We start from the raw sequence: 55,107 nt of genomic DNA on the forward strand, positions 1-55,107 counted from the left end.
AACTGCTTTACAGGAAAAACTGTTCCTGACAAAAGAGACGATTAATGAATTTTTGGACTACTTTGTCTCGACTTTGCCTGATTATATCAAGCTAAAGCTATCAGTTGCTTCCTGCGAAAGTTGATTTTTAAGCTTATGAACCATTTTCCTACAATGTCCTAGAGACTGAAGGAATTTGTATAAGTAAAAATTCCTTCAGTCTCGTGAAATGGGAATTTAAATTTTAGGCAGAATAATTATTATTCTAATAAAGATTAGGAGGTATAACTATGAGTAAAAAGAAACTTCTTTTTATTCGTGGAGGCATCCACAAAGAATTTGCTTACAAAACTTTTTTTAAAAAAAACTGTGAAATGATTATGATGGATAATCCCTCAAATGAGCAACTTGCATTTGCAGATTATCCATATTGTATTAGTGATGTTAGGGATACTGAAGAGATGTTCAATTTATCTTTGGATATATATAAGAATAAAGGCTTTGACGGAATTTGTACGTTTATGAACAGTCCAATAATAGCAATTGGTATGTTAAGCGATTACTTGGGTTTTGACTACCTAAGTGAAGAAACTGCTCGAATACTTAATAATAAATACGAAGTAAGAAGATTTTTAAATGTACATGGTGTTGAACAGTTACAATTTTTTAAGATATTAAGTTATGAAGATTTGAAGAGATGTGCGGATGTTCTAAAATATCCTTTTATATTAAAGCCAACTGATAATGCATCTAGCAAAGGCGTAATTATAATTAACAATTCTGATGAGTTGGAATCGAGCTATAAATTTTCTTTAAGTGCATCTTTTAATAAGGAATTAATCGCTGAAGAATTTATCGACGGAGATGAGTATTGTGTTGAAGTACTTATTTATAATTACCAGCCTTACATAATTTCTATTTCGAAAAAATATGTTACTAAAGAAAAGTATTGCATTGAACTTATGGATATTACTCCTGCTCCAATAACAGAAGAGTTAAGAAAAATAATATCAGACTACATAACTGATACAGTAAGAACTCTTAATATAGGCAATTGGCTTTTACATATTGAATTCAAGGTTGATGAGAGTCTTCAACCAAATATAATAGAAATAAATCCAAGAGCTGCTGGAGGTAATCTTATAGAGTCAATATATCATCTAAAGGGATTAAATCTGTTTGATTATTTTTTTGATATTATGCTAAAAAATGAGATCAATCAAGAAAAACTTGTAGAAGAGATTCGTAAGCCATATAATGGATATTCTCTTTTTTATTCTTTTATTAATCCAACAACTTCAGGTATTATCAAGAAGATTAGAGGTATAGAAGATGTTAGGAAATCCTTTAAGAATGATTCAGAGAGACTAATTTTATTCTATAACGAAGGAGCATTCTTGCCAGAACCTAGTTCAAATTCTGAATTTAGAGGTAGTTTATATCTTTTTGACAATGATATTGATTTGCTAGTTAGTCGCACCAGAGAAATAGAAAAGTTAATTCATTATGAATTTGAAGGGGAGTGATTATTTTGAGCCTCAGATTACTTAAAGTATGTGATATAAGCGATATTATTCACTTTTTTACAAATGAGTTAAATAGTGTGAGCAACTTGATTATTCCTATATATGAAGAAGTTATCCCAAGATTTACAAAAAAATACCCGCTAGGTCAATACACATACCATTTTGAAGATACTTGTACTGCTAATAAAAATGATAATGAAATTAGCATGATGTATTTAGAAGAAATTATTAATAGCCATAATTGTTTATGCGATAATAATGATTATATTTGTTTTTATAGTAATAAAATTAGCGAGTGCACAGATGAGTTATTCCTAAGTCTACTTTATGCTAAATATTCGAATCGAAAATTATTGTATACCTCTATAAAAAATGAAATACACGATCTAATATTAAATAATATCATCAGTAGTGTTTTTGTTATTCTTCCATTTCATGAATTTAGCAGTATGGAACGATTTTTACTGAGAGAGAAGAACCCACATGTTAATATTGGATATTTGCCTTATTATAATAAATTTACAATTAATTTCTATATTCTAAAATATATTATGTTTAATAAAGCCAGTTACAATGGGGCATCTATAATATTTAATAGAGTGGATCAAGATGCTGACAATATTATTTCAATTGCAGATAGTAATTATTATTTGCCAAGAAAGTTCTGTACTAAAGACTCTATTTTTCAAATATTAAATAGCTATAATGAATTTTTAGAGTTCAATTATATGTCACATTGTAGAGAATGTGTTCTTCGATTTAATGATTTCATTTATTGTGGCATGAATAACATAATTGATGAGTGTAAGGTAGATGATAAACATTTGCCGTGCTGTTATTATGATAAGTGTGATTGTTATATTGAAAATATTGAAAAACATAATGTTTCTGAGATTAATGCAAGTTTCTACTTTTTAAATGGTTGCAATATAGGTGATTTAAACAATAGTATTATTCCATATAACTATACAGTAGTATCAAATTTAATTGAAAATAATTCAATCTCTATTATCACGAGTGCAGGTATTAAAACTGGAAATATTGCTGAGAACATTTTGGCACATAATTTGTTATACAATGGATATTCAGTTGGTGAAATTGAAAATGAAATAAATAAATTCCTAGAATATAGCAAGATAGAAACAAATAATTATTTCTTATTAGGGGATCCTTTATTCAGAGTTTCAGGTAAATCTATAATATCTGCTAAATATAAAAAGAGCTTGTTGGATGATGGTACACTTGATGTTCAAATTAGTGAGATTCAAAACGAAACATACATTGAGATTCCAATAGATGAATTAACTGGATGTATATTTATAAATGACATACTATTTGATAAGCAATTGTATGACAAAAAGAATGATATCTACTTTTATATCACAAAATGCAAGGATGCTGACCGACAGAAATTAATAATTTTCTCACGCGCCAAATTTTCTGTCAACACGATTCAAGTAAAAATTTCTAACAATGATAATTTTGAACAGCAAATAAATGAACTAAAAGAATACTTGGATAGAATTAATTTCTTGAAAGAGCAATTTCCTCTCGAAAATATATATAAAGGGAAAATTATTGATATTGAAAACAATCTTAAAAAAGTACTGATGAAGTGTAAGACTTATAAATTTTCAATAAACGGATTTTTAAATTTGAAGAATTCAATATTAAATATGAAAAAAAAATTTGAACATATTTTTGAAAGCATTTTTAATGATGTAACTTTATATACAAACAAACAGCAAAATAATTTTTATGAAGATGTTACTGAAAGAAGAAGTACAATAGAGAAAGTTAGTTATGATAATATTTGTACGAGTTGTCAGGATGTAACACTAATGAATCAATATAAAATTTGCTCGATTGGAAGAACATATTATAGAACTAGTATCAAGTGTTATAAATGTGGTCTTATTCAAGATGTACCTGATTTTAATTTAGGTATAAGCTCATATTTAGATTTAAAGTTTGATATAAAAGGAAATGATATCAACATCATGGAACTTACTAACAATAGTAATAAAAAGATAAAGTTAATGATTTCTGCAGTATGCATTGACTCTAAAGATATAATAGTGCAGATGAAGGATAGTATAATTGAACTTAAGCCTAATAAAAGTCATGTTGTAAGCATATTTGTAAAACCAAAAGCGAATCTTAAAAAACATTATTACTTATTCTCTTTTTACATTATGGCTGAAGGAAATTTCTATTATATTTCAAAAACACTTAGTTATCAATAAGTTTCAATGATGGGAAAGGAGATATTAAATGAAAAGATTAGGAAGTTTTCTTAGTACTTTTTTAAATAAAAACTATGATAAGAATCTATTGGCAACTTTAATATCAAGAGTCTTAGCAGCTTTAGGCTATACTATGATCATGCCCTTTTTAGCAGTTATGCTTGCAAAGTACCATGATTTAAGTACTACTCAAGTGGCCTTAATAGTAGGCACTTACGCGTTTTCACAGACTGGACTAATGATACCCGCAGCTTTTATAGTAAATAAGATAGGCTATAAGCTAAGTATGATAATAGGAAGAATATTAGGCGGAGTATTATACGTGCTATTTTTATATATTTCAAATGTTAACTTGCTTATATTGATAAGCATAGCAGTAGGACTTGGATCTTCAATGTTCAATTTAGCTTGTAAAGGCTTTATTTCTCTTGAAACTGCATCTGATGAACAAAAAAAGCTACATGCATTTGCTTTGTATAATATGTCCCTGAATCTAGGGGGTGCTCTAGGCCCACTAATAGGTGCTTTATTTATGGATAAAGATTATCTAGCATTTCTATTATATATAGTAGCAGCATTAAATATTTTATCTGCTATTATTATAGATAGGATGGTTGTTTTTAAGTTGAATAGAAATCCTGAAAACACCATTAAAAGTAGCCTAAAGGGGTTTGTGGCAGTTCTCAAGAATAAGAAATTTTTATTTTATTTTATTTTAACAGTGATGATTCATCTATCATTTAGCCAGTTTTTTTCAGTTCTGCCACTTTATTTTTCTAAAAACAATGTATCCATGTCAGTGTATTCAATCATGCTTACTATCAATACAATTATGGCAGTATTTCTTCAAGTTCCATTAATGTATATAGTCAATAAAAAGCTTAAACACAATAGTATGCTTGGGTTAGGCTTAGGATCTTTATTAATAGGATTTAGTATATTTATGGTTTTTATCAATACAAATTTAGTTATATTACTTATTATAGCAATTGTATTTACAATAGGAGAATTAGTATTTACGCCATTTGAAGATAAAGCCATCTCAGATGTAATAGATAACAGTGAATATACAGCAGCATACTTTGGTTTTGCTAGCTTTGGATGGTCCCTATCCAAGGGATTAGGAAATTATATTGGGATAAAAATGCTTTCTGTTTTTAATAAATATTCATTTAGCATGTTTGTTTCAAGTTTTTCATTTATTGTATTTATGGTAGTATTATTAATATGGCTAATTAAACCCAATAAAATAACATTACTTTCAGAAAAAAATAACATAGTCGAAGAGCATTCATAGTAGGTCATAATTATTGCTAAACTTTATATTGATGTTATTGTGATAATTCCATTATATTTGAATCCGCAAATAAAGATAAGTACTTTTAATTCCCTACAAAAACATAATTTGTAATCAAAAGTATGAATCTTGGATTATTGTAGAAGGAAAACATGAGATGTTAATTCAAAAAGACGGCATTTATGCCAGATTGTATAGGGCACAATTTGACGGGTTTATCTCGGATGGGGATTAATAGCTTTTTCAGGAGATGGGAAAGACGGAGAAAGGCAAAAGGAGGGTGCATATGAGACATTACGGATTATATATCAATGGTGAATGGTTGGCGTTGGAAAACTTGGATAAGATCGAAGTCATCAATCCTGCTACGGGAGAAATTCTAGGTACAGTGCCGAAGGCAGGGGAGCAGGAAACCAAAATGGCCATTGAGGCTGCCTATGAAGCTTTTGGGGTATGGTCTTCTTTGCCTGCCAATGAGCGGGCCGATTCTTTGAAACGATTGCACCAGTTGATTTTAGAGGAAAGGGAAGAACTTGCAAGGATTATGACTTTAGAGCAAGGAAAACCTCTCCAAGAAGCTATGGGGGAAGTCATGTATGCTGCTAGTTTTGTAGAATGGTATGCAGAGGAGGCAAAGAGAATTTACGGAGAGACGATTCCTGCATGGAAGGAAAATAAAAGGATCATGGTGCTCCGCCAGCCCGTGGGTGTAGTAGCCGCCATTACTCCATGGAATTTCCCGGCCGCCATGGTGACAAGGAAACTGGCTCCGGCGCTGGCGGCGGGTTGTACGGTAATCCTCAAACCGGCTACCCAGACACCTTTGACAGCTATGAAGCTCTTTGCATTGTTTGAAAAGGCAGGTTTTCCCAAGGGGACGGTAAATATTATCACGGGATATGCAGGAGAAATCGGAAAAGCCTTTATGGAGGATTTAAGGGTAAGAAAAATAACCTTCACCGGATCTACGGAGGTTGGAAAGATTCTAATGAAGCAATCGGCCGATACAGTCAAAAGAATATCCTTGGAATTGGGAGGGCATGCGCCTTTTATTGTATTTGATGATGCAGACCTGGACAAGGCCGTGGAGGGGGCAGCAGCATCCAAATTCCGCAACTGTGGGCAGGTGTGCGTAGCTTCCAACCGGTTTTATGTACAGGAAAATGTAGTAGAGATGTTTATAGAGAAGCTAAAGAATAAATTGAAACACTACAAGGTAGGCTATGGCTGGGAAGAAGGTGTTCATATCGGACCCCTGATTGATAAAAAAGGGTACCAGAAGGTGGAACAGCATATTCAGGATGCCGTAGCAAAGGGCGCAAAAATTGAAGTGGGCGGAAAGGGATATCATCGAGGTGAGGCCGAGGATGCAGGCTATTTCTTTGAACCTACCGTATTGTCGGGGGTTACAGAGGATATGCTGGTGATGCAGGAGGAGACCTTTGGCCCTGTCATGCCTATCATCGCCTTTAGGACGGAAGAAGAGGCGATCCGGGCAGCAAACAATACCCGCTACGGTTTGGCGGCATACCTGTTCACCGAATCCCTATCCCGGGGCATAAGAATTTCGGAAAAGCTGGAATATGGTATTGTAGGGTTGAATGACGGCATGCCTTCTACGGCCCAGGCACCCTTTGGGGGATTTAAGGAAAGCGGATTGGGCCGGGAAGGTGGCCATCACGGCTTGGAAGCTTTTTTGGAGACAAAATATATATCCATTGGCCTGTAATGAGGGATTGGTCTTTTCAAAATATAAAACGGGTGACTATTCTGAAGCATCGATTGGTTTAGCGTATTTAAATTTTACCTGGTCATTATAGGCTGGGATTTCTATCTTATCTTTTTTTTCGATTTTTAAATCAAACCTGTTTTCTTTGGCAATATTCCATGCCAGCCCATATTTTAGATTTAAAATAGATACTAATTTGTCCGGATTTCCTATGCATTGAATTTCGAAAGGAGGAAACACACTTCGATTATTTATCGTCAGCTTGTTATCAGTTTTTATGTATGCGATTTCTGTCAGTGAAACAATGCGTTCATTATTAATGCTGATAGCTTCTGCTCCATGGGCATTTAAAGTATTTATTATTAATAATAAGTGATCTGTGTAATCGCTTAATTGATTATAGTTTGCATATAATTCAGAATTATTCAGTGTTATGGAGATCCCTGGCCCTGTAACCTTTGTTCTTCCATTTAATATTTTATATTTATGAATATCTTGTTGTATTTTTTTTATAGAAACATCTTTATCAGCTTCTATATTTTTATATTCTTCTATGATGCTATCCAAACGTTCCATTTCCTTTAAAATATTTTGTCTCTGGTTTCTTATGCTATTAAGCTCTGACTCCAGTTGTTTTGCTATGACAGAAGGAACTTGCCCTTCTGTCATTTTTTCTACCGATCTAAACTGAACTGCAAAAATTATTCCTAAACAAATAGCACAAATGAATAATGCAAAACTGCTTTTTTTCAAAACAAATCACCATCCTTGTATCTTAATGTATTTATTAGATGCTTACATTAGAAAATTTATCCTATCAATACAATTATAGCCTATATTTTACTGAATACATCATAAATTTTTCATTGTGTTAATGTCAATAAAAATTTAGGCCAGTTACTGGAGTAAAATTAGGCCACCAATTCATAAAAAATTAGTCTACATTTGTCTGTTTTGAAAGAGCCTGCTTAAACCTGTAGCTTTCCCCATCAATGTTCAGTATGTGTGCATTATGGGTCAGGCGGTCAAGCGAGGCGGCTGTCATTTGTTCATCACCTAACACCTCCGTCCATTTTGGAAATTCTAAGTTTGTAGTTATTATAAGGCTGCCTCTCTCATATCGGGAGGAACAAAACTGGAAGAGCAATTCAGCCCCGATTTTGCTGAAAGGCACATAGCCTAATTCATCAAGAATTACTAAATGCGGAGCCAGCCATTGTTTTTCTAGTCTATTTAACCGATATTCCTGCTGTGCTGCAAGCAATTCGTTAATCAAACCGGCTGCCGTGTAGAATTTAACTCTCATGCCCTGCCGACAGGCCTCATAACCGAGAGCAATCGCAATATGGGTTTTGCCTACTCCGGAGTTACCTATCAACAGAATATTTTCTCTTTTTCGGATATATTCTCCCTGCATAAGTTTCAGTACCCGCGGCTTGTTTAGGGAGGGTATAGCAAGAAAGTCAAAGCTTTCAATCGTTTTAATTACTGGAAAGCCAGCTTGTCGGATTCCTCTCTGGATCCGATTGTTTTCCCGCTGGTGTACTTCCTGCTCCAGTACGCACAGTAGGTATTCTTCATAATCCAGATTGTTGTCTGCGGCTTCTCTTGCCAGGGATTCATAGGTTTTTGCAGCCTGAGGCATTTTCAGCTTTTTCAAGTAAGCTTCCATCAGCATTTTATTGAGCGACATTATTGTCCACCTCCTCAGATATAAAATACAGCTATGTGACTGGTGAAGACAAATTCTTCTACATTCTAAGCATCATCGATGTGGCAGACGCTCTATTGTTGCTTTTCATATGGGTCTTAGGTGCACCGCTGAGGATGCGGTGACTACGTTAAAAACAGCCCTTTGAAAGCGGCAGGTTTATGATGCAGAACATATGTCTATCCTCCGTTTAGATAATGGTCCTCAATATATTCGTCATACCTTTGCTGATGCTTGCAAAGACCTAGGGGTAGAGCATGAACGAATTCCCTATAAGACACCCAATATGAATGCATATATTGAGTCCTATCACAGCATTTTGGAGGATGAATGTCTTGGAATTACTGAATTTGAAAGCTATGCTTCAGCATATAATGAAGTTCATGACTTTGTAAGGAGATATAATACAAGACGCATCCATTCTGGTGCAAAGTTTATGCCTCCCAATGAATATTTTTGGTATCTACAGGAATCAGATAAAGAACTAAGAATTTTTCTGTAACAAAGGTCTGACAAAGCGAACTCTTGATATTGAGGGCATCCATGATAGCCTAGTGGTGGCAATGCTCTATGATTTTTGGCTTGCCCCAGAGCTAGGAAATCATGGATGCGGAGGCTCAATGTCAAGAGCAGACCGTAGGTAAAAGATATACCCTGATAAAAAAGTAAAATACTATGTATTCATAAGAAAACTTAAGCTTGTGTCCAATAATAGGGGGTCAGCCCGCCACCACGTTTTCAATGTGAAAACTGTGGTGGCATAATGGAACCTATTAAATATACAACTAAAGACGGCATCTCATATACTTTTAAAGCGCAAATTTAGTCAAGTGTAGAGATTGCGCGATAGCGCTTTTTTATTTTTATCCAATTAATTGATGATTTCTTGTAAAATTTTTCAGGAAAATTAAACAACTTCATAATTCCTTCACAATTCCTTTCTATAATAAAACCATACAATAAAAGAAAGGATGAGGAAAATGAAAAAAATCATTATTTTATCCATTGTAGCGGTGATGATATTGTCCCTAGGACTGGTGGCCTTTGCTGAAACCCAAGACACCAAAGAAATACCGGTATGGTTTACAGAAATGATCAAGTGGAAAAAAGAGCAAATACAGAAAGCACTGGATGCAAAACAAATCACAGAAGAACAGGCAAAATTTTTCAATGAAAGATTAGATGCCATGGAAAAATATCATAAAGAAAATGGATTTAACTTCCCTGCAGGCTGTGGCATGGGCGGCGGTTTTGGCAAAGGGGGAAGGGGTTTTGGCGGCGGCATGATGAGAGGCTTTTTCGGACCAGCGCCCCAAACCAATAGTTTCTAAATCATAGGCTCCTTTTATAGGAGCTTATTTTTTTCAGGCAAAATCTATGTTTAAAGGAAAGGATATGATATATAATATTAAATAGACAAAGAGGAAAGGAAGAATCGGGCAAATGGAGAATGTACGGGAGTTAATGGAACAAATTATAGATGCCGGAACCTTGATAGATTTGGTATTAAGCTATGTTCGAAAAAAAGATCCCGAGGGATTTCAAAAGGTAGACGTTCGTCCCGTCATGTTGAAAGATGGTCTTTATTATCAATTTACTTATCATTATAAGAACAAGGCAACCCATGAAAATATGGCGCCAAAGGATGCCGTGGATAAGATTCAGGATTTGCTTGGGAACTATTTTAGACAGGGCCAGTGTTTTACAAGGGAAGGAGATTATCAGATACTCATCAGTAAAAAGTTTAAAGTAAACATCTTGAAAAAGAGTCCAACAAAAACAATGAAAGACCTTTCCCATAACCGCAGGAAGAAATATATTATTCCTGAAAATATACCCAATCCCTTCCTTATACGATTGGGTGTCATGAATGAAAAAGGAAAAGTACTGGCAAACAAATACGATAAGTTTAGGCAGATCAACCGATTTTTGGAGATGGTTGCCGATGTCATCCCTGCCCTAGAAGATAAAGGGGAAGGTCTTCAGATTGTAGATTTCGGCTGTGGGAAGTCCTATCTTACCTTTGCTTTGTATCATTACCTGACAGAAATTTTAAAGCTTCGGGCAAATATCACCGGCTTGGATCTGAAAAAAGATGTGGTTGACCATTGCAATGAAATTGCCAGGGAACTAGGATACGGAAATTTGGAATTTTTTGTAGGGGATATCGGACAATTCCAAGGCAAAGAGAGGGTACATATGGTTGTAAGCCTTCATGCTTGCGATACAGCCACCGATGCCGCTTTGGTAAAGGCTGTGGAATGGGGAGCCGACGTTATTTTTTCTGTTCCCTGCTGTCAGCATGAACTGTTGCCTCAGATTCATAATGAAGTGATGGGCCCTATGGAAAAACACGGAATCATTAAGGAAAGATTGTCCAGCTTGATTACGGACAGCATCCGGGCCAATCTATTGGAAATCATGGGATATGCAACCCAGTTGCTGGAGTTTATTGATATGGAGCATACACCGAAGAATATATTGATCCGGGCAGTAAAATCTGACAGGATTCCTAAAAGTGCTGTGGAAGAATATAAAAGGTTCAAGGCATTTTGGCAGATTAACCCCTATATGGAAAGAGCCTTGGGGGAGAAGCTGCAAAAAAGACTTCAAGGATAAAAAGAGAGGGAGAGAAAATGAACGAAATTAAAAAGATTGTAACGGAGGATAAAGAAAAATTCTATAACTATATGAATATAAAATTGACAGGATTGATTTGCGAAGAGTCTGATTGGCTGGCCAACCTGTCTAATGCTTCAGCCTTGTTGTACCTTTTGCTGGACCATATCAATTGGGCAGGATTTTATCTTTACAAGAATGGTGAATTGGTCTTAGGGCCATTCCAGGGAAAACCTGCATGTACCCATATTGCCATCGGCAAAGGCGTATGCGGTACGGCAGCCAAAGATTTAAAAATTCAGGTAGTAAAGGATGTTCATCAGTTTCCGGGACATATCGCCTGTGATCCTGCCTCCCAATCAGAAATTGTGGTGCCCATTGTCCATGAGGGAAAATTGATGGGGGTGCTGGATATCGATAGCCCTGTCAAGGCAAGATTTGACGAGGAGGATGCCAAAGGTCTTCAGAAGTTTGTGGATACCCTGAATCAATACATGGATTGGTCAAAAATTGTATAAACCGCTGCCTTTGGCAGGCAGCGGTTTTTTTAGACCAATCGAATCTGATGATATACTTTTTTGCCCTTTCGGATCATCAAAGTACCGTCTTTAAAATCTTCTTCCTTCACCATAAGCTGTATGTCTTCTACTTTTACGTCGTCAATGGCAATACCGCCCTGTTGGACCAGGCGTCTGCCCTCACTCCGGGATGGAACCAGGTTGGCCCTTGTCAGCAGTGTTAGAATATCCATGCCTTCCGAAAGTTCAATGCGGGGGATTTCTGTAAAGGGTACATTTTCTGTGGAGGTGCCTTTGCCAAACAAAGCCTTGGCTGCTCCATCAGCCTTTCTTGCTTCTTCTTCCCCATGAACCAGCTTTGTTACTTCGAAGGCTAGGATTTCTTTTGCTTTATTGATTTCCGCTCCCTGTAATGCGCCCAGGCGCCGTACTTCATCCATAGGGAGGAAGGTTAAGAGGGCCAGGCATTTTTCCACATCCTGATCGTCCACATTTCTCCAATATTGGTAGAAATCATAGGGAGATGTTTTTTCAGGATCCAGCCAGATGGCACCGGATTCTGTTTTTCCCATCTTTTTGCCTTCACTGGTTGTCAGCAGGGTGAAAGTCATGCCATAAGCCATGCCCCCTTCTGCTCTCCGGATCAGGTCAGCGCCGGCGATGATGTTGGACCATTGATCGTCCCCACCCAACTGCAGCTTACAGCCGTATCTTCTGTATAACTCCAGGAAGTCATAGGACTGCATCAACATGTAATTAAACTCAAGAAAGGATAATCCTTTCTCCATGCGGGATTTAAAGCATTCTGCCGTCAACATTCGATTGACAGAAAAATGCCTGCCGATTTCCCGCAGGAAAGGAATATACTTTAGATCCATCAGCCAGTCGGCATTGTTGACCATGAGGGCTTTTCCCTCAGAAAAGTCCAAGAATTTGGAAAGTTGCACCTTGAAACGTTCAGCATTTTGCTCGATTTCTTCAAAGGACAGCATCTTTCGCATATCGGTTTTACCGGAAGGATCGCCCACCATCGTGGTGCCGCCGCCAATCAATACAATGGGTCTGTGACCAGCCTGCTGCATATGGGCCATGGCCATGACTTGCAGGAAGTGCCCTACGTGCAGGCTGTCGGCAGTAGGATCGTAGCCTGTATAAAAAGTCACAGACTCCTTCCCGAGCAGTTCCCGGATCTCTTCTTCATGGGTAGTCTGTTTGATAAAGCCCCGCTCTTTTAAGGTATCAAATACATTTGCCATGCCAAAACCTCCTATCCTCAAGATTGATAAAATAGAAAAGGGGCTTCTCACTCCATAAGGACGAGAAACCCCGTGGTACCACCTTAATTCACATGATAAACATGCCTTTGGCCACGATAACGGGTGGGGACCGTCGAAGCTTTTTATACTTCGAAGCTCCAGAGCGTATTTCGTCTTGCCATGTGCTGCAGATCTTTCACCGGCCGATCTGCTCTCTGAAATTGTAACCATGGAGACTACTGAACTCTTTCACAGCTTTTTCTATGACTATATTTTATCCTATATTATCATATGTATGAGTTCTATGGCAAGACAGAGGAAAAAAATTTTTATTCCTTTTGTCAGGCAATTGGCCATGGAATAAGAATCAGGAAGCTCAAATTTATTTTAACCTTTCTTTTTTATATTGCTATTTAAACCGTATATCACGGCAAAGCTAAACACAACAGCAATGAGCATCAATAGATTGGCTGTTTCCTTGTCTCCGCTCTCAGCAGCAAAATAGATGGCAAGGGGGATAGTTTGGGTTTTTCCCGGAATATTTCCGGCGACCATAAGGGTAGCTCCAAATTCCCCCAAGGCCCTGGCGAAGGATAGGATGATGCCGCTGAAGATACCGGACCGGGCCAGGGGCAAGGTAATCCTCCAGAATACCTTTTTTTCATCGGCTCCCAGGTCCATGGCTGCTTCTTCATAATCCTGTCCCACATTTAAGAAAGCAGCTTTGCAGCTCTGATACATTAGAGGGAGAGAGACGATGAGGGCAGCTATGCAGGCGGCAGTCCAATGGAAAACAAGGGTGATGCCGAAGGTATGGTAAAGAATCTTACCGATAAGGCCCCTTTTGCCGATGAGGATGAGGAGACCGTAGCCCACCACCGAGGGTGGAAGAACCATGGGCAAAAGGATAAAAGTTTCCAGCAGATCTTTCCCTTTGAATTGATATTTTGTAAATAGTCTGGCCAGCAAAACGCCTATCCCAAGGGTCAGGAGAGTAGATAGAAAGGATATCTTTAAAGATAAAATAATCGGTTCCCAGATCACTTGACAGACCTACTTCCCTAAAAATTCAAAGCCGTGGGCTTTAAATATTTTTATAGATTGACTGTTGTTCAAATAGTTGAGAAATTGCCTGGCAGCATCCTTATTCCTACTGGAGGAAAGGATTGCTGCGGGATATACTATGGGCTGGTGAGTTTCTTCAGGAAAGACCTCCTTGACTATGCCAGTGGTCAGCCGAGCAGCATCGGAGCTGTAAACAATTCCTGCAGCTAGTTCTCCCCTTTCCACATAGGTGACGATTTGACTTACATCCTTTGTGTATACAATCTTGCCCTTCAATTGATCCCAAAGATTTAAATATATAAGGGATTCCTTGGCATATTGCCCTGCAGGGACAGATGCCGGGGTGCCGATGGCCATTTTGATGTCCTGGCCAAGCAAGTCTGAAACAGCAGATATCTTATCTCCATATTCCTTTGCCACAATCAAGGTCAGTTTGTTTTTCAACAGATAAGTCCGGCTATCCCGGTCAATAAGGCCATGGTCCTCCAAAACCTTCATTTGCTGTGGAGCAGCAGATATAAAGACATCACAGGAGAGGCCCGCCTCTATTTGTTTTTGCAATACGCCGGATGCGGCAAAATTAAAAGTAATAGGGATTCTTGTTTCCCGTTGGAAATTTTGCCCGATTTCCTTCAGTGCCGCCTCCAAGCTGGCGGCAGCTGATATGGTAATACTTTTTTCTTTGAGAACAGAAGGGGTTTGCGGTTTGTGAGAACAGCCCTCAAAAATGAATGAAATCGCTAAAATGAGGAAAGTTAAAAATATTTTCTTCATGGTAAATTCCTCCATGGAATTTCTAAATTGCTTTTATCGTTATATTTTCAACCGTATAACGGTCTTAAAAAATAAACAAAATCTTTGCCAAAGCTTTGCAAGAAAGATTTTGCTGGCACTGTATAAGGAAAGCAAAAGACTCATAGGTTATCGAAGATCTTTTGATAAAGGTTTAAGATGACCTTCTCTGCTTCCGTTTCTAATTGCTCGTACTTGGCAATAAGCTGCTTTCCTTCAGGAGTCAATAGGGAACTTCCCCCTTCGGCTCCACCTATTTTTTTGTCAAGAATTTTTATACCCAAAGCCTTTTCCAGGTTGTCAATCAAATGCCATGCCTTGCTATAGGACATATCCATGGCAAGGGCAGCCTGCCTTAGAGATCCCAATTTTTCCACTTTTAAAAGCAATTCCTTAGGACCTCTTCCAAATATTTTTTGCTGATCTTTTTCAATCCATATTTTCCACTTTATCTCCATATAATCACCTATGGAGAATTATAGCATAGAGAAAAATTTACGGAAAGGGGAATATTCATGGAATTATCTTAAAATTTTTAAAAGTATTTGTGTATGACATAAATCATTTTATAGTATTCGATTATGTCTGAATTCAGTATACGGCTGACAGAGATTACATTGGCATCCTGTAGGTTCCCTTGTGCTTCGTCGATCAGTCGATGCAAAATGGTTTGTAATTTATGAATATGTTCAAGTATTTCCTGGATTTGGGACATTTTCAACACCTCCAAACAATACAGGTTATGCGAATTTAGCAAAAATTATACTCTATACCTTGTAGAGATTGAAATGGACAAAATTTATACAAGGGTGAATCTTTTGCAAACATAAAATTGACAAGGTATTATAAAACGTGATAATATTGAGCATGTGTTTTATGTGTTTCCATTTTCTGAGTTAACATGAAAGCACAAAGTCAGTTCGAAACCAGATTGACTAGAAATAAAATTACCCCTCTAATTTCAACGGCTAGAGGGGTTTAATATTTGCATTGCTAATCCATTGCTAATCCGACTATAAAAACATCGTTTTTTCCAACAGATTAGTAGCTTCTTTTTGCATATTAGGTAGTACATGGGAATATAGATCGAGTGTCATTTGAATTTTTGAATGTCCTAAAATCTCACTTACTATTTTGACATGTATGCCAGTTTTGAGAGCGATGGTAGCAAAGGTATGGCGGAGGTCATGAAAGCGTATCTGAGGCAATCCTGAATGTTCTACGATACGTTTAAAAGTGGATAGTAAAGTTTTGGGGTTATATGGTTGCCCAGATGGATTTGTGCAAATATAACCGCTTTCTTCATACTCATCTTGCAACATCAACTTAAGTTCTTTTTGTCGGATTCTTTGTTTTTTAAGTGCCCTTTTCGTTTCCTCCATTAGGGCAATCTTTCTAGTCTTACCTGTCTTTGGCTCTTTCAACTCCATATTCCTTTGCATAGAATGCCTTATCGTCAATGTTCCTTGAGCTTCATCATAATCTTCCCAGCGCAATGCACAAATCTCTCCCTGCCGCATACCTGTGGTAAGCGCTATAAGATATGCGATATAATATGGTTTGTCCTCAATTATAGATAAGAATTTTTTAACGATATCAATATCCCAAACCTTAAATGATCTGTAATTTTTTTTAGGTTTTACTATGCCTAGTATGGGATTTTGCGGTATTAATTGCCATCTTACTGCCTGCTCAAGTATTGATTTTAGGCAAAAATAATGATTGTTAATGGTGCCATAAGATTTGCCATCCATTTCAAGATCGTTGATGTATTTTTGCAGATGCAAGGTTTTGATTTTTGATATCTTCATGTTGCCCAACTTTGGTATTATAGACAATCTGATTATGTCATCATATCTTGCATATGTCTGGGCGGCAAGATTCTTCTTGGCATATCTTTTCCATTCTTCTGCGACATCTTTTAAAAACATCTCTCCAGTGCCGAAATAATACCCTTGCTCTACTTCTAAAAGTTTTCTTGGAAGATCCTTTTCGGCCTCTTTTTTGCTATTGTATCCTGAAAACCATTTTTGACGTTTCTTACCATGCTCGTCAACGCCTAAATATACAACAATTGCATATTTATTCCCCCTCTTGACTATGCTCCCTCTCACTTTAACCTCTCCTTTAATCGAATATATGTTCTGAAAAACGAGTAAAAAAATATATCTATGTACTATTCAAAACTTTTATAAATCCATAATGGATCGAAATATACTATGCAACTTTTGGTCTTGTAGCAAATACCGTATTTTTCTTTATAATATTTTAAGGTGCTTTCTAAAAATTCTTCGGTGACGCCTAGGTATTCAGCTAATTCGTACTTGTTTCTGATGCCTTCATCCGAAGCTTGTACCAATTTTTCAATGCTTACAAGCTGTTCATATCCCCAAGCCCTAGCTCTTCTTTCCTGTTTTCTATTTCCGATCTTAGTTTGGTCCACAATATCGCTAAAACTTGTGTAGTAGTGGCCCAATTCTTCTGCAAGAATGCAAGTTTTTTCGATTGTGGTATCTATATTTGAGCCGATGGCGATTATATTATCTGCGTACAGCCCCTTGTTTCTGCCAGTTAAATTCATCTCTATGATTTCAATATTTTCATCTTCTGCTATTTGTAGAAGTTCCAAATATCCCATTCAAACACCCCTTAGCTGATGATTTACTTAATAGACTTGAGATAAGCAATATCAGATTGTCCATGTTTTAGATCTTTGATATCTGTTTTCATAGAAGAAATATCTACTTCCATAGAATTCACCTTTGATTCCATGGAGGATATTTTTTCTAATAATAATTCTAATAATTCTCTATCTGTCATATCAATCATCCTTTCTTTTGTTCTCTTCTCATCCTTACAAATTCTTTAAATTTCTCTATATCAGCTAATTCTTCTTCTGTCCAATCTTCGCCGTCATGATGTGCAGCAATGGTTTTTATTTCGTATGGGTTTCTTATGTCGGTTTTTCCAAGGAGGTAGTCGGTCGAAACGTTGAAGTAATCTGATAATTTAATTATTATATCATGTGGCGGAAATCTTTCTCCATTCTCGTAGAAAGATATCATTTTAGGTGTTAGGCCAAGATATTCAGCTAATTCACGTTGAGTAATTTCTTTCTCATTTCTCAAAAGTCTAATTCTTTCTCCAATCATAATTATCACCTACTCCTCTTGATTGAACAATGTGTTCATAACTTATTATATAACAAAAAATTTGAAAAAGCTATTGACATTGTACCAAAAGTACTGTACTATTAGTACATGAGGATTAACAATATATATTTTAGAGGGAGGTGGTGCAATGAGCAAATTAAAGTACTACAGGGAAAAAGCTGGGATGTCTCAAAGTGAGTTGGCATCTATCCTAGATGTTTCTCAAAGATATATAGCATTTTTGGAAACAGGAGAAAGAACCCCCTCGCTATATCTAGCCCAAAAAATAGCCAATTACTTTAAAGTGTCAATAGAGGATATTTTTTTACCTACTAAACGTACTAAAAGTACACAAAATATAAATAACTAAATTTTAAAAAAAAGGGGGGAGGCAAAATTGAAGCTTGCCTATAAGCTGAAAGAAGCAGCTGAAATGCTAAGCATAAGTTACTCGACGATTTACCGCATGGTTGAAAGAGGAGAGATTGCTACCGTAAAAATAAGCAATGTCAGAAGAATTCCTTTGCATGAAATTGAGAGATTAGCTGGAATCGACAAAGGGGGGAACAAATGATGAATGAATTGACAGTTATCAATCAAAACGGGAGGCTTTTAGTAGACAGCAGAGATGTAGCAGAAATGATAGGGAAGGAACATCGTCATCTACTGAGAGATATAAGAAATTACATTGAAGTTTTAGCTGAGTCCAAAATTGGGCTGAGTGATTTCTTCATAGAAAATACTTATCAAGATAGCACAGGCAGAACCTTGCCTTGTTACTTACTCACCAAACAAGGTTGTGAAATGGTAGCCAATAAAATGACAGGTGAGAAAGGAATTCTTTTTACCGCAAAATATGTACAAGCCTTCAATAGAATGGAGCAGGCACTAAAACCTCAATGTATAGAGGACTTAATCATTATGCAAGCCCAATCTCTAAAAGATATGAGATTGCAGTTAGAACAAGTGACTACTAAGGCAATTGAAGCAGAGAACAAAGCTATTGAAGCTAAACAAGAAGTGCAGGCTATGCGTAATATTGTAGCTTTAAGTCCGACACAATGGAGAAAAGATGTAACTACCTTGATAAATAAAATAGCTTTAGCTCTTGGCGGCTACGATCACATAAAAATTTTGAGAGAAGAAAGCTATAAATTACTGGATGAACGACTTGGAGTGGATGTCCACACTAGGTTAACTAATAAACGCAGAAGGATGGCAGAAGAAGGAGTTTGCAAATCTAAAAGGGACAAGCTTAATCCTTTGGATGTAATAGCGGATGATAAAAAACTTATAGAGGGTTATGTGGCCATAGTAAAAGAAATGGCTATCAAATACGGGATTTAAGGAGGAACAGAACATGTTTATTAACACAGGAAAGTATTTTTATAGGTCCATTAATGAAGCTAGAGAAGATTTAATAGGCACCCAAGTTGTGGATATAGAGAACAATGGTAGTGCAATTCATTTACAGGATTCAAATGGCAGGGAATATACCATTGATACAACAGGAGAAATACCAGTAGTCCATGCATTTTCGACAGAAAAAGAACGATTGGAATTTTTAGAAGATGCAATACAAGTACTGATTGAAAAGCTGAATATCAGTGAAGACGAACTTATAGAAGCCATGTATAACAATGATTAGAGGGAGGTGGGAGAGAATGGAATTTAAAATAAAAATAAAAACTGAGGATCTAAAACAGATAAAAGAAGTGATTAAACTGATAAATGAAATTAAAAAAGAGCACAGCTGCAACTGCACTCTTTTAGAAATTGAAGTAGGAAATTAGTCTTGGAAAAACTTAACATACTCTATTTCGTTTGAAATTAAAGTAACAGATTCTTTTTCTCCTACAAATGTTAGCAATTGGGCAGGAGATAAGTGGAAAGTCTTAAAGTCTTCTATTTTAGCAATGGAAGAATCCGTTTGACTTTTTTTATTGACAGATAACAAATTGCTAATGCTTACAATATTACCAGATTTTAAACGTATCTCAGCATACCAAATCATAAGATCACCTCCCTTCTTTTTCCATAATTCAACAAGAAGGGGGAGAATCCTTCAAATAAAAATCGACAAAAGAAAGGAGGACAGCAAATGCCCCGCAAGAAGAAAAATGCCCGTACAATGCCTAAACCTAAGAAGATACGAGAAAGACCAAGGCCCGTAGTCCTCCCGGTACGGATGTGGCAGGATGATGGAATTAGTCCGGGGGCACTTAGGGCTGTGGCAGAGTGGAGGTGGGAATATGACTACAAATGAAAGATTGGAAGTGTGGAGAAGAGTGATCAATCTCTCTGATGCCCAACGGGATAGACTTGAGGAAATTGTACTGGAGCATACAAGGCTAGTGAAGGAACACGTACAACCAAGTACAACTCAAGAAAGGAAAAAGGAAATACGTCAGAAGATTTTGCAGCTTGAGTTTGAAAGAAAAATGCTGATCGGGAGGTGAGAGAAATGTTGACAATTCAGTTGGCGGACAATCTGTATCGGGAACATGGATTGATTTCTATCATTCATGATGGAAAGTTTGTAGAGTTTGAAAATTACATAGAGAAGGAGGAAGTGCAAAAAGAAAACGGCCAAAAGGTAGCTGCGACTACCGAATAGGCCAAAAGAATACGAGCTACCTGTATTATATCAAATTTTTTAGATTTAATACAGGTGTAAAAGGGGGAGGATGTATGCCATGATTGAAAAAATTTACGGAAAAAGGTACTTATTAATTTGCGACAATTGCGGCGAAGGAGCAGAAAAAGCTAATTGGCAAGAAGTCTTAGAATTTCTAAGAGAAGAGGAATGGCAAAAGATACGTGTAGATCAAGAATGGCATCACTACTGCAAAGATTGCAAATGTGCTTATTAGGGGGGATTTTCTTGGATGAATTTTTAGAAGTTATGGATCAGTTGAAGCAGGCCCAACAGAATTTCAATTATGCAGATCTGGAGCATATTGATATTGCTATATATCAGCTAAAAGCTGCAGAAGAATTGTTAGCTGCCACCATCAAGGAACTAAAGGAAAAGAGGGAAATTATATGAGAGGAAATTTACTAGAAGAACTAATAACATGGCAACAGCAAGGTCGTAGAAGTGTTGAGATCAGAATTGAAAATTCAGGAGAAATGAAAATATGGGTTTATGATTATGATTTATTGGTCGGGCAATTTATTACGAGTACGGACGAAATTAACCTAGAAGGAAAAAAGATAGAAAACGAAAAAGCAGAGTATGAAAGGTTGAAAAAGAAGTTTGGTGAAGCCATGTGATGAACAATGTTCAATTTATTGAGGTTTATGATCCAAAACATGGGGCACATGTATATGCCCTAGGGGATGAGATATTTGGTAGTAGCATAGGTAAATTTAAAAACATTACAATCCCATGTGAACGTCATACATGGCAGATCCTAGATGAAAAAGGGGACAAGATCCTAACGGTATGTGGCAGTGAGATCATCCCCTTTTATGACACGAAATATTTAGCACTAAAAAGAAAGGTGGTAAAAAGGTGAATAGATCAGATTCTATTAAAAACCTTGCGGCAGCTCTTGTTAAATTCAATGGAGAGGTTAGCAAGATTGAAAAAGATTCGACGAATCCTCATTTTAAGAACAAGTATGCAAGCCTAGATACCATTATAGATGAGATCAGACCTTTGCTTCAAAAAAACGGATTATCTATCATTCAAATGCCTGGAGGAGATGGAGACAAGTTTACCATGACGACCATGTTACTCCACGAATCTGGTGAATGGATCGAGTCAGATCCAATTACTATGAGGCCAGTGAAGAATGATCCACAAGGAATTGGAAGTTGTACTACATATGCACGGAGATATAGTCTAGCGGCTTTTCTCTCTCTAAATACCGGAGAAGATGATGACGGTAATCAAGCTACTGGGAACGATGACAAGGAGCCTGACCCAGCTAAGAAACTAAGCGAAGCACAGGTAAGAAGGCTATACGCATTAGGAATCGCAAACGGATATGATCCTGAATCTATCAAGAGAATTTTGATTAAGAAGTATCAAAGGACCAATGCAGAAGATCTAACGAAGACAGAATATGATCAGCTAATCGCTAACATAGAGGCAAATCCAAAAAAGTGGGATAAAGCCTAATGTATATAAATCCAATTCAGCGGGGACACGTTCCCCGCAAGCTAAAAAACAACGTCAACAGTTTTGGGTCGTACTCCTCCTAGTATTAATATTGACAAGCATCTTAATTATTATGCATGTAACCCACTAATGGAGCCGGAGCATAAGCTCCTCTCCGTTTCTTTTAAAAGGCAGGTGAAAAAAATGGCAAGGCCGCAAAAAGAAGGAATGGATTATTTCCCGCATGATACGGATGCAGTAAATGATGAAAAAATCGAAGCACTAAGAGCTTTATATGGGAATGACGGATATGCTTTCTACTTTATTTTGCTAGAAAGGATATATAGAACGCCTAACTTCGAGATTGATATTTCTGACGCAGAAACCAGGGAAGAAACTTTCAAGATACTTGCTAAAAAAGCACTAGTAACTGTAGAAAGATTTGAACAGATATTTCAAACAGCATTAAAGTGGAATTGTTTTGATAAAGATGCTTATGAAGAAAGGGGTGTTATCACAAGTAAGGGCATTAAAAAACGAGCTGGTGTAGTTGTTGAGAAGCGCGAAAAAATGCGGCTTAGATATCAGGAAAAGCAGGAAAAGTATGAAAATAAACAAGAAATTTCTGACGCAGAAACCGTAGAAGAAAACAAGAGAGAAACCCCACAAAGTAAAGAAAAGAAAAGTAAAGAAAAGAAAAGTATTATTATTATGTCGCCGGAGCAAGAAAAGTTTGTTAATGTCTTAAAAAAAATCAATCATTACCCTCTGGATTTAGAAAAAGATATTGAAATGTTTGAGCGTCTGGTTGAACGATATCCGATGGTTGATCCTATAGCGGCGATAGAAGACTATGCATTATACAAGCTGGATCATCCACTAGATAAAAAGTCTAATCCGCGAAGCCAAATCAATACGGCTTTTCAAAAATGTGTGGAATGGAGGAAATGCCTAAAAAAGAATAATTGTGATCTGCCCGATGTAGAAGACGAACCTAAAGTGAAGGTGAGACGATGAATCCATTTCAGTTTGCTGATAAACATTTATATCCATACAAGATAAGTGGAAATGAAATTCAACCGGTTAAGTGTCCTTACTGTGGTGGAGGACGGCATAACGATAAATATACTTTTGCGCTGAACACAGAGAAATTGATTTTTAATTGCCTTCGTGGTAGCTGCGGCAAAACAGGAACCTTCTATCAGTTATGCAAGGATTTCGGAGAAGAAGCAGATTCTGGAGAGGATTATGAAAGAAGACTTCCGCCAAAGAAAGCATATAAAAAACCCCAGACGGAATTAAAACCGATTGGGAATAGAGTAGCTGAATACTTGAAACTTCGCGGTATCAGTAGAGAAACATGGGAGCGGAGAAAAGTATCTGAGGAAAAAGGGAATATTGTCTTTCCATACTACGAGAATGGTGAATTGGTACTTGTTAAATATAAACTTCCTAGAAAGCCTAATCCAGGAGAAAATAAGAGTTGGAGAGAGGCCGGAGGTAAATCGGTATTCTGGGGAATGGATGACTGTAATCCAAGCAAGCCATTGGTAATTTGCGAAGGTGAAATGGATGCCCTAGCATTGGATGAAGCCGGAGTAGAAAATGTGGTATCAGTACCCAGCGGAACGCAAGACCTCACCTGTGTTGAAAATAATTGGGATTGGCTGCAACAATTCAACAAAATCATCATATGGGCGGACAACGACGAAGCAGGCCAAGAGATGGAGAAGAAACTGATTGGCAAGTTGGGAGAATGGCGCTGTTATACAGTGCGTAGCAAATACAAAGATGCCAATGTCCATCTCTACAAGGAAGGCAAGGAGAGCGTCAAGAAGGCTGTGGAAAATGCAAAAGAGGTACCAGTTGCCGGTATAATTCGATTGGCTAATGTTAGACAGCTGGATTACTCAAAAATTGAAAAGGTAAAATCCAGTATTGAAGGTGTCAATGAGGTTTTGGGCGGCTATATGATGGGGCAAGTCAGCATATGGACAGGGATAAATTCCAGTGGTAAATCAACTTTTTTAGGCCAGGAATTACTGGCGGCTATCGATCAAGGATATAAAGTTTGCGCCTATTCTGGAGAACTGCCAGCATCATTTTTCAAATACTGGATAGATTTGCAGGCTTCTGGACCCAAGAATCTGGATAGAGTATTTGATACTATTAAAAATGAATATGTACCGAAACTAAATAAGGAGGTTGTAAAGAAGATCAGCCAATGGTACGAAGATAAATTTTTTCTATATGATTCTACAAATGGCATAGCTACAGAAAAAGACCTCTTCAAGATATTCGAATATGCAGCCAGGAGATATAATTGCAAAGTGTTTCTTGTGGATAACCTGATGACAACAGAATTCGAAAGAGTGGACAATGATTTTTACAGGGGCCAGTCAGCTTTCGTAGGAAATGTAATCTCCTTTGCAAAACGATTTGATGCCCATGTGCATCTTGTAGCACATCCGAGAAAGGCTTTTGGAAAGCTGACTAAGATGGATGTGAGTGGTAGCGGAGATATAACCAATAGAGCTGACAATGTACTTGCGGTCCATAGACTTTCTCAAAAGGAAAAAGAAAAAGAGGAATACCATGGGCTAGACAACTTGGTACAAATCTTCAAAAATCGGATCAATGGGACCCAGGATGAAGAAGTAGGGTTGAAATTTGACGCCTTTTCAAAACGATTCTATCAAGAAAGAGATATAGAAGGACCTAATAAAAAATATGGTTGGGAATATGGGAAAAGTGAAATTGAAGGTTTCTATGAGGTAGAACAGACTGAACTGCCATGGGATGAAATAGAGGGTGATATCAAATGGGCGACTTAAAACAAAAATATAATGCGCTGTTAAAGCGATATAGAAATGCTGAAAAGTGGATCGATGATCCGGCAAGAACTAGGGAGGAAATCGAGAAATACTATGGACATTATTTGCAAATTATTAACGGTTTAAATCATTATCTTGCCCAACTAAAGCGAATGGGAGTATTTCCAACCACAAAAGAAATATTAGAAGGATTCATATTAGAGCGACCGTAGGTGGCGCAAAATGAGGATTATGTGCCACAAGGGGGTGATGGAATGAAGGTAGGTTTAATTGATGTTGATGGGCATAACTTTCCCAATCTTGCATTAATGAAGTTATCAGCCTTGCATAAGTCAAAGGGAGATCAGGTTGAGATGTTCTTTCCAATGAGTAGTTATGACAGAGTATATATGAGCAAAGTGTTTACCTTTACACCTGATTTTGAAACTGTAATAAATGCTGATGAAATAATCAGAGGTGGCACAGGCTACGATTTAAAAAATAAACTACCTGATGAAGCAGAAAATATTTACCCTGATTATAGCTTGTATAACATCAAAGATACAGCATACGGATATTTGACTAGAGGTTGCCCAAGAGGTTGTAATTTCTGCATTGTAGGAGAAAAGGAAGGACTTAAAAGCTATCAGGTGGCAGACCTTAAAGACTTTTGGAACGGACAAAAGGAAATAAAGTTATTAGACCCTAATTTATTAGCCTGTAATGACAGTATAAGCCTATTACAGCAGCTTGTAGATAGTAAAGCATGGATTGACTTCACACAAGGGTTAGATATAAGGCTAATGACAGATGAAAAGGTTAATATGATAAATAAACTTAAAATCAAGATGATACATTTTGCTTGGGATAATTACGAATTTAAAACCTATGAGAAATTAAAAGAGTTTAGAGCAAAATTAAACTTCAATAATAGAAGATTAAGAGTTTATGTATTAACCAATTTCAACACTCAAATAGAACAGGATTTAGAACGAATTTACAAGCTTAGAGAATTAGATTATGACCCTTACGTTATGATCTATGACAAGCAAAAGGCACCAAAGCTTATTAAAAAAATGCAACGTTGGGTTAATAATAAATTTATTTGGCATAGCGGAACAGCTAACACTTTTGAAGAGTATCTGAAAATCGGTTAATGAACATTACAAGGATAATACGCTTTATGAGGAAAATACGAAATAAGAGTTAGGAGGGGATAGAGATGATCAGACTAACAATTCCTGGGGAACCAGTGGCAAAGGGTAGGCCTCGTGTTCTGAAAACCGGGACCACATATACGCCAAAGAAAACTAAAAACTATGAGACATTGGTCAAGGAGATCTATGTCCTGCAGCATAATGAACCACCCATGGAAGGAGAACTATTCCTTGAGCTGAAAGCATATTTCTCTATACCAAAATCAGCTCCCAAAAAGAAGCAGGCTGCCATGATTCGTGAAGAGATCCGACCAACAAAAAAGCCAGATATTGATAATTTGGTTAAAACCGTGACCGATGCCTTGAATACATTGGCATACAGGGATGATAGTCAAATTGTAGAGGCTAGAGTTGGAAAATACTACTCAGAGCAGCCGAGAGTAGAAATCATTATCCAATCAATAGAGAAGGGGGAAGCAATATGAAGCGGATTCAAATTGTTGATACAGAAACTGGGAACGTAGAAGTCAGTGAAAATGCGAATGGATATCATCTTGTATTTCCAAAGAGAGCAGACACCACAATGAAAATTGTGAAGCATCTTGATATGGGAATGCTTACCAGCAGCAAGGTTATTAAAACACATTATTACGCTCCGATTGTTGAGAAAATCATTAAAAAATTTGAGCCAACATTGGGGCATCTTGAAGAAATGCAGCGGCTAATCATATATATCCAAGACGCAGCTAGCAAAGGGAATAAGAAACAACCGACTCCTGTCGAGATTAAAAAGATAAATGCTTTCGCCAGTGATTTTCTAGGATATAGTTATTTAATGGAATTTAAGGCTTGCTACATAGATCAAATGAGCCATAATCAACTGATAGTGCATATATACAGAGAGCTTTTGAGGATCCATCCTGATGGCAGCATACTAAAGCCTACAGAGAAGCTCACAGGGCATATTCCTCATACGTTGGGAAGGGATTGGGATACAACAAAGGCTGATATTCCGAATATCCTAGAGCAAGATTTTCAATGGAGATTTCCGCCCAAGCTTGTGGAGCAGCTGAGTATTTATGACATCGAAAGGGAAGATGATGAATTAGAAGACAATGACGAATAGGAGTGAGTCCCTGAGGGGGGGATTATATGCAAGATTTAGTGAAAGAACTAGATGAGCAGAGAAAGACTCTGACGAAAGCCATAGGCATATTGAAGAAAAGAGGAATTGAAAAAGCAGAAACAGAGAAAAATTATCGAATAGCGGTGGCTAAAGAAATATTAAAACTCAGAGATGAAGGTATCCCAGTGACCATTATTTCTGACCTGGTTAGGGGCAAAGAAGAAATTGCAGACCTCAAAATGAAGAGAGATATAGCTGAAACGATGTATGAGAGCTGCCTTCAAAAGATATATCAAACCAAACTGGAGCTAGGCATCATTGAGAGGCAAATCGAAGCAGAAAGAAAAGGTGAGTAGGTATGAATCAAGTAATCCTTATCGGGAGGTTAACAAGGGACCCAGAGCTTCGCTTTAACAGAGAAATTTAAAGATAATAGAGGAGGTGTACGTTATGATGATACATGTGGGCTATGGGAATTATGTTGAGGCCAGCAAAATACTTGCCATTACGGGGATAGAATCAGCACCGCTAAGGCGCCAGAGACAACATGCGGCGGATAGGAACAAATTGATCGATTGTACCATGGGGAGGGCTGCCAACTCACTAGTACATCTGGTTGATGGATATATAGTGGCCAGTGCATCGAAACCAGATACACTGCTAGAGAGAACAATGAAATCTGAATAGACAGGTGGGGATATTGGGCATGAACATCTTTACAAACTATAGGGATTTGAAAGTTGAAATAGAGTGTTATAAGTTAAGACTGGATGACCTTAAAAGAGAATTATATGCTTTGGAAAGGATGAAATTTAGTTACTCCCCTGAAGTGTATTTGGAAAAGAATCATTCGTTGTGTAATAGAATTGCAATTATAACAGCAATAATCCAGGACAAAAAACGAACACTGCGGGAGTGGAATAAAAAGTTAAAATCAATGAGCAGCTTAGAATCCCAGATAGCGTATAAGCGTATATGTGAAGGAAAACCCTTAAAGGCTATAGCTGAAGAATTACATATTAGCGAGAGTTGGGCAAAGAAAAAATCTGCGGATATTAGAAAGACATTATAAGAGTGAACTTTTTGTGAACCCGCATTTTGAAAATGTATGATATTATGATAATATGAAAAGATTATATCAAAGCAGTCGGGATCACGAGATCATCCTCCTTTCCCGGCTGCTTTTGTTATGGGGGGATTACTAGCACAACGGATTAATTTATGATTTTATACACTTTATAAATGTCATTATATGTCAAAATAACTCATGATTTGACGAACAAAATATGAAGGATTATTTCCTTTCTTGACGAAATTTGAAGCAAGGAGGGGGATTGTATGAAAACTATGAAAGATTTAGTTGTAGCAAATTTCAATTGTACTTTTGGTAAAGATGATAGACCAATGCTTGACTACTTTGATAAAATTATTTACCCTGCACTTAACGGAGATATTAAAAGAAAGCCTTCGGAAAATGATTATTACTTTTTTGATGAGGTCAAGGTAATTGAATATCAAAAAGACGAATTTGTTTTGGTAGGATTATTGATTAAGAGTACAAAGTTAGAAGTAAAATCAATTTATAAGGAAGGGAAAGGTTTAATACGAATTAATGAAAAATATAATTCCGATCCATATTCTATATTTTTGATTTTTCTAAAAAATCATAGAATGGTTCTTGTGCGAAATCAAAAAGGTAGTCCTGATATCCGTAGTTTTGGCGCTACCATAAATTATGTGATAAATGAATATATTAAAGAAATAAATAGAAACAGACAAAAAGAAAATAAATTGCCTTATGCAAATGTTCATGTGGTTAGCATTCCTTCTCAGCAAACAATCATTGAACAACTCCAAGAGGTGAAACAAATAAATACCTTGATAATGAAATTTTATCCTTTAAATGGTGATATGCCCGTAGGTAGATTATTTAATTCTTTGCGGGATCAAATTGATTTTATGGGTAGCAAAACAGGAAATTTTGTTGCTAACACGCCGAAAAATCGCAGCTATGTTGCTCAACTAATTAGTGAAACAGGGGGAACAGTTGAGCCAACTGTAAAAGTAACATTGCCGAATGGAGATAAAAAAGTATTAAAAAGTGATTCTTTTACAGAAAAAATAGATGTGGAGATAAGCGAAGATGAAGATTTTGAATATAATATCTATGAAATATTAACTAGGATTAAGGAAAGGAAAGAAATAAAAGAAAGCAGCGAAAATCACAAGGTAATATATTTGGAAAATTTAAACAAAATCAAAAAAGTTAGAGATGATTTTAAATAATAAAGGATGATTGGTATGAATCAATCCCAAAAGCACCAACTTAAAGAAAACCTAAAAGATTTACTAGCGGAAGAAACATTTAATGCTGTGCTTAAAAGATCTATTGGGGAGATAAAATTTTCGAAAAGACGAGTTTTTCTGTTATTGATTTTATTGCTTATTTGTTCAATACCTGCAATAAATATTGGTTTTTCTGATAACACTATAGAGAGAATTATTAGAATAATTGACAGAGCTAATGCTTTGATAGTAGCTTTATTAGCGATATTATTTACAGGATATGCATTATTCCAAGCATTAGTTAGCGGAAACACATTAAAACAATTGCTACTACATGAAGAAGGTAAAGCAAGTATGTTTAAAAAATATAATTTGTTTTTCTTTATATTAGCAATAACGTATTTATCAATTATTATTATAAACTTTATATTAATTCTTATATTTGATAATATACCAAGCGATTGGCAACTGCCTTATTTTGATACTCAGACTAATAGCATTATTGCGAGCATTTTAGTTAGCATATATTTTTTAATAATTATAAATTCTATGATTGAGATGAAATGTTTTTTGTATAACTTATATCAATGCTTTTCTGTCAATGCGGTTGCTAGTACGTTGAATATAATAGGAAAAGAAGAACAATATATAGAAGAGTAAAAACTAGTTCAGAGAGCCAAACGGCTCTTTTTTCATTCCCAAAACAAACTCAAAAGCATATGGCGTCGAGGTGGTGAGAGTGGCAGATATAAGAGCCCCGGATACAAAAGAACTGGCCAAAGCCGATTATCTAAAAGGCATGAAATATAAAGACTTAGCAGAAAAGTATGGCGTGACACTCAACACGATAAAATCGTGGAAACAAAGATATAATTGGGACAGAAAAAGTGTGCACACAAAAGAAGAGAAAAATAAAAAGTGTGCGCACAAAAAAAGAGGAGCTCCAAAAGGTAACAAAAATGCAGTTGGCAATTCAGGAGGAGCCGCACCAGCAGGAAATTTAAATGCTTTAAAACATGGGGCATATCAGAGCATATATGCAGGATTTTTATCTGATGAGGAAAAGGCGATATATGAACAAATGACTGCATCGGCAAATATAGACGAGGAAATAAGACTTTTGAGGTTGAAGATTGCCAGGCTGCTCAATAGGGACAGATTAATTGTATACAATGTCTTTGGTACAAGAATAGAAAGAGAGATAACAGAGCAGGAAAGAGAAGCAGGGATATTAGCCTGTATGGATCAATTAAGGCGACTGATAGAAACAAAAGCTTCTATCGCAACAGAAACAGAAAAGATACAGATTGAAAAGGAAAAATTAGAGTTTTACAAATATAAAACAGACATCGAATTACAATTGAAGAGAGAAAGGCTTGAACTTGAAAAACTTAAAGTCCATGGGGAAGATGGCTATAGTGAAGACGATGGTTTCATGGATGCATTAAAGGGAGAAATAGGAGAGGTGTGGGACGATGAAGCAGAATAAAGCACCTTTCAAATTTAAGCCTTTTTCAAAAAAACAAAAGAAAATTCTTACATGGTGGCTTCCTAACTCTCCTGTAAAAGATAAAAATGGCATTATAGCAGATGGAGCTATAAGATCAGGAAAGACTCTTTCAATGTCATTATCTTTTGTACTGTGGGCCATGGAAATCTTTGATCAAAAAAATTTTGGAATGTGCGGTAAAACTATAGGATCCTTTAGGCGAAATGTTCTGTTTTGGTTGAAACTCATGCTGAAAGCTAGAGGCTATAAAGTTGAAGACAAACGAAGTGATAACCTTGTCATTGTTAAAAGAAATGGTAAGGTTAATTATTTTTATATTTTCGGCGGGAAAGATGAAAGATCCCAGGATCTTATCCAAGGAATTACCCTTGCGGGAGTATTCTTCGATGAAGTAGCTTTAATGCCGGAATCATTTGTGAATCAAGCGACAGGTCGCTGTTCGGTTGAAGGCTCAAAGTATTGGTTCAACTGCAATCCGGCAGGACCTTATCATTGGTTCAAATTAAACTGGATTGACAAAAGAAAAGAAAAGGACATTATATACCTTCATTTTACCATGGATGACAATTTAAGTTTATCTGAGGCGGTAAAAGAAAGGTATAGAAAAATGTTCTCTGGTGTGTTTTTTAAACGCTATATCCTTGGCCTTTGGGTAATGGCCGAAGGACTTATTTATGATATGTTCAATGAGGATATCCATAAGGTGCCAACTATTGAACGATCATATACCGAGTATTATGTGTCAGTTGATTACGGCACCCAAAACCCAACCACATTTGGCTTATGGGGAAAATATCAAGGCAAATGGTACAAGATTAAGGAGTATTATTATTCTGGCCGAGAGCAGTCAAGGCAGAAGACGGATGAAGAATTTTATGCTGAGCTTAAAAAATTCATAGGAGATATAAAAGTTAAAGCTGTAATCGTGGATCCGAGCGCGGCTTCTTTTATTGCGTGTATTAAGAAACATGGTAAGTTTAAGGTAAAACAAGCTAAAAATGATGTAATAGATGGAATAAGGAATGTTGCTACGGCACTAAGTAACGGATTAATATTTTTCAACGACTGTTGCGTTAATACGTTTCGCGAATTTTTTTCATATATTTGGGATTCTAAGGCTGCGGAGCGCGGAGAGGACAAACCGGTCAAACAGAATGACCACTGCATGGACAGTGATCGCTATTTTGTAAATACCATAGTCTTTGGCAAGGAATCGATAGAATTTTTGAAGTAAAGGCAGGTGAATACATTTGATAACATGGGCAGAACTCATTAACCAAAAACTCATAAACGAATCTAACATAAATGATTCAAACATTATAAGAGATTTGATCAATAACCATGATACGAAAGAAATGATAGAGGGCCACCGATATTATCATAATGGAAATGATATACGAAACAGAAAACAGTATTACTATAAAGATGGCTATAAACTAGAGGATTATACAAAACCAAATTACAAGATACCTCATAACTGGCATAAAATGCTGGTTGACCAGAAGGTATCTTATTTAGTTGGAAAACCTGTTGTTTTTCAGGCTGAAGACAAATTGTACGAGAAAAAAATTAATTTGCTGTTAGGGGAGGAATGGGACGATAGCCTTGCTGAGCTAGCCAAGAATAGTTCCAATAAAGGTACAGAATGGCTTCATGTGTATATCAATCCAGAAGGTAAGTTTAAATTTATTATCATCCCAGCCGAGGAAATTATACCAATCTATGATACCAGCCTTCAAGAGAATCTCGAGGCCATACTTAGATACTATCCGGTAGAGGTCAATGGGAAAAATAGAATTAGAGTAGAATGGTGGACTAGGGAAAATGTAACTTTCTATATTGAGGATGAGAATGGTGTATTTGTTCTGGATGACACAGAAAGTAATAATCCAGATAGCCATTTTTACTACAATGACAAAGGCTATGGCTGGGGAAAGGTGCCTTTTATAGAGTTTCCAAACAACGAAGAAAGAAATAGCGATCTAAAGTATTATAAAGAACTCATAGACAATTATGATCTGAATGTATCTGATTTAGCCAATAATCTATCAGAAGTGCAGGAGATCATTACCATACTGAAAGGGTATGAGGGTACCCGCCTTGAAGAGTTTAGCGAAAATCTAAGATTTTATAAAGTAATCAAAGTTAGTGGAGAGCCAGGTAGCGGAGTGGATAAGCTGGAACTTAACATTCCTATTGAGGCCAAGAAGGAGATGTTGGACCGAACAGAAGAGAACATCTTCCTTTTCGGTCAGGGTGTGAACATGAAAACCGATAAATTCGGGAATAACCCCAGTGGCGTGGCCTTAAAGTTTATGTATTCATTGTTGGATTTTAAGGCGTCTATCATGGAAAGGAAGTTTAGAAAGGCCATTAAAAGGTTACTGTGGTTTACCACGGAGTACATAAATATATTGGACAGGAAAAAGTATGACAGTGCCACGGTACAGGTGACTTTTAGACGTACTATGATCACAAATGACCTTGAGGATGTGCAAATAGCATCTCAATCTAAGGGAGTTATATCCGATAAGACCATTGTTGCGAATCATCCATGGGTAGAAGATGTGGCTGAAGAATTAGACAGAATTAAGAAGCAAGAAAAAGATGCTATGGATCTGTTGGGTGGATATGATAGCCTAGGAAAAGCAAAAGATGGTGGCGTAAATGAGTAAACCAACTGATAAATATTGGCGAGAGCGTTTTGTTCAGTTAAATGTTGCCCTCTTAAGCAAAGGTGAGGCTTATATCGCTGATATGGATAGGGAATATCGTAGGGCCATAAAAGAAATTGAAAAAGAAATTGAGTTGTGGCTTAGGCGATTGGCAGCCAATAATCAAATTTCACTCTCTGAGGCTAAGCGGCTTTTGAAAAATTTGGAGCTGGAAGAATTTAAGTGGACAGTCCAGAAGTATATCCAAATGGGCAGAAAGAATGCTATTGGTCAGCAATGGTTAAAAGAACTCGAGAATGCTTCTGCTAGGGCCCATATTACTAGGCTAGAGGCAATGATGCTACAAATGAGGCATAGAGTTGAATTGCTGGCTACTAAACAAGATAAAGGCATGCAGAATCTGGCAAAGGAAATTGTAACAGATGGATATTATCATACCATCTATGAAGCGCAGACAGGCTTTGGTGTCGAAATGTCTTTTGCAACTCTTAATGAAAGAACTATCGATATGATATTATCAAAACCTTGGACTATTGATGGGAAAAATTTTTCTGATAGAATATGGGACAATAGACAACAACTAATATCAGAGCTGCATACTAGTTTGGCACAATCTTTTATCCGTGGGGATGCTCCTGATAGGGCTATAGCCCATATCAGCAAAAAGTTTGATGTGTCCAGAAAGCAGGCAGGAAGGCTTGTGATGACTGAATCAGCGTATTTTGCGGCAGAGGGGCAAAGAAGGGCTTATGAGGAGCTTGGTATTGAAAAATATGAAATTGTGGCAATGCTTGATAATCGCACATCTGAAATCTGCCAAGAACTTGATGGAAAAATTCTTGATATGAAACATTATGCCTCGGGAGAAACGGCACCACCCTTTCATCCCTGGTGCAGGACGGTAACAGTACCTTACTTTGAGGATAATTATACTGAAAGATTTGCAAGAGGTGTAGATGGGACAACATATTCGGTACCTGCTAACATGACTTATAAAGAGTGGTACAAAAAATATGTTGTGGAGAGATATGGGCAGAAAGAAGCTCAAATGATGCAAAAGAAAATCCGAAATGAAGCAACCGATAGGAAACAACATAAGAAATATAGGAGAATTCTAGGGGATGATGTTCCAAAGTCATTTGATAAATTCCAGGAGCTAAAGTATAATAATATTGAAAGATGGAATAAAATTAAGGGCGATTACCAAAAGTTGAATGCCTATGAAAAGATTGTCGCCCACGAGCCGAAAATTACAGCTGACTTGCAGGATATATCTAAGTCTACCGAAGTTGAAATGGTTGGGCTAGAGTATCGACTTAAGAGCAAAGAGTCATATATGCGAAAGGTTAATTCCGACAGTAAGAATAGTTTGGACTCAAAAATTATCGATGATACAATCGCAAACACGAATGACGTGATTCGATACACATATCAGGCAGACGGTGATAAGTTGGTGGATGCTTTTACTGCCGTGACCCGAGAGATGGAGGCTAAAGGATATTTGAGGCACAAGCTTAAAAATACTTGGAGTGACAAACGCAATCCATATAAAGGAATTAACGGTATATTTGTTAGTCCAGAGGGGCAGAAGTTTGAAGTGCAGTTCCACACACCGGAGAGTTTCGAACTGAAAAACGGAAAGTTGCACAAGCTTTACGAAGAATACCGGTTAGATAGTACAACACCGGAACGAAAATTCGAGCTAGTCAAAGAGATGTTCACTTTGTCGTCAAAGTTGACAAAGCCGAAGGATATTGAAAAAATTAAGTGAGGATGTGATAACATTGCCTGAAAATTTTTATTTCGCATATGGGTATAACGAACAAAACCGTACGGCTACGAGACTCTACCGCTTTATTGGTGGAAATTTTGAACGGTATGACCCTATAAGTAGAGATTGGAAGCCAGATCCCGAACAGTGCCGAATTTTTATTGGCGAAGATTGGGAATATGATGAGATAACGGAAGAACAGGCATTAGAAATAACCAAAAACTGGAACTACAATTAATAAAAGCACCTTGTCAAACGGTAGGTGCTTTTATTATGCCGTGAAAGCAGGCTTTTTATATTGCCCTTTTTTAGCATTGTTAGGGTAAAAAGAAACAAGACCGCAAGGGTGGAGGGTGACACCTTAAAAAAACTAAGCAGGAGGTAATAAGAATGAATTTGAAAGAATTATTGGGAGAAGAACTATATAACCAGATTGCAGCGGCTTTAAAGGGTAAAGGCCCAGATGGCAAGGACTTAGAAGTGGCTGTGATAAACGATGGAAGCTATTTCCCAAAAGCCAAATTTGATGAGATAAACGAAGAAAGGAAAGAACTTAAATCCCAACTAGAGGAAAGGGATAAACAGCTCAAAGAATTAAAAGTAAAGGTTCAGGGGAATGAGGAACTAACAGCTAAGATTGTTGAGCTTGAGAATTTGAACAAGCAAACAAAAGAAGAGTATGAAGCAAAGATGGCAGCGCTTAAAAAAGAGACAGCTATTGAGCTTAAGCTAAAGGATGAAAAAGCTAAGAATGTAAAGGCGGTAAGAGCACTGCTGGATTTAGATAAGGTTAATCTAGATGGAGATAATTTAATCGGATTGGATGAACAGTTAAAGGCTCTTAAAGAAAAGGAGTCTTATTTATTTGGCGAAGATACTCTAAAGGGTAGAGATCCAAATAAAAAGCATGATCCTTCGGATTCGGATTATAGGAACAATCCTTGGTCCAAGGAACATTTTAATCTAACCGAGCAGGGCAAAATCTTGAGAGAAAATCCAGAATTAGCGGCGAAGTTGAAGGCTGTTGCTGGAAAATAAAAATTAAAGGAGAGAGTAGATTATGACTACAAGAATTCAAGATGTTATTCAACCAGAAATTTTCACTCCCTATACTATTCAAAGAACTATGGAATTATCAGCTCTTATCCAGAGCGGCATTGCTGAAAACAATAGCGAATTTGACAAATTAGCAGGAGGGCCCAACACCTTAATTAATATGCCATTTTGGGATGATTTAACCGGGGAGCCAGAAGTAATGGAAGACACTGGAGAAACGACCCCGGGGAAAATAACAGCTAACAAAGATGTGGCTAGGAAGATGGCATGGGTTAAGTCTTATGGAGCCAATGCACTATCGGCTATGTTGTCCGGGGACGATCCCATGAAAGCTATAGCTGATTTGTTCAGTGCATACTGGAGTAGGCAATATCAACAGATGTTACTTTCTATACTGGATGGGGTGTTTGGAGCCGCTAATATGGTGGATAAGGTCCATGATATTACAGGCCAAACGGGAGATGCATCTTTGATTAGCGGGAGAACTTTTATTGATGCAACTCAAAAAATGGGGGATGCCAAGGATCTGCTCACTGGTGTGATGATGCATAGTGCTGTAGAGGCCTACCTTGCAAAGAACGATTTAATTGAATACAAGGAAGACTCTACAGGGAAGATTAGAATTCCAATATTTATGGGCAAGAGAGTCATTGTTGACGATGCCATGACCTTTGATACCGTAACAGGTGCCGCAGAAGCTTATCTATTCGGGCAAGGGGCTATTGCTTGGGGGAATGGTAGTCATCCAGATATTCAACAAACAGAAGTGGTAAGAAAAGGATTATCACTTGCTGGTGAGGACATCCTAGTAAACAGAAGATTGTCTATTCTGCATCCTAGGGGTGTAAAATGGACTGAGACTAATGTGGCTGGTACTTTCCCAACTTTTTCTGAGTTGGAGAATGGGGCCAACTGGACAAGAGTGTATGAGCCAAAGGCTATTCGTATTGTGAAATTCATGTTCAAAATTGGTTAGTGGAAGGGCCTTAGGGGGCCCTTCTAATTTTTAAGGAGGTAAAATTATGAAGACGGCTTTTGAAAGAAGGGTAGAGAAATTGAGAAAACATGTGTTGGTAAATGAAAAGAACACTAAAAAGCCAGAAGTTGACTTTGCGCAAGTTGAAGGTACAGAGGAAAAGAGTAAGAAACCTACACCGAATAATAAAAAGTAGGTGAGAGCAAATGTCGCAGCTAGATCAATTGAAGTTACTACTTGGTATTACAGATAGTTTAAAAGATGCCATACTACAATTTGTCCTAGATAGGGCAGAAAGTGCCGTGAAAAACTATTGCAATATTATTGAGATCCCATCAGGACTCAATGATGTGATATTGGCCATTGCCATTAAGTTGTACAGAATTGAAAATCTGGGGAGTGAAGAACACGGATCTACTGTTAAATCCATTACTGTGGGGGATACCACTACTTCCTTTGAGTCTAATGCCAGTAAAGATAGGACCAGGGAATTGTTAAATGGATTTGAGACCGATCTTGCTCCTTTTAGAAAGGTAAAGTGGTAGTATGAATGTCTTTGCATTGGCCAGAAAGAGTATAGAATCCACTTATACGGGGCACTGCAGTATTGTGGAATATAAAGAAGTGAAAGATCCCGTCAGCAAAATTACCAAGCATGAAGAGGTAATCGTCCTTGAAAATCAACCTTGTAGACTATCCTATGACAATATTTCAACTACCAAATCCACTGAGTCAGCCCATGAAGTTTCTCAAACCATCAAGCTTTTTATTGCCTCGGAAGTGGAGATTAAGGCGGGCAGTAAGCTGGTAATCAATCAAAATGGCACTACCAAAGCCTATGAATGTTCGGGAGAGCCGGCCATATATCCAACCCATCAAGAGATTAATCTAAAACTATTTAAGGGGTGGGCATAGTGGCTAGGTGGGGAAAGGTAGATTTTAGACAACTCCAAAACCTTCAAAAGAGATTGGAGAGGTTTGAGAAAGCAGAGATGGACCAGTTTAATGAGAAGATGGTAAAGGAACTGGCCGCCAGGATGCTGGCGAGGGTTATAAGAAGAACTCCAGTAGGCCAGTATCCTTCAAATACGGGAAAAGTTGGAGGAACGCTTAGGCGGGAGTGGACAGTAGGTAATGTCACTAAAATAGGTGATGTGTACGAAATTGAGGTATTCAATCCTGTGTACTATGCTGCTTATGTAGAATTTGGCCATAGAACAGCCAACCACCAAGGATGGGTCCCCGGTAGGTTTATGATGACTATATCAGAGCAGGAACTGGAGAGAGAGGCACCAAAGATCATTGAAAAGGCGCTCATGAAGTATCTAGGGGAGGTGTTTAAAGGTGATTGATAAGATAAAAGTTGGTATTAGTCAAAAGCTTAATGTCTTATTTGGAGATGAATATAGAATTTATACCGAAGAAATCAAGCAGGGATTAAAACCGCCTGCTTTTTTTATTAAGACCTTAAACCCTTCCCAAACACAGATATTAGGCAGGAGATATCAAAGAACATATCCATTCGATATTCATTTTTTCCCTTCAGAGAATGGAGCAGAAGCAGAACAATGTGAAAGCATCACAGATCAATTATTCTCCGAGTTGGAGTATATTACAGTAGATGGAAACTTGACTAGGGGAACAGGTATGAATGCTGAAGTTGTTAATGGAGTACTACATTTCTTTATACAATATAACAGCTATGTTTTAAAACCTGAAACTCCACAGGAATACATGGATGATATAACTCAAAGTAGTTATATAAAGAGGTGATATATTTGGCAAAAAAGAAAAACGGGAATTCAGAAGCTATAGAGAAGTCAGAAGTAACCTTTAGTAAAGAGCAAATCTTAAGAAGTAAGACGATACCACATTCAAGAGATATTCTTAATGTGGTCTTAAAAGATGACATGAGATATAGTTTATCGGAAGTAGATAAAGCCGTACAAAAATTTAAAGAAAAGAGGGTGAAGTAGGATGGCATTAGGAGGCGGAACATGGCTTGTGCAAAACAAGGTATTGCCTGGTAGTTATATAAATTTCGTTTCAGCCGCAAGAGCATCGGCTGCCCTGAGCGATAGAGGGTACGTTGCCATACCCCTAGAACTAGACTGGGGGCAAGAAAATGAAGTGATGACCATAGAAGGAGCAGATATCCAAAAGAACAGTTTTGATCTATTTGGATATGCTTATACAGACCCACAGATGCAACCCTTAAGAGAATTATTTAAAGGCGCTAAGACAGCCCATATCTACAGAATTAATTCGGGTGGCGATAAAGCCACAATCACATCTGGGAATCTTACAGCTACTGCTAAGTATGGTGGTGTTAGAGGAAATGACATTAAAATTGTCATTGAAACCAATGTAGATGATAGCAGCAAATTTGATGTGAGTACCTATGTAGGTACTAAGAAAGTAGATACTCAGACTGTAGCTACCATTGCGGATCTACAAGCTAATGGTTTTGTAACCTTTAGCGGTACCGGCGCTCTTACAACTACTGCAGGGGTGAATCTTACTGGAGGAACTAATGGAATAGTCAACGGAGAAGCTTATGCTACCTTTTTGGATAAAATTGAATCCTATAGCTACAATATTCTCGCTTATATGGGTACAGATGATTTAATTAAGGATCTCTTTGTACAGTTTACAAAGCGAATGCGCGATGAACATGGCGTAAAGTTTCAAACAGTACTGTATAGGAAAAGTGCAGCTGATTTTGAAGGTATCATCTCTGTGGAAAATAAGGTGCTAGACGACGGGAAGAGCGAAGCATCTCTTGTATACTGGGTAGCAGGGCAAGAAGCTGGGTGCCCTGTGAATCGGTCTTTGACCAATAAAACCTATGATGGAGAACTTACTATAGACGTGGGCTATAAGCAGTCTGCACTGGTAGAAGGCTTAAAAGCTGGAAAATTTATGTTTCACAGAGTAGGAGATAAGGTGAATGTCTTAGATGATATTAATACCTTTGTATCCTATACAGCAGATAAGAATGAAGATTTTAACAATAATCAAGTCATTAGGGTGTTAGACCAGATAGGTAATGACATTGCGGTGCTTTTTAACATCAAATACCTAGGAAAGGTTCAGAACAATGAAGCTGGAAGGATAGCCTTCTGGAATGACTTGGTGAATTACCACAATGAAATGCAAAAAATCGCCGCCATTGAAAACTTCAAGGCCGAGGATATCGTGGTCGAGAAGGGAATGGATAAAAAGTCTGTGGTGGTCACAGACTATATCACACCGGTAAGTGTAATGACTAAACTTTATATGACTGTGGTAGTTCAATAAGAAAGGAGTGTAGGGCATGGCTGAAATAATGAGTTCAAGGGATGCCATCAGCGGTTCCCTAGCTGAATGTTTTATCATTATAGAAGGTAATCGGTACAATTTTATGCAAGCCATCAATTTAGAGGCCGTTATTGAAAAGAACAAAGTCGAAGTCCCCATACTGGGGAAAACAGGTAAGGGGAATAAGGCTACTGGTTGGAGTGGTTCTGGTTCTGCCACTTTTCACTATAATACATCTATCTTTAGAGAGTTATTATATCGCTATGCTAAAACTGGACAGGATTTTTATTTTGATATTCAGGTTACCAATGAAGATCCTACGTCTACTATTGGGAGACAAACAGTAATTTTGAAGAATTGCAATATTGATGGAGGTATATTGACAAAACTAGATGCCGATGCAGATTATTTAGAAGAAGATTTCGATTTTACCTTCGATGATTTTGAAATTCCTGAGAAATTTAAAATGCTTGAAGGAATGCAGGCATAAGAACAGGAGCCCCATTGTGGAGGCTCCTAATATTTTAGGAGAGGATGAAAAAAATGAGTGGATTGAGTGCATTTTTTGCTGAAAATATAGCCCAAAATGAAACTATCAAATATGTTGTATCTAAAAGGTTTACGGAGAATGGGAAACCTATTGAATGGGAAATAAAAGCTATAACCAGTGATGAAGACGAAGCGATACGAAAATTATGTACTAGAAAGGTACCGGTACCTGGTAAGAAAAATGTATTTACTCAAGAGATAGATTTCAATAAATACTTGGGAATGCTTGCGGTTGCATGTACTGTATATCCAAATCTTAATGATGCATCTTTACAAGATAGTTATAAAGTAATGGGAGCGGATAACCTGCTTAAAAAGATGTTGCTGCCAGGAGAGTATGCTGATTATTTGAAAAAGATTCAAGAGATTAATGGCTTTGAAACTTCAATGGAAGATTTGGTTGATGAAGTAAAAAACTAGTTTTGGGTGGGGATGCTGATGCGAATTATGCTTATTATTGCTTTCATAAGCTAAGGATGCTCCCCTCCCAGTATTTAGGTCTAGAAAGAAAAGAGAAGTCTGCTATCATTGCTTTTATACAGATTAAGACTGAACGAGATGAAAAAGAAGCAAAAGAGATAAAGAAAAGGGTAAGAACTAAGAAATGAGGTTGAAACCCCTCTTGAATTTATTGTATAATGTTGGAAAAAGGAGGGGGATTAAGTATGAAAAAGAAAAAAGGACGGGCTATGAAAATTATTGTAGTTCTATTATTTTTAGGAGCGGTTATAACTTTTGTAGGAAAGTCTGGCGTATTAACCACAGTCCAAAAAGAAACAGAGATACTTATAGATGTAAATCAGTTTGCAAAAATAACTCCTGAAGAACTTATAGCGATTATGGGGGAACCTATAAGCAAAGAAGAATGGAATTTCACAACCAGCAAAGGAAAATTCCCAACAACAAGTTATTATTATGACAATTATGAATTTTTAGTGATCAATGATATGGTAGTAAGAATGAATATTCGCTCAGACAAATATTTTGATGACAATGCAGAAAGCATTAAATTTTCCACAAAAAAGTCTATACTTAAAATGTTAAACATTAAATATGACCCTAACCGGACAAAATTAGTTGCCGATACAGGTGTTTCTTTGAGATTTCAGCCAGTATCGGATAAAGTAGCCGATGTTTGGTGTAGTTTAATGGACGGAAAAAATAAAACGATTGACGAAATAAAAGTAACTTTTGATTTAACCTACTTAGATTAATAGGCAAAAAGCACTTATCAATTTGATAGGTGTTTTTTATTGGGTGGTGATATTTTGGCAACAATTAGAACATCTATTCAATTATATAATGGCATGACCCCAGCCTTAAAGAATATGAATAGTGCATTAAACATGGTATTATCTAGCTTTGAAGCAGTACAAAGAGCATCCAGCAATGTCGTAGACATATCTTCGATACAAGCCGCAAGGGCAGAACTGAACAAAGCTGAAATAGCTTTTAATGAAATAGAGAAAGAAATTCGTGAGTCCAGCAATGCACAACAAAGATTTAATAATGATATCCGAAATGGAGAGGCTGCTGCCAATGGATTATTAAGTAGATTCAAGAATATAGCTATGTCAATGGGGGCTGCATTCAGTTTCAAGAAAATTATTAATGCCTCTGACCAAATGGTTTCTACAACGGCAAGGCTTGATTTAATGAATGATGGGTTGCAAACCACCGAAGAGCTTCAGCAGATGATCTTCCAATCTGCCCAAAAGTCTAGAAGCTCCTACATTGATACAGCCAATGTAGTGGCAAAGCTTGGGATCCTTGCCGGAGAAGCTTTTTCTAGTAATCAAGAAATGGTGGCATTTGCTGAACTTATGAATAAGCAATTTAAAATCGGCGGGGCTTCTATCCAAGAACAAACCTCTGCCATGTATCAGCTCACACAGGCTATGGCTGCAGGAAGGCTCCAGGGGGACGAATTTAGGTCTATCATGGAGAACGCCCCAATGCTTGCAAAATCCATTGCAGAATATATGGGCATGACCACAGGTGAGTTAAGGGAAATGTCTAGGGAAGGGGCCATAACGTCTGATATCATAAAAAATGCTATGTTTGCTGTGGCAGATGAAACAAATGAACGATTTGCCAAACTACCCATGACATGGGGGCAAGTATGGACGTCTATTGTAAATAGAGTGCTAATGTATTCACAACCACTATTACAGTTTATAAATATTCTTGCGAATAATTGGTCAATTATCGAACCAATCATACTGGGTATAGCGGCGGCTACTTTGATTTATTTGACAATTACAAAAGGAGCGGAATTGGCTACAAAGGCATGGACTGCGGCGCAAGCAGCCTTTAACGCTGTAATGGCATTAAATCCTATCGCAATATGGGCTATTGCTATTGTTCTTTTTATTGCACTAATCTATGCGGTAGTGGCAGCAGTAAATAAGCTCACAGGGAAGTCGATTAGTGCAACAGGTGTTATTGCAGCAGCTTTCATGGTTGCGATAGCTTTCATTGGAAACTTGCTTGTTGGATTTTCTAACTTGGTTATTGATGTGGTGGCTGCTATTTGGAATGTAATTGCATCAGTTGCAGAATTTCTTGCCAATGTTTTCAATGACCCGATTGGTTCGGTTGTTCGGTTGTTTGCTAGTATGGCTGACACCATTCTTGGAATACTCCAAGGCATTGCTAAGGCCATTGATGCAATCTTTGGTTTTAATCTTGCAAGCTTAGTAGGAGGATTGAGATCTTCCCTAGGTGGGGCTGTAAGAGATATAGCAGGAGAGGCAAAAATCAAAATTCCTAGAATGGATTCAAGCAAGCTATATCTTGATAGATTCAGTTATGCAAATGCATATAATAAGGGCTACAGTTTCGGAAATAACTTAGGAGATAATTTAGGAAGTAAATGGAACGACATAAAAAATGCTTTTGATGGTATATCTGAAATAGCGGAGAATACAGGAGCTATGAAGGATAGTCTAAATATTTCTGAGGAAGACCTAAAGTATTTAAGGGATCTAGCAGAGAGGGAAGTGATTGACAGGACGGTCCTTAGGGATGTGACTGTCACGCTGACAAATACTTTTGGTGATATCAGGGAGACGGCAGACGTTGATGGCATTATCTCTGAGTTTGAAAGACGACTAGCGGAAGCTATTGAGTCAGAAGGAGAGGGGGATCATCGTGTATAGCTTTTATATGAAAGACATATTGCTGCCGGTGGCCCCTTCAAAACTCACCCTAAAAGTTAAAAATAATAACAAAACTCTTGATCTGATGAATTTAGGAGAAATCAATATTTTGAAAAAAGAAGGCTTAACAGATATTAGTTTTACTGTACTATTGCCAAGCAGAAGGTATCCTTTTTCTGTATATGAGAATGGCTTTAAGGAGCCATCTTTTTATTTAGGCCATTTTGAAAAGTTGAAGGTAGAAAAGAAGCCTTTTCGTTTTATCGTGTCCAGACTATCTCCCGCAGGAGAACTACTCTTTGATACAAATATACTTGTGAGTATGGAATCCTACGAAATTACAGAATCTGCTGAGAATGGGTCAGATATTATGGTTTCTATCGACTTGAAACAATACAGGCCCTATGCAACAGAGATATTAAATGTGGTAACAACACCCCAGCAGGAGAAGATCATAATGAGTGTGGAAATCCAAAGACCATCAAAGGAGCCTGCAAAGAGTTACACGGTAAAGGCTGGAGATAGCTTATGGTCTATTTGTAAAAGGGAGCTTGGAGATGGGAATCAGTATAAGTCAGTAGCAGGGTTAAATGGTATCAAGAATCCGAGCTTAATCCGAGTAGGTCAAGTATTAAGATTGGGGTGATAAAGGTGTATGAACTTCTCATTGAGAATCAAGGTAAGGTTTATAGGCCTTTAGTAGAAGACGGAATTACCTGGACCACTGAAAGGCAAGGAGCTCCCGGAAAGCTTGAGTTTAAAGTATTAAAGGATGATTTAATCAATTTTCAAGAAGGAAATCCAGTGCGCTTTCGTGTTGATGGACAGAATGTATTCTTTGGCTTTGTATGGGATAAACGAAGAGATAAGGACCAGCTAATTAGCGTGATCGCCTATGATCAGCTTCGATACCTGAAATACAAGGATACCTACCTATATACTAATAAGAAGGCTTCAGATGTAATCAAGATGATTGCCGCAGATCAGAAATTAGAAGTAGGGGAGATTGAAGATACCGGATATGTTATTCAACAACGACTGCGAGATAATGAAACCTTCTTTGATATCATTTATGACGCCTTGAGTCTTACATTTGACAACACGAAGAAGCTCTATGTACTCTATGACGATTATGGCAGACTTGCGTTAAGGAATGCGGAGTCCATGATGCTTGATCTCGTTGTAGGGGAAAATGCTGCAGAGAATTTTGAATATGTAACGAGTTTAGATGGAGTATATAACCAAATCAAACTGTCCTATGATAATGAATCTACCGGGAAAAGGGATATTTATATCGCAAAGGATAGTAATAGCATCAACAATTGGGGGCTTCTACAATATTTTGAAAAGATCAATGAGAAGACCAATGTTCAAGTAAAGGCAAATACCTTATTAGAAATCTACAATAAAAAATCTCGCTCTCTTGAGATAAAAAAGGCCATAGGAGATAAACGAGTGAGAGCGGGGACAAGTGTAATCGTATATTTGCCCGGGATTGGCGATACTAGTATTCAAAACTATATGCAAGTGGAAAGGGTTGTACACTATTTTGCAGATAATGAACACTTCATGGATCTGAAATTAAGGGGGCGATTATAGTGGATATGTTAAAGTTACTTAAAAAGGCAGGGATACAAGCTGTAGAACAAACGGCTCCTGTTGCTATTTTCTTAGGTATAGTTAAGTCAGTGAATCCACTAGTAATTAATGTTGAACAAAGACTAGATATTCCCGCCGAGTTTCTGTTCCTGACAGATCAGGTACGGGATTATAAGACTAAGGTAAGCTTTGATAACCCAGACATAAAGAATATCGTAAAGCCCTATGATATGCAGGATATACCGGGGACTAATTATAAAATAACATTTCAGGATGCAGCCATCAATGAAATAACTATCTATAACGGGTTAAAGGTTGGTGAACAGGTGGTGCTTCTTCGCGTTCAAGGCGGACAGAAGTTTATTGTGCTAAATAGGGTGGTGAAGGCATGATCCCGAAAATAAACTATGATGCTGACAGCGATTTTGAAATTATCAAACAACCTACCCATACCTATCAACTAAATTTTGAAAAAGGCAGGGTGGCAGGGTATACAGATGGTATTGAAGCTATGAAGCAGGCCATACACAAGATACTTTTTACAGAAAGATATCAACATGAAATATATAGCTGGAACTATGGTATAGAGCTAGAGGATTTATTTGGAAAGCCTAAATCCTTTGTATATCCTGAGTTAAAAAGAAGAATCACAGAGGCCTTGCTTCAGGATGATAGGATTATCAGGGTAGACGGTTTTTCTTTCACGTCACACAAAGGAAGTGTTGTTGTGAGTTTTACTGTCCATACAATCTTTGGAGATGTAGAAGCATCTAGGGAGGTGAGCATATAGTGTTTGAAGACATGACATTTGAATATATATTGCAAAGAATGCTCTCTAGAGTTCCAAATAATATAGACAAAAGAGAAGGAAGTATGATCTATGATGCCCTTGCCCCTGCGGCTGCAGAATTGGCACAAATGTACGTAGATTTATATTTCTTAGAAGATAGGATCTATGCAGATACCGCTACAGGGGAGGATTTGACACGGAGAGCGGCCGAGAGAGGAATTAACAGAAAATCAGCCACAAAGGCTATTAGAAAAGGAATATTTATAGGAAATAATGATGTATCTTTTAATGTTCCAATAGGCAGTAGATTTAGTGGAGACGATTTAAATTATATGGTTATCGAGAAAATTACAGATGGGGAATTTAAGTTAGAATGTGAAACTGCTGGGGAGGTAGGAAATAGCTATATTGGCCAATTGCTTCCGATAGAATATATCAGCGGATTAGTATCGGCAACATTAGCGGATATTCTCATTCCTGGAGAAGATGAAGAATCAGATGAAAGTTTGAGAAAAAGATATTTTGATAACCTGGATAGTCAAGCCTTTGGTGGTAATATAGCCGACTACAAGCAAAAGGTAAATAGTCTGAATGGAGTTGGTGGAGTAAAGGTATTTCCTGTGTGGAATGGTGGAGGAACTGTGAAGTTAGTGATCATTGATAGTACCTATAACAAGCCTTCCCAAGTCCTCATCGATGAAGTGCAGACTGCAGTGGATCCAGTGGAAAATCAAGGAGAAGGATACGGATTCGCTCCCATTGGCCACGTTGTAACAGTTGAAGGTGCGACGGAAATAATCATAGATATTGAATCAAATATAACCTTTCAGAGTGGGTATGTATGGGCAGACGTGAAGCTTGGAGTGGAGAACGTGATCAATGAATATTTTGCAGAACTAAAGCAAGAATGGGCAGATGTAGAAAACATAGTCGTGAGAATCAGTCAACTGGAAACCCGTATCTTGAATGTGCCAGGTGTGATGGATATCCAGAATACTAAAATCAATGGAGTAGCTCAAAATCTAGTGCTGAATAATGTAGAGATACCCATCTTGGGTGAGGTGACAGCGATATGAAACCGGTAGAAGCGTATTGGCCTCTGATTCTGCAAGAGATACGAGAGATGAAGGAAATTGCAAAGGCTGAAAATTCAGAATTGGAAGCAGTATGGCAAACAGTAGAAGATCTGATAGATGATCAATTTATTGAAACAGCTACAGAACGTGGGATAGCAAGACGAGAAAAAATACTAAAAATCACTCCATTTGCCGATGATACACTGGAAACTAGACGTTTCAGAATTCAAGCACGCTGGAATGATAAACTTCCCTATACTTATAGAACATTACAAAGTAAATTAGATCAGCTTTGCGGAGAAGATGGTTATGAGATGACTTTAGGTGCCTATAGCCTGGGAATAAAGATTGAGCTCACGAAAAAGAGAATGTTCGATGAGGTAGAGAAGTTGGTCAAGCAAATGGCTCCTACTAACCTAGTGCTATCTGTAGAACTTCGATATAATCAACACAGTAGAGTAGGGCAGCTTACCCATGGTCAATTGCAGATGTACACCCACAAAAATATAAGAAATGAGGTGATTGTATAATGGCCGAACTTACACAGAATTATAATTTGAAAAAGCCAGGGCAAGACGATTTTTATAACATTGAAGATGATAATAGTAATATGGACAAGATAGACGAAGCTTTGACACCAGAGGCAGATCCTGCCCAAGTACCGACTGGTAATGGCCCAGGAAAGCTTGTGCAGTGGGTATCTTGGTTCGCAAACCGGATAAAAGCTATAACCGGCAAACCAAACTGGTGGGATGCGCCAACGAAATCTTTGCAAGAATTAGCCGATGAACAAGCGTCGCATTTGGCTGATAATGTGAAACATAGCAATTATGCAGTAGCGACAGGAAGTGCCAATACTTATGCCGTAACACTTACCCCAGCTCCAACTGCATATACAGAAGGCATGTGTGTTGTTGTAAAAATAAATATTGATAATACTGGGGCAAGTACAATCAATGTAAATGGTCTAGGTGCAAAAAGTATCAAAAAGCCTAATGGCAATGACGTAACATCTGGAGGCTTAAAAGCTGGAAGTATTTACACCTTGAGGTATAATGGCACAAATTTTATATTACAGGGTGAAGGGGCGAGTGGTAATGCGACTGCGTCAGACCTTCTCTCTGGTAAAACTGCAACTACTGACGCAGGAGAAATTGTTGGTACAATGCCAAATAGAGGGACTGTAAATATTACTCCAGGCACAACAAATCAAACCATTCCGCAAGGATACCATAGTGGGTCTGGAGTGGTGTACGGGTCTGCCAATTTGACTGCAAGCAATATAAAGCAAGGAGTAAATATATTTGGTGTAACTGGAATGTTGGAGCCTTTGGTTGGCAACAACATTCCAGCAAGCAGAATAAGTGCTTCAGAAATAATTCTTGACCTAATTGTGGGAGCGTCTGGTTCTTATAGCATTCCGATGGGGTTAGATATAGACAATTTAGGCAATAGATATTATTTTATAAAACGTGGGAGTAATTACGATCCTGAATATGTAAAACAAGATAAAGCAAGCAATACTGTTTTTCAAATTAATTCTGGGTATTCTGGCGTTATTAAAGTAATTCCTAATTCTCAAAACGTAATATTGCATATAAATAATAATTTATACAGATACAATGGGACGAGTTATATTTGGAATACAACACCCACAGGAGGCGTCAATGATTTCTGTTTTACAAGTGACAATAATGTGGCAATGGTAACATCTTCTGGGATTCTCCGAAAATTAAATTTATCAAATGGTTCAATTATATGGTCTGCGTCTGAATCGCCTGCATCAGACAAGATTGCTAGTGGTTCATCTGGGGCAATAGCAACAGGAGATGGAGTAGTATCAAGCAATGGAAAAGTTAGACTTTATAATTCTTCTGGAACACGAATATGGGAAGTTTCTCCATTTAATTCAACTTTTGTGAAAAGTGTTTCCATAGACGATAACGATAATGTTTGGGTCTATGATGGTTCAACAGCAAAAAAATTATCTTCTTTAAATGGTAGTGTGGTCGCTACTTTATTCAACATTTTAGCAGGACATTCGTTGTTTTGGATCAATGGGAAATTATATGCTGTTGGAAATTCTGGAGTTGGAATTTACAATGAATCCGGGGTTTTGCTGGCAAAAAAGACACTAAACCTCTCGATAACGCCACCATGTTCGCCCTTTATAAATCATAGAAAAAATATTATTATACCATATTATACGAGTGCAAATTATAATTACTTTTATTATGAATTTATCACCAATGTAACACCACAATAAGGAGGGATTATTTGTGATATTTATTAAAGGGGAAAAAATAAACGAAAATAAAATAAAAATCATATTAGTACATCATATGCCAGAAACATTGACAGAAGAAGAAAAAATAGGAGGATATTTTATAGAAAGTATGCCGGAGCCACCTGCACACGCACCGATTGGACATGTTTATGTTCCATTTTTAAATTTAGAGACAAAAGAAGTGTTCTTTGAATTAGAAAGTAGGCCATTGTCGCAAGAAGATTTAATGAAACAAAAATTAAATGAAATAGAATTACTACAAGAAAGAATAGAATTATTGCAACAAGCATTAGATGATTTACTGTTAGGAGGTATGTAATATGGCGGCATATCTAGCACAGCGAATTATCGACGGGGCTTACACTTACGACTACGTCATATCTAAACGACCAGACCTAAAGGAAGGGATAGACGCATATCTGATTGAAAAAGGTAGAGAAGATTTGATTACACAATAGGATACTATTGCGACGTAAAATAGAAAAAATTTTTTCTTAAATAGATCTCCTTCGAACAAATTAAAAAGGGGGAACATATGAGCAGAGAAGAAGTTGTGGTTAAGGTCCTTGGCAGGATGATGTTAGAGGATCCATCCATTGATCAGCATAAGCTGCGAGCAGTCCTAGAAGAAGTGCTGTACGACTATGATGTTACCCCTGTAGAGAGGGCATTGGCCGTCAGAAACGATATCACGGACAAATTGGTTTTGTACTTGGCGTCAAAGAAAATAGACGGCCTTAGCAATTTGACATTGGAAAACTACAAGAGGCACCTTAGCCGATTCTCATTGTTCATCCAGAAAAATATTGAGGACATAACGGCCATGGATATCCGTATGTACTTGGCGGCATACGGCAAAACTGGCGTCAAGAACACTACTTTATCCACCGAAATATCTATCTTGCGAAGCTTCTTCAATTGGCTTGAGAATGAAGAATATATCAACAAGAGTCCAATGAGGAAAATCAAGCAAATAAAGATCGAAAAACGGCTATGTAAAGCACTCACCATTGAAGAACTTGAACTCATGAGGGAAGCCTGCAAGACTCTAAGACAAAGGGCCATGTTAGAATTCTTTTATAGCACTGGCTGCAGATTAGACGAGGTTGTTAAGCTGAATCGGTATGATATTGACTGGGGCAATATGTCTGTACGGGTAGTGGGAAAGGGCAACAAAGAACGTATCGTATATGTAAGCCCAAAATCAAAGGTCCATATCCAGAAGTATCTATCAAGTAGAAAAGATACTTGCGAAGCACTATTTGTAACCGAGCGACAGCCCATTCAAAGGTTAGGTCGTAGGAGTATAGAGAGGGAAGTGGCCAAAATAGGAAAGATGTCCGGTATTGAAAAGAATGTATACCCACATCTCTTGAGGCATACAACTGCCACGCTAATGCTCAATAATGGTGCTGATCTAGTGACTGTACAAAAGATATTGGGCCACGAGGATCCGTCAACAACGCAAATCTATGCCCAATATTCAGACGAAAACGTACAACATGAATACAGGAAGCATCTTATACAATAACACAGGAGAGTTATGACTCTCCTTTTTGATTGGAGGAATGTCAATGGAGCAATGGCAGCACTATGGTGAAAAGGTTATTTCAGGGGCAAAACCTTTTTTGGGGATAATATTGGCCTGTATCAACTACATATTATTCCCTGATCAAGCGTATCAAACTGCAACCATGGCGGTAGGAATCACCATTCTTTTGGATATCATTACGAAATATATTGCCCTTAGCAAACAGGCTGGCAGCTATCGAAATGCTGTCAAAACAAAGGTAATATGGTCAAAGACATTGTGGGAAGGCACGAAAATTAAACTAATATCTTATTTAGTTGTGGCAATCCTGGCAGGGCTTTCTTACAGGGTTACGATGCTTACTCAGGTTAGTGTGTTCTTGGCCACAGTTGTATATTCTGTAGTATTTCTAAGGGAAGCGCAATCTATACTAGAGAATCTTTGTGATGCTGGAGCGGATCTAAAATGGTTGCTCATATGGACGAAGCGAAAGCAGGAGCAGATCCTGGAGAGTGAGATCCAAAAAGGAAGTGATAAAATTGAGCAGATTTGAGATTGTAACCATTGAGGAATTACTAAAGCGTCTTGAAAAATACAGTTACAGGCAACTGCATATTCATCATACATGGAAACCAGATCATTCAAATTTTAACGGGAAGAATCATATTCAGCTACAGGAAGGAATGTACATTTATCATACAAAAACAAATAAGTGGCAGGATATTGCACAGCACGTTACCCTAATGCCAGATGGGACTTTCGTAACCGGCAGGAATTTTTCTAAGGATCCTGTAAGTATCCAGGGTTGGAATACCGGGGCTTTTGCAGTAGAAATGCTAGGAAACTTCGATATTGGGTGTGATAAACTTGAAGGCAAACAAAAGGAAAGTTTAATTAAATTGGCCAGATATTTTGCAGAACGATTTGGTCCAGAGTCCATCAAATTTCACAATGAAGGTCCTGGAGTGAAAAAAACATGTCCTGGATCCTTGCTAGACAAAAAAGAATTCATGAAGGAGGTATTGGCTATGGGGAAAGTATTTAAAGATGTAGAAGATGGCCGTTGGAGTGCCAAATATATTGAAGCTGCCAAAAATCTGGATCTAATCAGTGGAAATACCGACGGCACGTTTCATCCTACGAGCCCGCTCACACGGGAACAGGCAGCGGTGCTAATGGTAAGATTGTATGAAAAAATAACCGGTAGAAAGGTGGTTGAAGAATAATGGATGGAGATGTTATTGTAAAAATAGGAACGGCAGTGATAGCCCTTATTGGAGCTATTATTACTTATATTGTGATTCCTTATATCAAAAGTAAAACAACTATTGAACAACAGAAAAACGCAGAATTTTGGGTTAAAATAGCTGTAAGTGCAGCAGAACAGATTTACAGGCAGCCCGGGTTGGGAGAAAAGAAAAAACAATATGTCATTAATTTCTTGCAAAAACAAGGAATCAAAATTACTATGGAGCAGTTGGATATACTCATTGAATCTGCAGTTTTGGAATTGAATAAAAATGTAAAATTAGCCGGGGCTTAGGCCCTGGCTTTTTTTGTTTTTGAGAAATGTTTTGTACTATCTTTTAGTGGTATCAAATAAAATATTGATGTTAGTATATATGAAATATAGATAGGCGATGTATAGACAAATATAAGAAATGGCAAGAATGCTCAAATAAAACAAAAAAACGTTCGACAAACCTTGTATTTTGAAAGGAATTTTGATATTGTTAGAGATAAGATGGAGCGTTATTTTTAAAAGGAGGATGTGTTTATGAGTGAAAAGCGTGTTTATGCTAATAGGGTTGATATTAATACATCCGTATATGATGTATTATGTACGTTTTACACTATGTCGCCATTAAGAGATGAAAAAAATATAATAGTTGGAGAAAATGTTGTTGATAAAGCTGAAATATATATGAGCCCACAGCTTGCCAAAGCATTAGCAATGTTATTAACAGAGCAAGTACGTATATACGAAGAAAATTTTGGGGAAATAAAATTTTCACAGATGAATAATAATAGTAGTGAGAAATAGAGGTGGTTAGATGTTTACTACCACAGATCCTCGTGGTTATATAATATCATGCTCTACCGAAAGATTCAATGAGCATATTGTCTCAGGACACGTAATAATGAGAGATAACCTTAATGCAATAAAGAGCACAATTGAGGAACCAGAAGTAATTTATAAAAGTAGTCAATCGCCAATAAGAGATGTTTATTTCTCAAAAGTACCTACATCTTCTTATCCCAAAATGTATACTAAAGTGGTAGTTCAAATTGATGATGGAAATATGACCGGAGAAGTAGTAAGTGCATGGCCACAAAAAGATATTTCTGGAGGGATAGATTCAGGAGGAATAGTGTATGTTAAAAATAAACTACGATAGGAAATTTGATATTTTGTATTTAAGCATTGGAGAACCACGGCCTTCATATGGAGAAGAAGAAACACCAGGGCTAGTTGTTTTGAAAGACATAGAAACTGATGAGATAACTGGCTTTACTATTTTTGATTTTAAAAAAAGAGTAGATACTGATAGTCTTAATGAGCTAAATCTGCCTTGTAAAATTGATTTCAAACAATTGGAATCATTGGAATTAAATTAAATAAATACGGTGCAGAACTCATGCAATAGAGCATGAGTTTTTAGTTTTTACCCACCACCACAAAAAACCTACCGGATATTTGGTAGGTTTTAGCATTTTGGCCTATAATACTTATTTCTGAGATCATGTTGGATTTCCTTCCGAGCTACAACGTCTTGTTTTAGGTAGATACCTTTCTTTACAGCCTCTAGTTTTCCAGTCCGATTCATATCTGAAAGCCTTTGTTTGCTGATTCCAAGATATTCACATACTTCATTGCTATCCATAGTTTCTTCTTGGATCAATTTAATAAGTTCTTCCCTAGTCATAATATCAACCTTTCGACTTTTTGATTCTGTTATTGCTATAAACAATCATGCCGATTCCTAGCATAACTAACCAAAAATTCTTTGCTAGTGCTGCAAGAATAAGAAATACCGTACCTGTGGCAAGGGAAATTTGATGGATTAATAACTGCTTTGACATAACAATCACCATCCTATCTTCTTATTATTTTTAGGAGGTAAGGTTTGGGGGGTTACCCCAACCTCACAACTTCTTTCGGATTTCTAAGACTTTATCTACTATTTGAAGTGCTAAGTAGATAATTCCTAGGATTGCAAGGACGATTTGCAATTTATCCATTTCCCTCACCTCCTAATATTATTATAGCATATCTACGTAAAAAATCAATAGGTTTACAGAAAAAACTAGAAATTATTCTTAGAGTAAAATTATAGTTGGCAAATAAAATAGGCTACCGGTTTAGGGTAGCCTGGAGCACAATCATCCTGTATAATATTAATTATCCCAAAAAACAAATACAGGGTGGTGACTATGCTCAATAA

General features: G+C 37.3%; 80 protein-coding genes and 1 other annotated feature. Of the genes, 66 read left to right on the forward strand and 14 right to left on the reverse strand.

Annotated elements, in window-relative coordinates; genetic code table 11:
* Positions 1–269: 269 nt before the first annotated feature.
* The 4 genes from AN619_RS01040 (at position 270) to AN619_RS01055 (ending at position 6,777) form a co-directional block, all read left to right on the forward strand.
* Entirely contained in the window at positions 270–1,505 is a 1,236-nt protein-coding gene (locus tag AN619_RS01040) for an ATP-grasp domain-containing protein (RefSeq protein WP_068554212.1), read from the forward strand.
* Positions 1,506–1,510: 5 nt separating this feature from the next.
* Positions 1,511–3,751, forward strand: a complete 2,241-nt coding sequence (locus tag AN619_RS01045) for a hypothetical protein (RefSeq protein WP_068554214.1) — start codon at positions 1,511–1,513, stop codon at positions 3,749–3,751.
* Positions 3,752–3,779: 28 nt separating this feature from the next.
* Positions 3,780–5,048, forward strand: a complete 1,269-nt coding sequence (locus AN619_RS01050; protein WP_068554216.1) for an MFS transporter — start codon at positions 3,780–3,782, stop codon at positions 5,046–5,048.
* A 286-nt stretch (positions 5,049–5,334) separates the two neighbouring features.
* Complete coding sequence (locus AN619_RS01055) at positions 5,335–6,777, forward strand: NAD-dependent succinate-semialdehyde dehydrogenase (RefSeq protein WP_068554218.1); 1,443 nt, start codon at positions 5,335–5,337, stop codon at positions 6,775–6,777.
* Between the two features lie 36 nt (positions 6,778–6,813).
* Here the strand turns inward: AN619_RS01055 and AN619_RS01060 are convergent, their stop codons facing one another.
* Both AN619_RS01060 and istB read right to left on the reverse strand, forming a co-directional pair.
* Positions 6,814–7,530, reverse strand: a complete 717-nt coding sequence (locus AN619_RS01060) for a DUF881 domain-containing protein (RefSeq protein WP_068554220.1) — start codon at positions 7,528–7,530, stop codon at positions 6,814–6,816.
* Positions 7,531–7,711: 181 nt separating this feature from the next.
* A complete protein-coding gene (gene istB, locus AN619_RS01065; RefSeq protein ID WP_068554222.1) occupies positions 7,712–8,470 on the reverse strand; it encodes an IS21-like element helper ATPase IstB in 759 nt (252 codons plus the stop codon).
* A 193-nt stretch (positions 8,471–8,663) separates the two neighbouring features.
* Here istB and AN619_RS01070 point away from each other — a divergent pair, with 193 nt between their 5' ends.
* The 4 genes from AN619_RS01070 to AN619_RS01085 all read left to right on the forward strand — a co-directional run bounded on the left by AN619_RS01070 (position 8,664) and on the right by AN619_RS01085 (position 11,625).
* Complete coding sequence (locus AN619_RS01070; protein WP_068554224.1) at positions 8,664–8,990, forward strand: integrase core domain-containing protein; 327 nt, start codon at positions 8,664–8,666, stop codon at positions 8,988–8,990.
* Between the two features lie 478 nt (positions 8,991–9,468).
* Entirely contained in the window at positions 9,469–9,819 is a 351-nt protein-coding gene (locus AN619_RS01075; RefSeq protein ID WP_068554226.1) for a DUF2680 domain-containing protein, read from the forward strand.
* A gap of 112 nt (positions 9,820–9,931) precedes the next feature.
* Positions 9,932–11,107: a class I SAM-dependent methyltransferase gene (locus AN619_RS01080; RefSeq protein ID WP_068554228.1), complete on the forward strand. Its 1,176-nt coding sequence runs from the start codon at positions 9,932–9,934 to the stop codon at positions 11,105–11,107.
* Positions 11,108–11,124: 17 nt separating this feature from the next.
* A complete protein-coding gene (locus AN619_RS01085; protein WP_068554230.1) occupies positions 11,125–11,625 on the forward strand; it encodes a GAF domain-containing protein in 501 nt (166 codons plus the stop codon).
* A gap of 29 nt (positions 11,626–11,654) precedes the next feature.
* Here the strand turns inward: AN619_RS01085 and tyrS are convergent, their stop codons facing one another.
* The 9 genes from tyrS to AN619_RS01125 form a co-directional block, all read right to left on the reverse strand.
* Positions 11,655–12,881, reverse strand: coding sequence for a tyrosine--tRNA ligase (tyrS, locus tag AN619_RS01090; RefSeq protein ID WP_068554232.1), 1,227 nt, complete (start codon positions 12,879–12,881; stop codon positions 11,655–11,657).
* A gap of 53 nt (positions 12,882–12,934) precedes the next feature.
* Positions 12,935–13,143 (reverse strand) — a binding site (T-box leader).
* Positions 13,144–13,268: 125 nt separating this feature from the next.
* Positions 13,269–13,925 carry a molybdate ABC transporter permease subunit gene (gene modB / locus AN619_RS01095; RefSeq protein ID WP_068554234.1) on the reverse strand — a complete coding sequence of 219 codons (657 nt, stop codon included), beginning with the start codon at positions 13,923–13,925 and terminating at the stop codon, positions 13,269–13,271.
* A 9-nt stretch (positions 13,926–13,934) separates the two neighbouring features.
* Complete coding sequence (modA, locus tag AN619_RS01100) at positions 13,935–14,720, reverse strand: molybdate ABC transporter substrate-binding protein (protein WP_068554236.1); 786 nt, start codon at positions 14,718–14,720, stop codon at positions 13,935–13,937.
* 140 nt (positions 14,721–14,860) lie between these two features.
* A complete protein-coding gene (locus tag AN619_RS01105) occupies positions 14,861–15,196 on the reverse strand; it encodes a winged helix-turn-helix domain-containing protein (protein WP_068554237.1) in 336 nt (111 codons plus the stop codon).
* A gap of 77 nt (positions 15,197–15,273) precedes the next feature.
* Positions 15,274–15,453 (reverse strand): hypothetical protein, encoded by a 180-nt coding sequence (locus AN619_RS01110; protein ID WP_068554239.1) that lies wholly within the window; start codon positions 15,451–15,453, stop codon positions 15,274–15,276.
* A gap of 298 nt (positions 15,454–15,751) precedes the next feature.
* Complete coding sequence (locus tag AN619_RS01115; protein ID WP_068554241.1) at positions 15,752–16,852, reverse strand: tyrosine-type recombinase/integrase; 1,101 nt, start codon at positions 16,850–16,852, stop codon at positions 15,752–15,754.
* A 62-nt stretch (positions 16,853–16,914) separates the two neighbouring features.
* Positions 16,915–17,376, reverse strand: a complete 462-nt coding sequence (locus AN619_RS01120; protein ID WP_068554243.1) for an ImmA/IrrE family metallo-endopeptidase — start codon at positions 17,374–17,376, stop codon at positions 16,915–16,917.
* A gap of 23 nt (positions 17,377–17,399) precedes the next feature.
* The gene (locus tag AN619_RS15770) at positions 17,400–17,558 is read right to left on the reverse strand and encodes a hypothetical protein (RefSeq protein ID WP_157064854.1); all 159 of its coding nucleotides are present in this window, start codon (positions 17,556–17,558) and stop codon (positions 17,400–17,402) included.
* 5 nt (positions 17,559–17,563) lie between these two features.
* Complete coding sequence (locus AN619_RS01125) at positions 17,564–17,890, reverse strand: helix-turn-helix domain-containing protein (protein ID WP_068554245.1); 327 nt, start codon at positions 17,888–17,890, stop codon at positions 17,564–17,566.
* Positions 17,891–18,038: 148 nt separating this feature from the next.
* Here AN619_RS01125 and AN619_RS01130 point away from each other — a divergent pair, with 148 nt between their 5' ends.
* Genes AN619_RS01130 through AN619_RS16425 form a run of 5 tightly spaced genes read left to right on the forward strand, consistent with a single transcriptional unit; the run spans position 18,039 to position 19,683 of the window.
* Positions 18,039–18,260, forward strand: coding sequence for a helix-turn-helix transcriptional regulator (locus tag AN619_RS01130; protein WP_068554247.1), 222 nt, complete (start codon positions 18,039–18,041; stop codon positions 18,258–18,260).
* A gap of 27 nt (positions 18,261–18,287) precedes the next feature.
* Positions 18,288–18,464, forward strand: coding sequence for a helix-turn-helix domain-containing protein (locus tag AN619_RS15465; RefSeq protein ID WP_083524911.1), 177 nt, complete (start codon positions 18,288–18,290; stop codon positions 18,462–18,464).
* On the forward strand, positions 18,464–19,237 hold the full coding sequence (locus AN619_RS01135; protein ID WP_068554354.1) for a Rha family transcriptional regulator: 774 nt from the start codon (positions 18,464–18,466) through the stop codon (positions 19,235–19,237). Before AN619_RS15465 ends, AN619_RS01135 begins: the two co-directional genes overlap by 1 nt.
* A gap of 13 nt (positions 19,238–19,250) precedes the next feature.
* A complete protein-coding gene (locus AN619_RS01140) occupies positions 19,251–19,538 on the forward strand; it encodes a hypothetical protein (protein ID WP_068554249.1) in 288 nt (95 codons plus the stop codon).
* A gap of 16 nt (positions 19,539–19,554) precedes the next feature.
* Positions 19,555–19,683, forward strand: a complete 129-nt coding sequence (locus AN619_RS16425) for a hypothetical protein (protein WP_278279807.1) — start codon at positions 19,555–19,557, stop codon at positions 19,681–19,683.
* Here AN619_RS16425 and AN619_RS01145 read toward each other — a convergent pair.
* Positions 19,680–19,904: a hypothetical protein gene (locus AN619_RS01145; protein ID WP_068554251.1), complete on the reverse strand. Its 225-nt coding sequence runs from the start codon at positions 19,902–19,904 to the stop codon at positions 19,680–19,682. The two genes, AN619_RS16425 and AN619_RS01145, sit on opposite strands and share 4 nt — an antisense overlap.
* An 87-nt stretch (positions 19,905–19,991) precedes the next feature.
* Here AN619_RS01145 and AN619_RS15775 point away from each other — a divergent pair, with 87 nt between their 5' ends.
* From AN619_RS15775 to AN619_RS01390, 53 genes are all read left to right on the forward strand, one after another.
* Complete coding sequence (locus AN619_RS15775) at positions 19,992–20,156, forward strand: hypothetical protein (protein WP_157064855.1); 165 nt, start codon at positions 19,992–19,994, stop codon at positions 20,154–20,156.
* Positions 20,143–20,349 (forward strand): hypothetical protein, encoded by a 207-nt coding sequence (locus AN619_RS01150; protein ID WP_068554253.1) that lies wholly within the window; start codon positions 20,143–20,145, stop codon positions 20,347–20,349. The genes AN619_RS15775 and AN619_RS01150 overlap by 14 nt, the downstream gene beginning before the upstream one ends.
* A gap of 5 nt (positions 20,350–20,354) precedes the next feature.
* On the forward strand, positions 20,355–20,507 hold the full coding sequence (locus tag AN619_RS15780) for a hypothetical protein (protein ID WP_157064856.1): 153 nt from the start codon (positions 20,355–20,357) through the stop codon (positions 20,505–20,507).
* Between the two features lie 79 nt (positions 20,508–20,586).
* Positions 20,587–20,763, forward strand: coding sequence for a hypothetical protein (locus AN619_RS01155; RefSeq protein WP_157064857.1), 177 nt, complete (start codon positions 20,587–20,589; stop codon positions 20,761–20,763).
* 11 nt (positions 20,764–20,774) lie between these two features.
* Positions 20,775–20,939: a hypothetical protein gene (locus AN619_RS15785; protein WP_157064858.1), complete on the forward strand. Its 165-nt coding sequence runs from the start codon at positions 20,775–20,777 to the stop codon at positions 20,937–20,939.
* Positions 20,936–21,166, forward strand: coding sequence for a hypothetical protein (locus AN619_RS01160; RefSeq protein ID WP_068554257.1), 231 nt, complete (start codon positions 20,936–20,938; stop codon positions 21,164–21,166). The genes AN619_RS15785 and AN619_RS01160 overlap by 4 nt, the downstream gene beginning before the upstream one ends.
* Positions 21,166–21,411 carry a hypothetical protein gene (locus AN619_RS01165; protein ID WP_068554259.1) on the forward strand — a complete coding sequence of 82 codons (246 nt, stop codon included), beginning with the start codon at positions 21,166–21,168 and terminating at the stop codon, positions 21,409–21,411. Before AN619_RS01160 ends, AN619_RS01165 begins: the two co-directional genes overlap by 1 nt.
* Entirely contained in the window at positions 21,408–22,019 is a 612-nt protein-coding gene (locus AN619_RS15470; RefSeq protein ID WP_083524912.1) for an ERF family protein, read from the forward strand. The genes AN619_RS01165 and AN619_RS15470 overlap by 4 nt, the downstream gene beginning before the upstream one ends.
* A gap of 183 nt (positions 22,020–22,202) precedes the next feature.
* Positions 22,203–23,015, forward strand: a complete 813-nt coding sequence (locus tag AN619_RS01175) for a DUF4373 domain-containing protein (protein ID WP_068554261.1) — start codon at positions 22,203–22,205, stop codon at positions 23,013–23,015.
* Positions 23,012–24,832, forward strand: coding sequence for a toprim domain-containing protein (locus AN619_RS01180; RefSeq protein ID WP_068554263.1), 1,821 nt, complete (start codon positions 23,012–23,014; stop codon positions 24,830–24,832). The genes AN619_RS01175 and AN619_RS01180 overlap by 4 nt, the downstream gene beginning before the upstream one ends.
* Positions 24,820–25,044, forward strand: a complete 225-nt coding sequence (locus tag AN619_RS01185; protein ID WP_068554265.1) for a hypothetical protein — start codon at positions 24,820–24,822, stop codon at positions 25,042–25,044. Before AN619_RS01180 ends, AN619_RS01185 begins: the two co-directional genes overlap by 13 nt.
* A gap of 42 nt (positions 25,045–25,086) precedes the next feature.
* Positions 25,087–25,968 (forward strand): radical SAM protein, encoded by an 882-nt coding sequence (locus AN619_RS01190; RefSeq protein WP_068554267.1) that lies wholly within the window; start codon positions 25,087–25,089, stop codon positions 25,966–25,968.
* Between the two features lie 65 nt (positions 25,969–26,033).
* Positions 26,034–26,453, forward strand: coding sequence for a RusA family crossover junction endodeoxyribonuclease (locus AN619_RS01195; RefSeq protein WP_068554269.1), 420 nt, complete (start codon positions 26,034–26,036; stop codon positions 26,451–26,453).
* A complete protein-coding gene (locus tag AN619_RS01200) occupies positions 26,450–27,094 on the forward strand; it encodes a putative metallopeptidase (RefSeq protein WP_068554271.1) in 645 nt (214 codons plus the stop codon). Before AN619_RS01195 ends, AN619_RS01200 begins: the two co-directional genes overlap by 4 nt.
* A gap of 26 nt (positions 27,095–27,120) precedes the next feature.
* Positions 27,121–27,450, forward strand: coding sequence for a hypothetical protein (locus tag AN619_RS01205; RefSeq protein WP_068554272.1), 330 nt, complete (start codon positions 27,121–27,123; stop codon positions 27,448–27,450).
* 94 nt (positions 27,451–27,544) lie between these two features.
* Positions 27,545–27,781 carry a DUF370 domain-containing protein gene (locus AN619_RS01210; protein ID WP_068554275.1) on the forward strand — a complete coding sequence of 79 codons (237 nt, stop codon included), beginning with the start codon at positions 27,545–27,547 and terminating at the stop codon, positions 27,779–27,781.
* A gap of 19 nt (positions 27,782–27,800) precedes the next feature.
* Positions 27,801–28,166, forward strand: coding sequence for a hypothetical protein (locus tag AN619_RS01215; RefSeq protein WP_068554277.1), 366 nt, complete (start codon positions 27,801–27,803; stop codon positions 28,164–28,166).
* 266 nt (positions 28,167–28,432) lie between these two features.
* Positions 28,433–29,380 carry a hypothetical protein gene (locus AN619_RS01220; protein WP_068554279.1) on the forward strand — a complete coding sequence of 316 codons (948 nt, stop codon included), beginning with the start codon at positions 28,433–28,435 and terminating at the stop codon, positions 29,378–29,380.
* A 15-nt stretch (positions 29,381–29,395) separates the two neighbouring features.
* Positions 29,396–30,040, forward strand: coding sequence for a hypothetical protein (locus AN619_RS01225; protein WP_068554283.1), 645 nt, complete (start codon positions 29,396–29,398; stop codon positions 30,038–30,040).
* Positions 30,041–30,119: 79 nt separating this feature from the next.
* The gene (gene terS, locus AN619_RS01230) at positions 30,120–30,869 is read left to right on the forward strand and encodes a phage terminase small subunit (protein ID WP_068554285.1); all 750 of its coding nucleotides are present in this window, start codon (positions 30,120–30,122) and stop codon (positions 30,867–30,869) included.
* Positions 30,856–32,124, forward strand: coding sequence for a PBSX family phage terminase large subunit (locus tag AN619_RS01235; RefSeq protein ID WP_068554287.1), 1,269 nt, complete (start codon positions 30,856–30,858; stop codon positions 32,122–32,124). The genes terS and AN619_RS01235 overlap by 14 nt, the downstream gene beginning before the upstream one ends.
* A gap of 16 nt (positions 32,125–32,140) precedes the next feature.
* The gene (locus tag AN619_RS01240; protein ID WP_198153205.1) at positions 32,141–33,565 is read left to right on the forward strand and encodes a phage portal protein; all 1,425 of its coding nucleotides are present in this window, start codon (positions 32,141–32,143) and stop codon (positions 33,563–33,565) included.
* On the forward strand, positions 33,558–35,336 hold the full coding sequence (locus AN619_RS15475; protein WP_083524914.1) for a minor capsid protein: 1,779 nt from the start codon (positions 33,558–33,560) through the stop codon (positions 35,334–35,336). Before AN619_RS01240 ends, AN619_RS15475 begins: the two co-directional genes overlap by 8 nt.
* A gap of 13 nt (positions 35,337–35,349) precedes the next feature.
* The gene (locus tag AN619_RS01250) at positions 35,350–35,574 is read left to right on the forward strand and encodes a hypothetical protein (RefSeq protein WP_068554290.1); all 225 of its coding nucleotides are present in this window, start codon (positions 35,350–35,352) and stop codon (positions 35,572–35,574) included.
* Between the two features lie 152 nt (positions 35,575–35,726).
* The gene (locus AN619_RS01255) at positions 35,727–36,374 is read left to right on the forward strand and encodes a phage scaffolding protein (protein WP_068554292.1); all 648 of its coding nucleotides are present in this window, start codon (positions 35,727–35,729) and stop codon (positions 36,372–36,374) included.
* 22 nt (positions 36,375–36,396) lie between these two features.
* The gene (locus tag AN619_RS01260; protein ID WP_068554294.1) at positions 36,397–37,368 is read left to right on the forward strand and encodes a major capsid protein; all 972 of its coding nucleotides are present in this window, start codon (positions 36,397–36,399) and stop codon (positions 37,366–37,368) included.
* Between the two features lie 46 nt (positions 37,369–37,414).
* Entirely contained in the window at positions 37,415–37,564 is a 150-nt protein-coding gene (locus tag AN619_RS15795) for a hypothetical protein (protein ID WP_157064862.1), read from the forward strand.
* A gap of 10 nt (positions 37,565–37,574) precedes the next feature.
* The gene (locus AN619_RS01265; RefSeq protein ID WP_068554296.1) at positions 37,575–37,913 is read left to right on the forward strand and encodes a phage head-tail connector protein; all 339 of its coding nucleotides are present in this window, start codon (positions 37,575–37,577) and stop codon (positions 37,911–37,913) included.
* A 1-nt stretch (position 37,914) separates the two neighbouring features.
* Positions 37,915–38,283: a hypothetical protein gene (locus tag AN619_RS01270; RefSeq protein WP_068554297.1), complete on the forward strand. Its 369-nt coding sequence runs from the start codon at positions 37,915–37,917 to the stop codon at positions 38,281–38,283.
* Positions 38,283–38,720 carry an HK97 gp10 family phage protein gene (locus tag AN619_RS01275; RefSeq protein WP_068554299.1) on the forward strand — a complete coding sequence of 146 codons (438 nt, stop codon included), beginning with the start codon at positions 38,283–38,285 and terminating at the stop codon, positions 38,718–38,720. Before AN619_RS01270 ends, AN619_RS01275 begins: the two co-directional genes overlap by 1 nt.
* Entirely contained in the window at positions 38,713–39,141 is a 429-nt protein-coding gene (locus tag AN619_RS01280; RefSeq protein ID WP_068554301.1) for a phage tail terminator family protein, read from the forward strand. The genes AN619_RS01275 and AN619_RS01280 overlap by 8 nt, the downstream gene beginning before the upstream one ends.
* Before the next feature lie 5 nt (positions 39,142–39,146).
* Positions 39,147–39,344, forward strand: coding sequence for a hypothetical protein (locus AN619_RS01285; protein WP_068554303.1), 198 nt, complete (start codon positions 39,147–39,149; stop codon positions 39,342–39,344).
* Between the two features lies 1 nt (position 39,345).
* Positions 39,346–40,668: a phage tail sheath family protein gene (locus AN619_RS01290; RefSeq protein WP_068554305.1), complete on the forward strand. Its 1,323-nt coding sequence runs from the start codon at positions 39,346–39,348 to the stop codon at positions 40,666–40,668.
* A gap of 16 nt (positions 40,669–40,684) precedes the next feature.
* Positions 40,685–41,158 carry a phage tail tube protein gene (locus AN619_RS01295; RefSeq protein WP_068554307.1) on the forward strand — a complete coding sequence of 158 codons (474 nt, stop codon included), beginning with the start codon at positions 40,685–40,687 and terminating at the stop codon, positions 41,156–41,158.
* A gap of 53 nt (positions 41,159–41,211) precedes the next feature.
* Entirely contained in the window at positions 41,212–41,637 is a 426-nt protein-coding gene (locus AN619_RS01300) for a phage tail assembly chaperone (RefSeq protein WP_068554309.1), read from the forward strand.
* 245 nt (positions 41,638–41,882) lie between these two features.
* The gene (locus AN619_RS01310) at positions 41,883–42,431 is read left to right on the forward strand and encodes a hypothetical protein (protein WP_068554315.1); all 549 of its coding nucleotides are present in this window, start codon (positions 41,883–41,885) and stop codon (positions 42,429–42,431) included.
* Between the two features lie 54 nt (positions 42,432–42,485).
* Complete coding sequence (locus AN619_RS01315) at positions 42,486–44,378, forward strand: tape measure protein (RefSeq protein ID WP_068554317.1); 1,893 nt, start codon at positions 42,486–42,488, stop codon at positions 44,376–44,378.
* The gene (locus tag AN619_RS01320) at positions 44,371–45,024 is read left to right on the forward strand and encodes a LysM peptidoglycan-binding domain-containing protein (protein ID WP_157064863.1); all 654 of its coding nucleotides are present in this window, start codon (positions 44,371–44,373) and stop codon (positions 45,022–45,024) included. Before AN619_RS01315 ends, AN619_RS01320 begins: the two co-directional genes overlap by 8 nt.
* Positions 45,025–45,029: 5 nt before the next feature.
* Positions 45,030–45,977 (forward strand): XkdQ/YqbQ family protein, encoded by a 948-nt coding sequence (locus AN619_RS01325; RefSeq protein ID WP_068554325.1) that lies wholly within the window; start codon positions 45,030–45,032, stop codon positions 45,975–45,977.
* Between the two features lie 5 nt (positions 45,978–45,982).
* Complete coding sequence (locus tag AN619_RS01330; RefSeq protein WP_083524921.1) at positions 45,983–46,369, forward strand: DUF2577 domain-containing protein; 387 nt, start codon at positions 45,983–45,985, stop codon at positions 46,367–46,369.
* A complete protein-coding gene (locus tag AN619_RS01335; protein ID WP_068554333.1) occupies positions 46,366–46,767 on the forward strand; it encodes a DUF2634 domain-containing protein in 402 nt (133 codons plus the stop codon). Before AN619_RS01330 ends, AN619_RS01335 begins: the two co-directional genes overlap by 4 nt.
* On the forward strand, positions 46,767–47,843 hold the full coding sequence (locus AN619_RS01340; RefSeq protein ID WP_068554335.1) for a baseplate J/gp47 family protein: 1,077 nt from the start codon (positions 46,767–46,769) through the stop codon (positions 47,841–47,843). The genes AN619_RS01335 and AN619_RS01340 overlap by 1 nt, the downstream gene beginning before the upstream one ends.
* Positions 47,840–48,373: a putative phage tail protein gene (locus AN619_RS01345; protein ID WP_068554337.1), complete on the forward strand. Its 534-nt coding sequence runs from the start codon at positions 47,840–47,842 to the stop codon at positions 48,371–48,373. The genes AN619_RS01340 and AN619_RS01345 overlap by 4 nt, the downstream gene beginning before the upstream one ends.
* Complete coding sequence (locus tag AN619_RS01350) at positions 48,373–50,109, forward strand: outer membrane protein assembly factor BamB family protein (protein ID WP_068554339.1); 1,737 nt, start codon at positions 48,373–48,375, stop codon at positions 50,107–50,109. Before AN619_RS01345 ends, AN619_RS01350 begins: the two co-directional genes overlap by 1 nt.
* A gap of 13 nt (positions 50,110–50,122) precedes the next feature.
* Positions 50,123–50,449, forward strand: coding sequence for a hypothetical protein (locus AN619_RS01355; protein ID WP_068554340.1), 327 nt, complete (start codon positions 50,123–50,125; stop codon positions 50,447–50,449).
* A gap of 1 nt (position 50,450) precedes the next feature.
* Positions 50,451–50,588: a hypothetical protein gene (locus AN619_RS16100; protein ID WP_198153206.1), complete on the forward strand. Its 138-nt coding sequence runs from the start codon at positions 50,451–50,453 to the stop codon at positions 50,586–50,588.
* 77 nt (positions 50,589–50,665) lie between these two features.
* Positions 50,666–51,661 (forward strand): site-specific tyrosine recombinase/integron integrase, encoded by a 996-nt coding sequence (xerA, locus tag AN619_RS01360; RefSeq protein WP_068554341.1) that lies wholly within the window; start codon positions 50,666–50,668, stop codon positions 51,659–51,661.
* 43 nt (positions 51,662–51,704) lie between these two features.
* Entirely contained in the window at positions 51,705–52,214 is a 510-nt protein-coding gene (locus AN619_RS01365) for a phage holin family protein (RefSeq protein ID WP_068554342.1), read from the forward strand.
* A complete protein-coding gene (locus tag AN619_RS01370; RefSeq protein ID WP_068554343.1) occupies positions 52,201–52,887 on the forward strand; it encodes an S-layer homology domain-containing protein in 687 nt (228 codons plus the stop codon). Before AN619_RS01365 ends, AN619_RS01370 begins: the two co-directional genes overlap by 14 nt.
* The gene (locus AN619_RS01375; RefSeq protein WP_068554345.1) at positions 52,887–53,204 is read left to right on the forward strand and encodes a phage holin, LLH family; all 318 of its coding nucleotides are present in this window, start codon (positions 52,887–52,889) and stop codon (positions 53,202–53,204) included. The genes AN619_RS01370 and AN619_RS01375 overlap by 1 nt, the downstream gene beginning before the upstream one ends.
* Before the next feature lie 234 nt (positions 53,205–53,438).
* On the forward strand, positions 53,439–53,705 hold the full coding sequence (locus AN619_RS01380; RefSeq protein WP_068554347.1) for a DUF3467 domain-containing protein: 267 nt from the start codon (positions 53,439–53,441) through the stop codon (positions 53,703–53,705).
* Between the two features lie 10 nt (positions 53,706–53,715).
* On the forward strand, positions 53,716–54,060 hold the full coding sequence (locus AN619_RS01385) for a hypothetical protein (protein WP_068554349.1): 345 nt from the start codon (positions 53,716–53,718) through the stop codon (positions 54,058–54,060).
* On the forward strand, positions 54,038–54,280 hold the full coding sequence (locus AN619_RS01390; RefSeq protein ID WP_068554352.1) for a DUF2283 domain-containing protein: 243 nt from the start codon (positions 54,038–54,040) through the stop codon (positions 54,278–54,280). The genes AN619_RS01385 and AN619_RS01390 overlap by 23 nt, the downstream gene beginning before the upstream one ends.
* 89 nt (positions 54,281–54,369) lie before the next feature.
* Here AN619_RS01390 and AN619_RS01395 read toward each other — a convergent pair whose 3' ends face one another.
* Positions 54,370–54,588, reverse strand: a complete 219-nt coding sequence (locus tag AN619_RS01395; protein WP_068554353.1) for a helix-turn-helix domain-containing protein — start codon at positions 54,586–54,588, stop codon at positions 54,370–54,372.
* A 4-nt stretch (positions 54,589–54,592) separates the two neighbouring features.
* Positions 54,593–54,745 carry a hypothetical protein gene (locus AN619_RS15800; RefSeq protein WP_157064865.1) on the reverse strand — a complete coding sequence of 51 codons (153 nt, stop codon included), beginning with the start codon at positions 54,743–54,745 and terminating at the stop codon, positions 54,593–54,595.
* Positions 54,746–55,107: the final 362 nt, after the last annotated feature.

Origin of the sequence: Thermotalea metallivorans (assembly GCF_001562415.1) — a bacterium.
In the GTDB taxonomy this organism is placed as follows: domain Bacteria; phylum Bacillota; class Clostridia; order Peptostreptococcales; family Thermotaleaceae; genus Thermotalea; species Thermotalea metallivorans.

Excerpts from the sequence above, each read along its gene's own strand:
- AN619_RS01040 (WP_068554212.1), top strand. The coding sequence starts at position 270 with ATGAGTAAAAAGAAACTTCTTTTTATTCGTGGAGGCATCCACAAAGAA.
- AN619_RS01050 (WP_068554216.1), top strand. The coding sequence starts at position 3,780 with ATGAAAAGATTAGGAAGTTTTCTTAGTACTTTTTTAAATAAAAACTAT.
- AN619_RS01055 (WP_068554218.1), top strand. The coding sequence starts at position 5,335 with ATGAGACATTACGGATTATATATCAATGGTGAATGGTTGGCGTTGGAA.
- istB (WP_068554222.1), bottom strand. The coding sequence starts at position 8,470 with ATGTCGCTCAATAAAATGCTGATGGAAGCTTACTTGAAAAAGCTGAAA.
- AN619_RS01070 (WP_068554224.1), top strand. The coding sequence starts at position 8,664 with ATGTCTATCCTCCGTTTAGATAATGGTCCTCAATATATTCGTCATACC.
- AN619_RS01075 (WP_068554226.1), top strand. The coding sequence starts at position 9,469 with ATGAAAAAAATCATTATTTTATCCATTGTAGCGGTGATGATATTGTCC.
- AN619_RS01080 (WP_068554228.1), top strand. The coding sequence starts at position 9,932 with ATGGAGAATGTACGGGAGTTAATGGAACAAATTATAGATGCCGGAACC.
- AN619_RS01085 (WP_068554230.1), top strand. The coding sequence starts at position 11,125 with ATGAACGAAATTAAAAAGATTGTAACGGAGGATAAAGAAAAATTCTAT.
- tyrS (WP_068554232.1), bottom strand. The coding sequence starts at position 12,881 with ATGGCAAATGTATTTGATACCTTAAAAGAGCGGGGCTTTATCAAACAG.
- modA (WP_068554236.1), bottom strand. The coding sequence starts at position 14,720 with ATGAAGAAAATATTTTTAACTTTCCTCATTTTAGCGATTTCATTCATT.
- AN619_RS01105 (WP_068554237.1), bottom strand. The coding sequence starts at position 15,196 with ATGGAGATAAAGTGGAAAATATGGATTGAAAAAGATCAGCAAAAAATA.
- AN619_RS01110 (WP_068554239.1), bottom strand. The coding sequence starts at position 15,453 with ATGTCCCAAATCCAGGAAATACTTGAACATATTCATAAATTACAAACC.
- AN619_RS01120 (WP_068554243.1), bottom strand. The coding sequence starts at position 17,376 with ATGGGATATTTGGAACTTCTACAAATAGCAGAAGATGAAAATATTGAA.
- AN619_RS15770 (WP_157064854.1), bottom strand. The coding sequence starts at position 17,558 with ATGACAGATAGAGAATTATTAGAATTATTATTAGAAAAAATATCCTCC.
- AN619_RS01125 (WP_068554245.1), bottom strand. The coding sequence starts at position 17,890 with ATGATTGGAGAAAGAATTAGACTTTTGAGAAATGAGAAAGAAATTACT.
- AN619_RS01130 (WP_068554247.1), top strand. The coding sequence starts at position 18,039 with ATGAGCAAATTAAAGTACTACAGGGAAAAAGCTGGGATGTCTCAAAGT.
- AN619_RS01135 (WP_068554354.1), top strand. The coding sequence starts at position 18,464 with ATGAATGAATTGACAGTTATCAATCAAAACGGGAGGCTTTTAGTAGAC.
- AN619_RS01140 (WP_068554249.1), top strand. The coding sequence starts at position 19,251 with ATGTTTATTAACACAGGAAAGTATTTTTATAGGTCCATTAATGAAGCT.
- AN619_RS16425 (WP_278279807.1), top strand. The coding sequence starts at position 19,555 with ATGGAATTTAAAATAAAAATAAAAACTGAGGATCTAAAACAGATAAAA.
- AN619_RS01145 (WP_068554251.1), bottom strand. The coding sequence starts at position 19,904 with ATGATTTGGTATGCTGAGATACGTTTAAAATCTGGTAATATTGTAAGC.
- AN619_RS15775 (WP_157064855.1), top strand. The coding sequence starts at position 19,992 with ATGCCCCGCAAGAAGAAAAATGCCCGTACAATGCCTAAACCTAAGAAG.
- AN619_RS01150 (WP_068554253.1), top strand. The coding sequence starts at position 20,143 with ATGACTACAAATGAAAGATTGGAAGTGTGGAGAAGAGTGATCAATCTC.
- AN619_RS15780 (WP_157064856.1), top strand. The coding sequence starts at position 20,355 with ATGTTGACAATTCAGTTGGCGGACAATCTGTATCGGGAACATGGATTG.
- AN619_RS01155 (WP_157064857.1), top strand. The coding sequence starts at position 20,587 with ATGATTGAAAAAATTTACGGAAAAAGGTACTTATTAATTTGCGACAAT.
- AN619_RS01160 (WP_068554257.1), top strand. The coding sequence starts at position 20,936 with ATGAGAGGAAATTTACTAGAAGAACTAATAACATGGCAACAGCAAGGT.
- AN619_RS01165 (WP_068554259.1), top strand. The coding sequence starts at position 21,166 with ATGAACAATGTTCAATTTATTGAGGTTTATGATCCAAAACATGGGGCA.
- AN619_RS01175 (WP_068554261.1), top strand. The coding sequence starts at position 22,203 with ATGGCAAGGCCGCAAAAAGAAGGAATGGATTATTTCCCGCATGATACG.
- AN619_RS01180 (WP_068554263.1), top strand. The coding sequence starts at position 23,012 with ATGAATCCATTTCAGTTTGCTGATAAACATTTATATCCATACAAGATA.
- AN619_RS01185 (WP_068554265.1), top strand. The coding sequence starts at position 24,820 with ATGGGCGACTTAAAACAAAAATATAATGCGCTGTTAAAGCGATATAGA.
- AN619_RS01190 (WP_068554267.1), top strand. The coding sequence starts at position 25,087 with ATGAAGGTAGGTTTAATTGATGTTGATGGGCATAACTTTCCCAATCTT.
- AN619_RS01195 (WP_068554269.1), top strand. The coding sequence starts at position 26,034 with ATGATCAGACTAACAATTCCTGGGGAACCAGTGGCAAAGGGTAGGCCT.
- AN619_RS01200 (WP_068554271.1), top strand. The coding sequence starts at position 26,450 with ATGAAGCGGATTCAAATTGTTGATACAGAAACTGGGAACGTAGAAGTC.
- AN619_RS01205 (WP_068554272.1), top strand. The coding sequence starts at position 27,121 with ATGCAAGATTTAGTGAAAGAACTAGATGAGCAGAGAAAGACTCTGACG.
- AN619_RS01210 (WP_068554275.1), top strand. The coding sequence starts at position 27,545 with ATGATGATACATGTGGGCTATGGGAATTATGTTGAGGCCAGCAAAATA.
- AN619_RS01215 (WP_068554277.1), top strand. The coding sequence starts at position 27,801 with ATGAACATCTTTACAAACTATAGGGATTTGAAAGTTGAAATAGAGTGT.
- AN619_RS01220 (WP_068554279.1), top strand. The coding sequence starts at position 28,433 with ATGAAAACTATGAAAGATTTAGTTGTAGCAAATTTCAATTGTACTTTT.
- AN619_RS01225 (WP_068554283.1), top strand. The coding sequence starts at position 29,396 with ATGAATCAATCCCAAAAGCACCAACTTAAAGAAAACCTAAAAGATTTA.
- AN619_RS01235 (WP_068554287.1), top strand. The coding sequence starts at position 30,856 with ATGAAGCAGAATAAAGCACCTTTCAAATTTAAGCCTTTTTCAAAAAAA.
- AN619_RS15475 (WP_083524914.1), top strand. The coding sequence starts at position 33,558 with ATGAGTAAACCAACTGATAAATATTGGCGAGAGCGTTTTGTTCAGTTA.
- AN619_RS01255 (WP_068554292.1), top strand. The coding sequence starts at position 35,727 with ATGAATTTGAAAGAATTATTGGGAGAAGAACTATATAACCAGATTGCA.
- AN619_RS01260 (WP_068554294.1), top strand. The coding sequence starts at position 36,397 with ATGACTACAAGAATTCAAGATGTTATTCAACCAGAAATTTTCACTCCC.
- AN619_RS15795 (WP_157064862.1), top strand. The coding sequence starts at position 37,415 with ATGAAGACGGCTTTTGAAAGAAGGGTAGAGAAATTGAGAAAACATGTG.
- AN619_RS01265 (WP_068554296.1), top strand. The coding sequence starts at position 37,575 with ATGTCGCAGCTAGATCAATTGAAGTTACTACTTGGTATTACAGATAGT.
- AN619_RS01270 (WP_068554297.1), top strand. The coding sequence starts at position 37,915 with ATGAATGTCTTTGCATTGGCCAGAAAGAGTATAGAATCCACTTATACG.
- AN619_RS01290 (WP_068554305.1), top strand. The coding sequence starts at position 39,346 with ATGGCATTAGGAGGCGGAACATGGCTTGTGCAAAACAAGGTATTGCCT.
- AN619_RS01295 (WP_068554307.1), top strand. The coding sequence starts at position 40,685 with ATGGCTGAAATAATGAGTTCAAGGGATGCCATCAGCGGTTCCCTAGCT.
- AN619_RS01300 (WP_068554309.1), top strand. The coding sequence starts at position 41,212 with ATGAGTGGATTGAGTGCATTTTTTGCTGAAAATATAGCCCAAAATGAA.
- AN619_RS01310 (WP_068554315.1), top strand. The coding sequence starts at position 41,883 with ATGAAAAAGAAAAAAGGACGGGCTATGAAAATTATTGTAGTTCTATTA.
- AN619_RS01330 (WP_083524921.1), top strand. The coding sequence starts at position 45,983 with ATGTTAAAGTTACTTAAAAAGGCAGGGATACAAGCTGTAGAACAAACG.
- AN619_RS01335 (WP_068554333.1), top strand. The coding sequence starts at position 46,366 with ATGATCCCGAAAATAAACTATGATGCTGACAGCGATTTTGAAATTATC.
- AN619_RS01345 (WP_068554337.1), top strand. The coding sequence starts at position 47,840 with ATGAAACCGGTAGAAGCGTATTGGCCTCTGATTCTGCAAGAGATACGA.
- AN619_RS01350 (WP_068554339.1), top strand. The coding sequence starts at position 48,373 with ATGGCCGAACTTACACAGAATTATAATTTGAAAAAGCCAGGGCAAGAC.
- AN619_RS16100 (WP_198153206.1), top strand. The coding sequence starts at position 50,451 with ATGGCGGCATATCTAGCACAGCGAATTATCGACGGGGCTTACACTTAC.
- xerA (WP_068554341.1), top strand. The coding sequence starts at position 50,666 with ATGAGCAGAGAAGAAGTTGTGGTTAAGGTCCTTGGCAGGATGATGTTA.
- AN619_RS01365 (WP_068554342.1), top strand. The coding sequence starts at position 51,705 with ATGGAGCAATGGCAGCACTATGGTGAAAAGGTTATTTCAGGGGCAAAA.
- AN619_RS01375 (WP_068554345.1), top strand. The coding sequence starts at position 52,887 with ATGGATGGAGATGTTATTGTAAAAATAGGAACGGCAGTGATAGCCCTT.
- AN619_RS01380 (WP_068554347.1), top strand. The coding sequence starts at position 53,439 with ATGAGTGAAAAGCGTGTTTATGCTAATAGGGTTGATATTAATACATCC.
- AN619_RS01385 (WP_068554349.1), top strand. The coding sequence starts at position 53,716 with ATGTTTACTACCACAGATCCTCGTGGTTATATAATATCATGCTCTACC.
- AN619_RS01390 (WP_068554352.1), top strand. The coding sequence starts at position 54,038 with ATGTTAAAAATAAACTACGATAGGAAATTTGATATTTTGTATTTAAGC.
- AN619_RS01395 (WP_068554353.1), bottom strand. The coding sequence starts at position 54,588 with ATGACTAGGGAAGAACTTATTAAATTGATCCAAGAAGAAACTATGGAT.
- AN619_RS15800 (WP_157064865.1), bottom strand. The coding sequence starts at position 54,745 with ATGTCAAAGCAGTTATTAATCCATCAAATTTCCCTTGCCACAGGTACG.